This window comes from Gilvibacter sediminis, assembly GCF_028561565.1.
In the GTDB taxonomy this organism is placed as follows: domain Bacteria; phylum Bacteroidota; class Bacteroidia; order Flavobacteriales; family Flavobacteriaceae; genus Gilvibacter; species Gilvibacter sediminis.
Map to the genome: position 1 here is coordinate 198,688 of NZ_JAQQTE010000004.1, position 55,460 is coordinate 254,147.

The 55,460-nt window shown below is 41.4% G+C and carries 69 protein-coding genes and 1 tRNA gene (2 of these 70 only partly in view); 64 read left to right on the plus strand and 6 right to left on the minus strand.

Annotated elements, in window-relative coordinates; translation table 11 throughout:
* From POW22_RS08130 to POW22_RS08195, 14 genes are all read left to right on the plus strand, one after another.
* A protein-coding gene (locus POW22_RS08130; protein ID WP_272832142.1) for a hypothetical protein crosses the window boundary here: on the plus strand, positions 1-148 show its final stretch. It extends 602 nt beyond the left edge of the window; 148 of the gene's 750 nt are visible here — the last part of the coding sequence; the start codon falls outside the window, past its left edge; its stop codon occupies positions 146-148.
* 73 nt (positions 149-221) lie between these two features.
* Entirely contained in the window at positions 222-500 is a 279-nt protein-coding gene (locus tag POW22_RS08135) for a hypothetical protein (RefSeq protein ID WP_272832143.1), read from the plus strand.
* A gap of 81 nt (positions 501-581) precedes the next feature.
* Positions 582-944, plus strand: a complete 363-nt coding sequence (locus POW22_RS08140; protein WP_272832144.1) for a hypothetical protein — start codon at positions 582-584, stop codon at positions 942-944.
* A 98-nt stretch (positions 945-1,042) separates the two neighbouring features.
* On the plus strand, positions 1,043-2,692 hold the full coding sequence (locus POW22_RS08145; RefSeq protein WP_272832145.1) for an FAD-dependent oxidoreductase: 1,650 nt from the start codon (positions 1,043-1,045) through the stop codon (positions 2,690-2,692).
* A 45-nt stretch (positions 2,693-2,737) separates the two neighbouring features.
* The gene (locus tag POW22_RS08150) at positions 2,738-3,184 is read left to right on the plus strand and encodes a hypothetical protein (protein WP_272832146.1); all 447 of its coding nucleotides are present in this window, start codon (positions 2,738-2,740) and stop codon (positions 3,182-3,184) included.
* 150 nt (positions 3,185-3,334) lie between these two features.
* Positions 3,335-3,937 carry a hypothetical protein gene (locus POW22_RS08155; RefSeq protein ID WP_272832148.1) on the plus strand — a complete coding sequence of 201 codons (603 nt, stop codon included), beginning with the start codon at positions 3,335-3,337 and terminating at the stop codon, positions 3,935-3,937.
* Positions 3,938-3,941: 4 nt separating this feature from the next.
* Entirely contained in the window at positions 3,942-4,331 is a 390-nt protein-coding gene (locus tag POW22_RS08160) for a hypothetical protein (RefSeq protein WP_272832149.1), read from the plus strand.
* 158 nt (positions 4,332-4,489) lie between these two features.
* Positions 4,490-4,879 carry a tetratricopeptide repeat protein gene (locus tag POW22_RS08165; RefSeq protein ID WP_272832150.1) on the plus strand — a complete coding sequence of 130 codons (390 nt, stop codon included), beginning with the start codon at positions 4,490-4,492 and terminating at the stop codon, positions 4,877-4,879.
* 40 nt (positions 4,880-4,919) lie between these two features.
* Complete coding sequence (locus POW22_RS08170; protein WP_272832151.1) at positions 4,920-5,180, plus strand: hypothetical protein; 261 nt, start codon at positions 4,920-4,922, stop codon at positions 5,178-5,180.
* A 32-nt stretch (positions 5,181-5,212) separates the two neighbouring features.
* Complete coding sequence (locus tag POW22_RS08175) at positions 5,213-5,431, plus strand: hypothetical protein (RefSeq protein WP_272832152.1); 219 nt, start codon at positions 5,213-5,215, stop codon at positions 5,429-5,431.
* Positions 5,432-5,456: 25 nt separating this feature from the next.
* Positions 5,457-5,978 carry a hypothetical protein gene (locus POW22_RS08180; RefSeq protein WP_272832153.1) on the plus strand — a complete coding sequence of 174 codons (522 nt, stop codon included), beginning with the start codon at positions 5,457-5,459 and terminating at the stop codon, positions 5,976-5,978.
* A 289-nt stretch (positions 5,979-6,267) separates the two neighbouring features.
* Entirely contained in the window at positions 6,268-6,678 is a 411-nt protein-coding gene (locus tag POW22_RS08185; RefSeq protein WP_272832154.1) for a hypothetical protein, read from the plus strand.
* An 11-nt stretch (positions 6,679-6,689) separates the two neighbouring features.
* On the plus strand, positions 6,690-7,037 hold the full coding sequence (locus POW22_RS08190) for a hypothetical protein (protein WP_272832155.1): 348 nt from the start codon (positions 6,690-6,692) through the stop codon (positions 7,035-7,037).
* Positions 7,038-7,112: 75 nt separating this feature from the next.
* Entirely contained in the window at positions 7,113-8,588 is a 1,476-nt protein-coding gene (locus tag POW22_RS08195; RefSeq protein WP_272832156.1) for a rhomboid family intramembrane serine protease, read from the plus strand.
* 4 nt (positions 8,589-8,592) lie between these two features.
* On the opposite strand, the gene POW22_RS08200 is transcribed toward POW22_RS08195, so the two are convergent.
* Positions 8,593-9,141 (minus strand): hypothetical protein, encoded by a 549-nt coding sequence (locus POW22_RS08200; RefSeq protein ID WP_272832157.1) that lies wholly within the window; start codon positions 9,139-9,141, stop codon positions 8,593-8,595.
* A 94-nt stretch (positions 9,142-9,235) separates the two neighbouring features.
* Between POW22_RS08200 and POW22_RS08205 the strand changes: the two genes are divergently transcribed.
* The 4 genes from POW22_RS08205 (at position 9,236) to POW22_RS08220 (ending at position 13,964) form a co-directional block, all read left to right on the plus strand.
* Positions 9,236-9,778, plus strand: a complete 543-nt coding sequence (locus POW22_RS08205) for a DinB family protein (protein ID WP_272832158.1) — start codon at positions 9,236-9,238, stop codon at positions 9,776-9,778.
* Between the two features lie 131 nt (positions 9,779-9,909).
* Positions 9,910-10,770: a hypothetical protein gene (locus POW22_RS08210; protein ID WP_272832159.1), complete on the plus strand. Its 861-nt coding sequence runs from the start codon at positions 9,910-9,912 to the stop codon at positions 10,768-10,770.
* An 11-nt stretch (positions 10,771-10,781) separates the two neighbouring features.
* A complete protein-coding gene (locus tag POW22_RS08215; protein WP_272832160.1) occupies positions 10,782-12,197 on the plus strand; it encodes an alginate export family protein in 1,416 nt (471 codons plus the stop codon).
* A gap of 57 nt (positions 12,198-12,254) precedes the next feature.
* Entirely contained in the window at positions 12,255-13,964 is a 1,710-nt protein-coding gene (locus tag POW22_RS08220) for an amidohydrolase (RefSeq protein ID WP_272832161.1), read from the plus strand.
* Positions 13,965-14,033: 69 nt separating this feature from the next.
* Here the strand turns inward: POW22_RS08220 and POW22_RS08225 are convergent, their stop codons facing one another.
* On the minus strand, positions 14,034-14,729 hold the full coding sequence (locus POW22_RS08225) for a helix-hairpin-helix domain-containing protein (protein WP_272832162.1): 696 nt from the start codon (positions 14,727-14,729) through the stop codon (positions 14,034-14,036).
* Between the two features lie 5 nt (positions 14,730-14,734).
* The gene (locus POW22_RS08230) at positions 14,735-15,103 is read right to left on the minus strand and encodes a hypothetical protein (RefSeq protein WP_272832163.1); all 369 of its coding nucleotides are present in this window, start codon (positions 15,101-15,103) and stop codon (positions 14,735-14,737) included.
* 254 nt (positions 15,104-15,357) lie between these two features.
* Between POW22_RS08230 and POW22_RS08235 the strand changes: the two genes are divergently transcribed.
* The 3 genes from POW22_RS08235 to POW22_RS08245 all read left to right on the plus strand — a co-directional run bounded on the left by POW22_RS08235 (position 15,358) and on the right by POW22_RS08245 (position 17,385).
* Positions 15,358-15,783, plus strand: coding sequence for a hypothetical protein (locus tag POW22_RS08235; RefSeq protein ID WP_272832165.1), 426 nt, complete (start codon positions 15,358-15,360; stop codon positions 15,781-15,783).
* Positions 15,784-15,904: 121 nt separating this feature from the next.
* The gene (locus POW22_RS08240; RefSeq protein ID WP_272832166.1) at positions 15,905-16,663 is read left to right on the plus strand and encodes a thioredoxin family protein; all 759 of its coding nucleotides are present in this window, start codon (positions 15,905-15,907) and stop codon (positions 16,661-16,663) included.
* A 131-nt stretch (positions 16,664-16,794) separates the two neighbouring features.
* Positions 16,795-17,385 carry an aspartyl/asparaginyl beta-hydroxylase domain-containing protein gene (locus POW22_RS08245; RefSeq protein ID WP_272832167.1) on the plus strand — a complete coding sequence of 197 codons (591 nt, stop codon included), beginning with the start codon at positions 16,795-16,797 and terminating at the stop codon, positions 17,383-17,385.
* Between the two features lie 74 nt (positions 17,386-17,459).
* On the opposite strand, the gene POW22_RS08250 is transcribed toward POW22_RS08245, so the two are convergent.
* A complete protein-coding gene (locus tag POW22_RS08250; RefSeq protein ID WP_272832168.1) occupies positions 17,460-18,191 on the minus strand; it encodes a bacteriorhodopsin-like in 732 nt (243 codons plus the stop codon).
* Between the two features lie 104 nt (positions 18,192-18,295).
* Between POW22_RS08250 and POW22_RS08255 the strand changes: the two genes are divergently transcribed.
* Positions 18,296-19,180 carry a Brp/Blh family beta-carotene 15,15'-dioxygenase gene (locus tag POW22_RS08255; RefSeq protein WP_272832169.1) on the plus strand — a complete coding sequence of 295 codons (885 nt, stop codon included), beginning with the start codon at positions 18,296-18,298 and terminating at the stop codon, positions 19,178-19,180.
* Between the two features lie 48 nt (positions 19,181-19,228).
* A complete protein-coding gene (locus POW22_RS08260; protein WP_272832170.1) occupies positions 19,229-20,452 on the plus strand; it encodes a cytochrome-c peroxidase in 1,224 nt (407 codons plus the stop codon).
* A 48-nt stretch (positions 20,453-20,500) separates the two neighbouring features.
* On the opposite strand, the gene POW22_RS08265 is transcribed toward POW22_RS08260, so the two are convergent.
* Positions 20,501-21,517, minus strand: coding sequence for a M28 family metallopeptidase (locus tag POW22_RS08265; RefSeq protein WP_272832171.1), 1,017 nt, complete (start codon positions 21,515-21,517; stop codon positions 20,501-20,503).
* Between the two features lie 218 nt (positions 21,518-21,735).
* Here POW22_RS08265 and POW22_RS08270 point away from each other — a divergent pair, with 218 nt between their 5' ends.
* From POW22_RS08270 to POW22_RS08380, 23 genes are all read left to right on the plus strand, one after another.
* On the plus strand, positions 21,736-22,146 hold the full coding sequence (locus tag POW22_RS08270; RefSeq protein WP_272832172.1) for a hypothetical protein: 411 nt from the start codon (positions 21,736-21,738) through the stop codon (positions 22,144-22,146).
* 3 nt (positions 22,147-22,149) lie between these two features.
* Positions 22,150-23,934, plus strand: coding sequence for a hypothetical protein (locus POW22_RS08275; RefSeq protein WP_272832173.1), 1,785 nt, complete (start codon positions 22,150-22,152; stop codon positions 23,932-23,934).
* 58 nt (positions 23,935-23,992) lie between these two features.
* Positions 23,993-24,077 (plus strand) — tRNA-Ser (locus POW22_RS08280).
* Positions 24,078-24,662: 585 nt separating this feature from the next.
* Positions 24,663-25,313: a hypothetical protein gene (locus POW22_RS08285; RefSeq protein WP_272832175.1), complete on the plus strand. Its 651-nt coding sequence runs from the start codon at positions 24,663-24,665 to the stop codon at positions 25,311-25,313.
* 156 nt (positions 25,314-25,469) lie between these two features.
* Positions 25,470-26,045: a hypothetical protein gene (locus POW22_RS08290; protein ID WP_272832176.1), complete on the plus strand. Its 576-nt coding sequence runs from the start codon at positions 25,470-25,472 to the stop codon at positions 26,043-26,045.
* 36 nt (positions 26,046-26,081) lie between these two features.
* The gene (locus POW22_RS08295) at positions 26,082-26,513 is read left to right on the plus strand and encodes a hypothetical protein (RefSeq protein ID WP_272832177.1); all 432 of its coding nucleotides are present in this window, start codon (positions 26,082-26,084) and stop codon (positions 26,511-26,513) included.
* A gap of 120 nt (positions 26,514-26,633) precedes the next feature.
* Positions 26,634-27,191 (plus strand): hypothetical protein, encoded by a 558-nt coding sequence (locus tag POW22_RS08300; RefSeq protein WP_272832178.1) that lies wholly within the window; start codon positions 26,634-26,636, stop codon positions 27,189-27,191.
* Positions 27,192-27,351: 160 nt separating this feature from the next.
* Positions 27,352-28,041 carry a hypothetical protein gene (locus POW22_RS08305; RefSeq protein ID WP_272832179.1) on the plus strand — a complete coding sequence of 230 codons (690 nt, stop codon included), beginning with the start codon at positions 27,352-27,354 and terminating at the stop codon, positions 28,039-28,041.
* A gap of 73 nt (positions 28,042-28,114) precedes the next feature.
* Positions 28,115-28,759, plus strand: a complete 645-nt coding sequence (locus POW22_RS08310; RefSeq protein WP_272832180.1) for a hypothetical protein — start codon at positions 28,115-28,117, stop codon at positions 28,757-28,759.
* Between the two features lie 215 nt (positions 28,760-28,974).
* Entirely contained in the window at positions 28,975-29,556 is a 582-nt protein-coding gene (locus POW22_RS08315; protein WP_272832181.1) for a hypothetical protein, read from the plus strand.
* Positions 29,553-30,467 (plus strand): NAD(P)-dependent alcohol dehydrogenase, encoded by a 915-nt coding sequence (locus tag POW22_RS08320; protein ID WP_272832182.1) that lies wholly within the window; start codon positions 29,553-29,555, stop codon positions 30,465-30,467. Before POW22_RS08315 ends, POW22_RS08320 begins: the two co-directional genes overlap by 4 nt.
* A 23-nt stretch (positions 30,468-30,490) precedes the next feature.
* Positions 30,491-31,525, plus strand: a complete 1,035-nt coding sequence (locus tag POW22_RS08325; protein ID WP_272832183.1) for a serine hydrolase domain-containing protein — start codon at positions 30,491-30,493, stop codon at positions 31,523-31,525.
* A gap of 220 nt (positions 31,526-31,745) precedes the next feature.
* A complete protein-coding gene (locus POW22_RS08330; RefSeq protein ID WP_272832184.1) occupies positions 31,746-32,162 on the plus strand; it encodes a cytochrome c in 417 nt (138 codons plus the stop codon).
* Positions 32,159-33,025 carry an alpha/beta hydrolase gene (locus POW22_RS08335; protein ID WP_272832185.1) on the plus strand — a complete coding sequence of 289 codons (867 nt, stop codon included), beginning with the start codon at positions 32,159-32,161 and terminating at the stop codon, positions 33,023-33,025. The genes POW22_RS08330 and POW22_RS08335 overlap by 4 nt, the downstream gene beginning before the upstream one ends.
* 56 nt (positions 33,026-33,081) lie before the next feature.
* The gene (locus tag POW22_RS08340) at positions 33,082-33,543 is read left to right on the plus strand and encodes a hypothetical protein (protein WP_272832186.1); all 462 of its coding nucleotides are present in this window, start codon (positions 33,082-33,084) and stop codon (positions 33,541-33,543) included.
* Positions 33,544-33,603: 60 nt separating this feature from the next.
* Complete coding sequence (locus tag POW22_RS08345) at positions 33,604-33,990, plus strand: hypothetical protein (protein WP_272832187.1); 387 nt, start codon at positions 33,604-33,606, stop codon at positions 33,988-33,990.
* A gap of 4 nt (positions 33,991-33,994) precedes the next feature.
* Positions 33,995-34,678, plus strand: coding sequence for a DUF6624 domain-containing protein (locus POW22_RS08350; RefSeq protein WP_272832188.1), 684 nt, complete (start codon positions 33,995-33,997; stop codon positions 34,676-34,678).
* A gap of 209 nt (positions 34,679-34,887) precedes the next feature.
* On the plus strand, positions 34,888-35,556 hold the full coding sequence (locus POW22_RS08355; RefSeq protein ID WP_272832189.1) for a hypothetical protein: 669 nt from the start codon (positions 34,888-34,890) through the stop codon (positions 35,554-35,556).
* 45 nt (positions 35,557-35,601) lie between these two features.
* Positions 35,602-36,219, plus strand: coding sequence for a hypothetical protein (locus POW22_RS08360; protein ID WP_272832190.1), 618 nt, complete (start codon positions 35,602-35,604; stop codon positions 36,217-36,219).
* Between the two features lie 133 nt (positions 36,220-36,352).
* The gene (locus POW22_RS08365; protein WP_272832191.1) at positions 36,353-37,006 is read left to right on the plus strand and encodes a helix-turn-helix domain-containing protein; all 654 of its coding nucleotides are present in this window, start codon (positions 36,353-36,355) and stop codon (positions 37,004-37,006) included.
* A 60-nt stretch (positions 37,007-37,066) separates the two neighbouring features.
* Entirely contained in the window at positions 37,067-37,807 is a 741-nt protein-coding gene (locus POW22_RS08370; RefSeq protein ID WP_272832192.1) for a LytTR family DNA-binding domain-containing protein, read from the plus strand.
* 89 nt (positions 37,808-37,896) lie between these two features.
* Positions 37,897-39,369, plus strand: coding sequence for a serine hydrolase domain-containing protein (locus tag POW22_RS08375; protein WP_272832193.1), 1,473 nt, complete (start codon positions 37,897-37,899; stop codon positions 39,367-39,369).
* 55 nt (positions 39,370-39,424) lie between these two features.
* Positions 39,425-39,670, plus strand: coding sequence for a hypothetical protein (locus POW22_RS08380; protein ID WP_272832194.1), 246 nt, complete (start codon positions 39,425-39,427; stop codon positions 39,668-39,670).
* Positions 39,671-39,679: 9 nt separating this feature from the next.
* Here the strand turns inward: POW22_RS08380 and POW22_RS08385 are convergent, their stop codons facing one another.
* Positions 39,680-40,207: a hypothetical protein gene (locus POW22_RS08385; RefSeq protein WP_272832195.1), complete on the minus strand. Its 528-nt coding sequence runs from the start codon at positions 40,205-40,207 to the stop codon at positions 39,680-39,682.
* Between the two features lie 142 nt (positions 40,208-40,349).
* Here POW22_RS08385 and POW22_RS08390 point away from each other — a divergent pair, with 142 nt between their 5' ends.
* The 18 genes from POW22_RS08390 to POW22_RS08475 form a co-directional block, all read left to right on the plus strand.
* Entirely contained in the window at positions 40,350-41,573 is a 1,224-nt protein-coding gene (locus tag POW22_RS08390; RefSeq protein ID WP_272832196.1) for a protoporphyrinogen/coproporphyrinogen oxidase, read from the plus strand.
* 12 nt (positions 41,574-41,585) lie between these two features.
* A complete protein-coding gene (locus POW22_RS08395) occupies positions 41,586-42,695 on the plus strand; it encodes a Gfo/Idh/MocA family protein (RefSeq protein WP_272832198.1) in 1,110 nt (369 codons plus the stop codon).
* A 19-nt stretch (positions 42,696-42,714) separates the two neighbouring features.
* Positions 42,715-43,524 carry a hypothetical protein gene (locus POW22_RS08400; RefSeq protein ID WP_272832200.1) on the plus strand — a complete coding sequence of 270 codons (810 nt, stop codon included), beginning with the start codon at positions 42,715-42,717 and terminating at the stop codon, positions 43,522-43,524.
* A 19-nt stretch (positions 43,525-43,543) separates the two neighbouring features.
* A complete protein-coding gene (locus tag POW22_RS08405) occupies positions 43,544-44,044 on the plus strand; it encodes a hypothetical protein (RefSeq protein WP_272832201.1) in 501 nt (166 codons plus the stop codon).
* A 115-nt stretch (positions 44,045-44,159) separates the two neighbouring features.
* On the plus strand, positions 44,160-44,672 hold the full coding sequence (locus POW22_RS08410; protein WP_272832202.1) for a hypothetical protein: 513 nt from the start codon (positions 44,160-44,162) through the stop codon (positions 44,670-44,672).
* A 12-nt stretch (positions 44,673-44,684) separates the two neighbouring features.
* The gene (locus tag POW22_RS08415) at positions 44,685-45,218 is read left to right on the plus strand and encodes a hypothetical protein (protein ID WP_272832204.1); all 534 of its coding nucleotides are present in this window, start codon (positions 44,685-44,687) and stop codon (positions 45,216-45,218) included.
* Positions 45,219-45,257: 39 nt separating this feature from the next.
* Entirely contained in the window at positions 45,258-45,809 is a 552-nt protein-coding gene (locus tag POW22_RS08420) for a hypothetical protein (RefSeq protein WP_272832205.1), read from the plus strand.
* 121 nt (positions 45,810-45,930) lie between these two features.
* Complete coding sequence (locus POW22_RS08425) at positions 45,931-46,614, plus strand: hypothetical protein (RefSeq protein WP_272832206.1); 684 nt, start codon at positions 45,931-45,933, stop codon at positions 46,612-46,614.
* Positions 46,615-46,679: 65 nt separating this feature from the next.
* Positions 46,680-47,009 (plus strand): hypothetical protein, encoded by a 330-nt coding sequence (locus POW22_RS08430; RefSeq protein ID WP_272832207.1) that lies wholly within the window; start codon positions 46,680-46,682, stop codon positions 47,007-47,009.
* Entirely contained in the window at positions 47,009-47,371 is a 363-nt protein-coding gene (locus POW22_RS08435) for a nuclear transport factor 2 family protein (RefSeq protein ID WP_272832208.1), read from the plus strand. The genes POW22_RS08430 and POW22_RS08435 overlap by 1 nt, the downstream gene beginning before the upstream one ends.
* 117 nt (positions 47,372-47,488) lie before the next feature.
* Positions 47,489-47,893: a DUF4174 domain-containing protein gene (locus POW22_RS08440; protein ID WP_272832209.1), complete on the plus strand. Its 405-nt coding sequence runs from the start codon at positions 47,489-47,491 to the stop codon at positions 47,891-47,893.
* A 105-nt stretch (positions 47,894-47,998) separates the two neighbouring features.
* Positions 47,999-48,580 (plus strand): GDP-mannose pyrophosphatase NudK, encoded by a 582-nt coding sequence (gene nudK, locus POW22_RS08445; RefSeq protein ID WP_272832210.1) that lies wholly within the window; start codon positions 47,999-48,001, stop codon positions 48,578-48,580.
* Positions 48,581-48,590: 10 nt separating this feature from the next.
* The gene (locus POW22_RS08450; protein ID WP_272832211.1) at positions 48,591-49,550 is read left to right on the plus strand and encodes an acyl-CoA thioester hydrolase/BAAT C-terminal domain-containing protein; all 960 of its coding nucleotides are present in this window, start codon (positions 48,591-48,593) and stop codon (positions 49,548-49,550) included.
* 24 nt (positions 49,551-49,574) lie between these two features.
* Positions 49,575-50,423 (plus strand): hypothetical protein, encoded by an 849-nt coding sequence (locus POW22_RS08455; RefSeq protein WP_272832212.1) that lies wholly within the window; start codon positions 49,575-49,577, stop codon positions 50,421-50,423.
* An 81-nt stretch (positions 50,424-50,504) separates the two neighbouring features.
* Complete coding sequence (locus POW22_RS08460) at positions 50,505-53,696, plus strand: AsmA family protein (protein ID WP_272832213.1); 3,192 nt, start codon at positions 50,505-50,507, stop codon at positions 53,694-53,696.
* Between the two features lie 45 nt (positions 53,697-53,741).
* A complete protein-coding gene (locus POW22_RS08465) occupies positions 53,742-53,921 on the plus strand; it encodes a hypothetical protein (protein WP_272832214.1) in 180 nt (59 codons plus the stop codon).
* Between the two features lie 85 nt (positions 53,922-54,006).
* Complete coding sequence (locus POW22_RS08470; protein ID WP_272832215.1) at positions 54,007-54,363, plus strand: hypothetical protein; 357 nt, start codon at positions 54,007-54,009, stop codon at positions 54,361-54,363.
* Between the two features lie 312 nt (positions 54,364-54,675).
* Positions 54,676-55,460, plus strand: partial view of a sensor histidine kinase gene (locus tag POW22_RS08475; RefSeq protein ID WP_272832216.1) — the 5' portion only. Its footprint extends 358 nt past the window's final position; the window shows 785 of its 1,143 coding nt (coding positions 1-785); it begins with the start codon at positions 54,676-54,678; its stop codon lies off the right edge, out of view.

Below are 55,460 nucleotides of genomic sequence, written 5' to 3' on the forward strand. Positions count from 1 at the left end.
GTATAGACCATTTCAATATTATAAAGATGCCGTTTGGAAAATAAAGTCGGTAACAGATTCTACCATGATTGTAGATCAGTATCAATTTTCCTTGGATTCATTGAAAACTTATGTGATACGAGATCAATTGTATAAAAAGCAACAGTAGCCAACCACCCGAATTCCACAAAGATTAAAGTCCAGCCGACTTTGGGATAAGGGGACCTTGAAACCCAATTAAAATGAAACCTGATTTTGAGAAATATAAAGACCGATTATTTAATGATCTTTTGAGTGGAAGTCACCATGAGCGATTTATGGCTTTGATAGAACAACTTCATAATCAGGGGAGTACGAAAAAGGAAATTCATGAGTTGTTTCTGGAGTTCCATAAAGCAATTCAGATTGACCCAAGAACCAAAGAGAAGGAAGTAGTTTATGATAATTTAAGCGATTTCATGGATGGATTTGTGGATCATGGAGTTGGATTTAAAATTCTTCCGAATGAATCGTATAAATGAAAGGCAAACGAGTTAAAACAAAAGATAAAGCGCCGTAAACGTGCTATTTTAAAGACCTTCGACAGCAATAAATAAAGTAATTTGATCTCTAAAGAAGTAAAGGAAAAGGCAATCTTGTCCACTCAGTATAAAATTGACAAGCTGAAACGGGAAACTGGTATTTTCAAAAGAAATAAATGGAAAACCATAGGGTTTGGAGTGTTGATTTCAATTTTGGGACCTTTATATAATTCGGAATCTGATCCTTTAGGAAGATCTAGAAATGCCCTTGAGGTTAGTGAGACCAGTCACCTTAAACTCACCATTATTACCGCAATTTTTTATTTTGTCTTTGTAGTGATTGCCCATTATGTCTGGAAAAAGAACGACGAACGTAGGTTGAACGCTTTGGAAAAGAAGAAAGCGCAGTTAGAATTGGAAATGGAACTTTTTCATTCAGAATAATTTAGTTCGACCCACACCTCATTTCCCCGCTTTAGAAATAAATCCCAGCATCAGAAACAACAAACAATAACTCCGCTTTAAAATGTTTAAGTTAGCTCATGGAAAAGACAAGATCTTCAGAAGATTCCCATAAGAACGCCGCTGTGGCCTGGCCCGAATTATCTGCAGAGATGATCGAGATTTTAAAGCAAAACGGCACGGAGCAAAGCCTCAAGGAAGGAGAGGTTTTCTTTGAAGTTGCGCAAGACACTTATGACTTTGCTTATATCACAGATGGCGCCTTGAGTATAGTCGATCGCGCGAAAGGGCAACGGGTCATCAGCATTAAAGAAGGACAATTTGTAGGTGAAATTGGCATGCTGATGGGGCAAAAGACCTTTTTGGCGGGAATTGCAGATTGTCCAACCACGCTGATTCGGGTTCCGTCAGAACGGATCTTGGAGCTCATAAGCGCAGTCCCAGAACTGGGTGACATCTTGGTTCGTGCCTTTACCGCGCGCAGGCATATGCTCATAGAGTGGGGTGAAGGCGGTATTGTGCTGGTTGGAGAAGTGAATAACAGCAAGACCAATCGACTTTTGGAGTTTCTAAACAGGAGCCGTATTCCGCATCGGTTTGTCAATATTGATGACACAGCGGAGATAGAAGATCTATCCAAGGTATGTACCATTCCCGATTCTCGATGCTTTGCGGTGGTGGGTAATTCTAAAGTCATTGAAAAACCGAGTCCCATCAATATATCGGCCTACCTGGGTTTAGATCTGGAGTCGGAGGTCAATGAGGTGTATGATGTCATCGTTATTGGCGCAGGACCTTCTGGTTTAGCAGCTTCCATTTACGCCAGTTCAGAAGGCTTAAAGACCCTCGCCATAGAAGATATTGCTATTGGTGGTCAAGCCGGGACTTCATCTAAGATTGAGAATTATTTTGGCTTCCCAACGGGCATCTCAGGCAGTGAGTTGGCCTATAACGGGGAGATCCAAGCCATAAAATTTGGAGCCAAGATCACGGTCCCAAGAAGGGCTGTTGGCTTGACAAATAAGAACGATCGATTCTGTATCAAATTAGATGACGGAAGATCGGTTTATGGCAAGTCGGTTATTTTGGCCAACGGCGTACAGTACCGCAGACTCGATGTTGATCGTATGAGTGATTTTGAAGGAAAGGGAATCTACTATGCAGCAACTGAACTGGAGGCCAAATTTTGCAAAGGAACCAATGCGGTGATCATTGGCGGCGGAAACTCTGCCGGGCAGGCCGCGATGTTCTTATCAAGACATGCCGAAAAAACATACCTAGTGGTGAGAAGGGACGACTTAAGCGCCACCATGTCTTCTTATTTGTCGGACCGAATTGAAAAGGATCCGAGAATTGAGATCGTCACCAACTCAGAATTAAAAGGGCTTAGAGGCACCGATCGCTTGAGTTCCATAGAATTACACAACGCCAAAACAGGACAAACACAACAGATAAGCACTACCGCCTTATTCATCATGATAGGAGCAGTGCCTAACACGAATTGGTTAGACAGTGCGGTGCAACTTGATGATAAAGGCTTCATCGAGACCGGGATCGATGTAGGCCGATCAGATGCTCCTTATGAAACTTCACTCTCTGGGGTTTATGCTGTAGGAGATATCAGAAGTGGATCCGTTAAGCGAGTAGCCTCTGCCGTTGGAGAAGGATCTGTGGTAGTATCTTATGTGCACAAGTATTTGAGTGAAAACAAATTTTCGGGGCCCGTTTAAAAAATTACGCCTCAGCGGACTATCTTTTACATCGAATTAAATCCAATGAACGATTTCAATACTGCTTTTGATAAACTATTCAGGATGGTTTCCGTTTACGACACTTCTCCAGATGATGAACCTTGGTTTTTTGAAAAAGTAAATAAGCTGATAAACGAGCACGGTAATGAGGTAGCGATTGAGTTTGCGCAAAATGAAAAATGGCCAGAATACACCTTTGAATTACTCGTCAAATCGGGTTTAAGAGAAATACCTAAAGAAGTTTTACTTCCTTACTTAGCAACAGATAATGAAGACAATATGTACTGCACCGCTTTTGCTTTGGCAGCCTGTGGTTATGAGGAAGGCTTTGAGATATTGAGTGCTTTTGCCGATGGGTCTCATCCGTTAGCGAAGACGATCCATCCTGGGGTGGATATCTTGCCTGATTTATCCTATATAGAAGATGCTAGGGTAGATGCAATTAAAAGGCTGTGTAGGCAATATTTATAGATGTATTCAAAATTCAGTGGAATTAAAATCCTAAGATTAGTAAATTAGACGGATTCCCCACAACCTTTTTTACTTTTAAGGCACTATGGATTGTTTAGGCAGTGTGCACAGATATATAAAGCTATTATGAGAAACACTTTATTGTTAATAATGACTGTTCTATTAAGCTCATGTAAGTCTGATGGTGAATTGAATGGGGTATGGGTTGGGCCGTATAGAGGCAATCCTTTTCAAAATCAACCAACTGTCTCACGACCTTATATTCTTAGTTTGCAAAATGGGAGTTTTAAAGCAGAAGGTCTTCATTTTTCCAATGATTTTGGAGTTTATTCATACTCTTCCAAGGATTTTGAATTTAATGATGAAGGTCCCTTAGAATTTGCCTCAGCACCAAATGCTGACAGTATTGCATTTAAAGGAACTGAAAAAGATCCTTATCCAATAATATTCAGAAGGCTTCCGGACTCCTTGAAAAGTGACAGTTATGATCGCGTAAAATTAATCGGTAAAAAATACACCTTTGATGGTATAAAAGACTCAGACACGCTCTTCTTCAAAAATGATTCAATTCTTAGCTTTTCCAATTGGCCAACTGATACCTTTTACAAAAGATTCTTTTTCGAGGGTTATGATGTCATCTTTATTTCAGATGTGCGCATCCCACCACTATTTATTCGCGGAGAAAATGAGACCAAGCTTAAAGTAACTTCTTATCCTAAAAAGCTTAAGAACGTTACTTTGCAAGAGATATAATTAAATGAACAATACCATTTCCTCAAATCAAAAAAGCTTAGAAGCTCTAGAGAAACTGATGTCTTCCGGCTATTACTCTGGCTATATTTATCCAGATCGATTTGATTTGGTCAGGTCAAAATTTCCAATGAATCACAAAATATCGGGAAGACTTAATTCAGAGAAGCGGTTTGTTGTGGTCTCGGTTTTTAAAAAAGGAGTGATGACCTATATGTTTGTTGTAGTCATTGTTTTTCTAGCTTTTTTGAGTGGTTTGGCGTATTTCAAATATGGGATGTTTTACGCTTTATTCATCATTGGGTTCTTAATTACAATTTTATTGAATGAATACTTTACTCGCAGAAAAGAATTAAAACTATTTTACGACAGGTTTCTCTCATTTACAAGTGGCTAAAACTCCACACCATTCATCAAAAGCCCCAGCAAAAGCTCATTGCTGTAAGCTCAGAAACTAGTAATTTAGATGAAGTGTGCGGATCATTTGCTGTTGCTCATCAATAGTGCGTTTTAGTAGATTGCGCATACACTACAGCCAATTAAAAGTCCAGTTCAATGACCAAAGTACCCAGAAAAGCACAGCAGGTTTATTCCCGAGCCATCTCTAGTAAAGACTTTTATTCGGGCATTCAAACCCTTAGTGAAATGATTCAAAATGGAGAAGATCCTTGCAGCGCTTTATCCTTAAGATCTCATTTACACTATTTGACGGCCAATAATGATCTAGCAAAACGCGATTTGAATGATGCCATTAGCCTGGAACCGGAAAGCCGAGGCTTGTATTACGATAGAGGAGTTCTTCACAGTCATATGAAAGAGCACTATCTGGCTCTTAAAGACTTTTGTGAGGCTGTCAATCTTGCACAAATGGCTGGAGATAATGATCTTATTGACGCGGCGGAGCATCATTTTATTGAGCTTCTTGAGAATATGAGGACTATGTAGTGTTATTGAAAAATAGCAAATTAGAGCAAGTCCGCGGACGTTGATCTTAATTGGACCAAAACTGTACTTAGAAGAAGAACATATAATCAATTTAAAACGGATTTACGAATCTGAAAATCAATCGTTGCATAAAGCTGAATTTGTTGACGAAGCAGGAAATCCACATTCAGATTATGAGCGAGTTCTATTAGAACTAGTAGCAATGGATTATATCGAATCAGAAAATGATGAAGATATATTTTTCTTAACCAGCTTTGGTTATGATTGCGTTGAGCAGTTGAATGGAAAAAAGAAAGGATAATTCCCGATCGACGAGCAATCCAGTCTGAATAGATGACTGATATGATTCAAAAGTTTGGGACTAAGAAGTTTAAAAAGTATGTCTTTATATGGTTAATAGCATTAGCGGTTTTTATAGGGGTTTACAGGTACTTTTCTCCAAATTCTTTTCAAAAGGATGAATCTGAAATTGATGTAATATTGACAGATGAAATGATTGATGACATAAAGCAGCAAACGCAACAAAAATTAGACTCGATCAATAATAAATAGACACATCACTTTTCAATCCAAGAATATGATATTAACCGAAGGACAAATTGATGAACGGACGATCAAGAAAATTGTGGGAGAGCCGGTATCATTTGACTTCAATAAACCCAAGATAGTAGGAAGTCCACTGCTGTATTTAAAAAGATTTAATAGCCAAAAAGAGTCGGCCAAAACAATTAAGGAAAACTCCAGGTGCAATCTTGAGATTCGAAGTAATGGGCTCATTCTACACACCAATATTTTAAACAAAAGGACCTTGCTTCTTATCCCTAAAAAGGAAAATACCTATCTCAAAATAATAAAGGGCTCAGAAAAAATAGATCCTTTTTTTCTCTCGCCAATGTGGTGGCTTTTAAAATTTGGAGTTTCTGTGAGAGTGGCTAGAAACTTCAAAATTATGACTCATGAATATTCAATAGATGAAATGAAGCTTGTTTTAAAAACTGAGGATCACGAGCTTGAATTTACAGCAAGCGGCTATTTATTTGAAAGGCATTTGGACTTCCTTAAAAAGCTGGAGTACGCCTATGACATAGAAGTAGTGTAGCGCCCCAACGCTTAACACAGCCGTACCTCAATTGAGGCCACGTTCAATAAGTTTAGACTTTATATTATCAACACAGCAGAGCGTTCACACTAACAGAAAACCGCTATATTCGGGCTGTAAATTGTTTTAGAGAACCATGAAAATGGACAGCTATAAAAGGCTTATCGAAATTATTGATGCGAATCTGATATACTGTTTGATTCCAATAATTCTCACCCTTATCCTTGTAGAACTGATTTTTAAAAATCGATTTGAGACCAAAAAGGTTCTCAATTTAGTCCGATGGATAATGATCATATACACTGCCGTAACCTTTGCTGTTTACTTCATCGGTATGGCCGTTGATCCGCAAGAGTATGCTTTTGTTAATAGAGCCACCGGACCTTATGCCATCCTCCATTGGATCATGCTTTTAGCTGCTTTGATCTTACCGCTAAGTTTGCTTAAAAGAAAGTTAGCATCAAAGTTTTGGTATGTGCTATTAGCTGCCTTTGCGATGAAAATCGGCATGTACATGGAACGGTTTATAATTCTATTTACGGGTTTTCATCGAGATTACGATACGGAAAATAAAACTTCTGAACTCGTAGAATCCGCTACCTATGGAGTTGGAGTATTCTTTGTACAAGGTTTAATAATTGCATTCGTGACTTTGGTCGTGTTTGAATTCTTAAAAAGAAGAAAAACGACCATCAGTTAAGGGACAAACTAATGAAAGACAGACCCATTTTGTTTTTAGCCATCGCGCTGACTTTAGTTGTTGAAGTCGTTTTAATGATAGTCGTTTACAACAAAGTTGGCCCCGATAGACTTCCTGCTCAATTGGGGCGTTTGGCTTTTCAATTGCTTTTGATCCTTTGGCTTTCAACGCGCAGATCAGGCATCGCATTGTTTCTACTGGCGGGTTATCACATAGTATCAGCGATATTTGGAATGAACTCAACGGGTTCAGCCGAGCTATTAGGCCAAGCTTTAATTGGTTTTCATTTGATCATTGGCGTTGTGATCTACTTCCACCAATCCATTGAAAATAGAATTCGAATAAAAAAGGTGGATTAGCGGCACGACGGCTCACCCAAAACTTCCCAAAAAAGAAATATCTTAGAAAAAGCTAAACCAAACCATCTTTAGCGTATGGCCTTAGGAAAATCTTCTCAACACCTCAAAGAACTCACCTTTACCGATCGATCTCCAGAAGACACCCTCACCTTACTCATCGCCGCGGCCAAAGCCATGGACTGGAGCATAAGCAGTGTGGCTCAGAACGGCTTTAAGGCCAGAACTAAGATGTCTTTGAGTTCTTGGAGTGAAGATGTGACAGTTGTGGTGGAGGAGCAGACCGTAAAAATGAAAAGCATTTGTACCGGGCAGATCTATGACTGGGGCAAAAATAAGCGCAATCTAGAGGGCTTGCAGCGAGAGTATGAGAAATTATTGTCTCAAACAGATACTGACGGAATTGTAGCCTTAAAAGCAGAACAAGACTCTAATGAAGACATAGAACCTGCTGAGGTGATGGACACGCAAGGGCAAGAAGAAGAGGCCGCAGGAGGACTCAAAGACTTCTTCAGCATTTTTGTGCCGACAGAGGGTTACTTCATCACACCTATTTTGATCAATCTAAACATATTGATCTTCATTCTCATGGCGGTCTCTGGCGTAGATATTATGTTGCCAGATAACGAAAGCCTCTTGGATTGGGGCTCCAACTTTAAACCGCTCACCATGAGCGGGGAGTGGTGGCGTTTGGTAACGAGTTGTTTTGTGCACATTGGCGTGTTCCACCTTTTGATGAACGCCTATGCGCTTTTGTATATCGGAATCCTTTTAGAGCCTTATCTAGGAAAGGCACGTTTTTTAACCGCATACTTAGTCACAGGAATCTTATCAAGCACGGCCAGCTTATACTTCAATGACTTTACCATCAGCGCAGGAGCCTCTGGAGCCATCTTTGGGATGTACGGGGTATTCTTAGCCATGTTGACCACCAAACTCATTGAGAAGACCGAACGCAAGGCCTTACTGTTGAGTATTGGTGTTTTTGTTGGTTATAATTTGCTCAACGGTTTTCAAGAAGGCATAGACAATGCCGCGCATATTGGCGGTTTGGTTAGTGGTCTTGTCTTGGGATACGCTTGGGTGCCAACTTTAAAGAAACCTGCGGATGAGCGTTTGCAAACTACCAGTGTCATTGCAGCTGCAGTCGTTGGTTTAAGTTTTGCCGCTGGGGTGTTGACCATGGGTGGCGGGCAAGATATAGCCAAGTTTGAGCCGGAGATGGATCAGTTTATCGCTTTAGAAGAAAAGGCCATGGTGATCTTTGATATGCCCGCGACAGCTTCAAATGCAGAATATATTACAGAGATCGATCGCAATGGAATACCTTCTTGGGAAGAGGCGCTAGAAGTCACCGAGCGTATTGCCACTTATGATCTTCCGGAGGACTATTTAAAGCGCAACGAACTTTTAAAGGAATACTGCCAGTTGCGTATTGAGAGCTATAAGCTCATCCGTAAAATGATCGTTGAGGATACCGACGCCTATCAAGAGCAGATCAATGAATACAACCAACGCATAGATGGGATCATCAGTTCTCTAGACGATATTTAAGGCCTTATTGGCCGCCAGCTCTCAGATTCAGTTCGTTGTAATGGTGCGTTGCTAAATATTCCTGCCTAAGACTTTCCAAGTATTCTTTCAGGACTCCATGCTGCTCGTGATCCTTATTCAAAACATCTTTGAGGGCTGCATCTCGAACCGTGATGATGATATACCATTGGCCGCTGCGTGAAGTATGAAGGTCTTCCAAAAGAGGCGTGGAGCCGTCGTTCTCCAATTTTGCGTCTACCAAGATCGGGATCAGGTTTATGGTTTTGGTGGTGCGTTCACATTCGTAGAAACTCAGGTACAGCGTTTTCTCATCGAGTTCAAAAGGTACATTGTATTCTACCTCCGTATAGGCCAGATCGTATTTGCTGTTGACGTAACTGTAAAACTCATTGGCATCTTTAGGATCTTCAAAAGCAAAGCCAGAACCCTGCGGCAGCTCCTTAGAGAATTTCTTGGTCTCTACAATTTTATGAGTGTCAATTTTGGGCGCGATCCGCGTTGGAATGCAGCTGTAAAGGGTCAAAAGCAGTAGTGCGAGGGTGGCGGTCTTCATCGTTTTTCTTTGTTTGCAGTTGGAGCAAAAGTCGCGCCAAAGTGAAAAGAATGTCTTAACTTTTATAGCATTCCAATTAGATCAAAACACATTTATGAAAAAGGTTATTTTCTGCAGTTTATTTTTGCTGATGAGTTGCGTTCCGCTAATTGCTCAAGAGCAAGACAAGGCGTTTGTTCGGGATTATGTGGAACGCTTAGATAACTCCAGAAAATACCTCCTATTGGTAGCTGAGCAAATGCCAGAAGCGCAGTACAATTTCAAAGCTACCCCTGAATCCTTGAGCTTTGCCGAGAACTTGATGCATATTGGCTTTGCTATGGATTGGCACAGTCAGTCTTTATTAGGAGGCAGAGAAGCCAGAACCTGGGCGACTGATACTGTTTTCAAGGTCGCAGATAAAAGCAAGATAGAAATGATAGGTTTAATTGATAAGACCTTTGAACAGGCCTTGACATTGCTCCGGGAGTTTGATGTGAGCCAACTGGAAGATCGGCTGGATTATTTTGGACTGGACCGAACCAAGCGGCATATTTTTATGCTCTTAGCTGATCACATCACCCACCATCGTGGACAAATGTTGGTTTCGCTGCGTTTAAACGGAATCGTGCCTCCACGGTACGTGTTGTTTCAGTGAGGATTAAGGCTTCAATATTATTTTGTTTAACGACAATTAGTTAACTTTAAACAAAATAATGAATAACCTTTTTGAAAAAGCTCTATACTTTTTTCCTTTCAGAGCGTTCCAAATTAAATATAGAACGTTTTATGCTCTACGTTGCCCTGCTGGGTTTCGTAATTCATTTAGCGCTCATATTCCTGAACAAATGGGGCATAACATCAGTTTTTGCTGAATCAGACCTGTTGCAGAATCCCATATCGGCGGTCTACACACCCTTCAGTTTCATTTTGGTGTATGAGGTTTATCTGCTTATTTACTATTTGCCTAAATCGTTCACAACTTATATTACCAAACAGTATCAGATCATTACCCTGATCATCATTCGCAAGCTCTTTAAAGATCTGGCAGAACTAGAGCTCACCACCGATTGGTTTGAAATCAAGGGCGATCTGCAATTTACATATGACCTTTTAGCATCGCTGATCTTGTTTTATTTGATCTATCAGTTTCAAAAACAGGGCAAGCGTTTGCGCTCCAATTCGGCCATATCAAAACTAAAGACCCAACGCTTCATTGCCAGAAAACGGATCATTGCCACCCTTTTGGTACCTCTGTTCTTTGTCTTGGCGCTGTTTACGCTTTCAGGATGGATTGGAGCGGTTTCTCTAGAAAGCGCCAATATGCCTGCTTTTACCAGTATCAATAATCTTTTCTTTGACGAATTTTTTACCCTGCTGATCCTGGTAGATGTGGTCTTGTTGTTGATCTCACTATTTTATACCGATGAGTTCCATAAGATCATCCGCAATTCAGGCTTTGTGGTTTCCACCATTTTGATACGAATGTCCTTTGGCGTCACCGGACTAATAAGTACTGTTCTTATTGTAGTGGCGGTACTTTTTGGGCTGTTGATCATTCTCATTCACAATAAGTATGAGAAAGATCGGTCACAAGGAAAGGCAGCTTTAGGATTCGGTACAAAACAAACAATCGATCAATCAAAATAATTCACCAACTCATGAATTACAAATGCATTTTATTCAGTTTTCTCTTAGTAATAGGAGGAAAGGCATATAGCCAAGACAGCGAGTTCTTAATGCTGTACGAGTCAGAGGGTATTAAGGTTCAAGGCTATTTGCAATTTGGAGTCAATGCCGTGGCAGAGACCAACCTCTTCTGGAATTTAGCCGATGTCCCAGAACTTGACTACGACTCAGACACCCAATGGTTGGAAAGCTATGCCAAGCCTGGCCTTGGATTTACTGTTCCTGTTGGGAAGTCAAAGTTCTACGGCCGTGTGTCGGCAGTGTGGTCGGGAACCTTAGGCACAGATGCTTTTGATGAAGGTGATACGGGCAGATTCACTTTAGAGGAATCTCACATAGGTTATTTGTTTGCTATAAACGAGCACAGCTCTTTGGACCTATCCTTGGGGGGGCGTGAGTTAAAACTGGGAACCGGAATGCTCATTGCCAATGGTGGAGTCAGTGGTTTTGAACGCGGTGCGCTCAAGTTTGGTCCGCGGAAGGCTTGGGAGATGTCAGCCATAGGGCATTACAACAATAAAAACTTTAATGCACGAGCGTTTTATCTCGACCCTAACGAACTCCCATCCAACGACACCAAAAACGAAATTGTGGGTTTTGATGCCAATTGGACGGCTAACCCTAACAAATTTTTCGGCTTTAGTTATTTGAATGTGATCCGCTCTGAGGCCCCTTATCCGCAAGCGGCTCCTGGCGGGGATGGCCCACCAGAGATCATTGCGGGAGGGCGTGAAGATTTGAACGCATTGAGTTTTTATGGAAAGACCTATCCCTTTAAAGGAAAGCTAAAAGACTTTTTTACCGCCTTGGATTTTGCCTATCAATGGAACCAGCGATTGGATCTGAACGCTTGGGGCGGCAGGGCGCAATTGGGCTATGATTTTAAAAAGCTAAAATGGACCCCAACCCTCATGGCAACCTACCAGATCTTTTCCGGGGACGATCCGAACACACCTGGGCTGGAACGCTTTGATCCGTTGTACTATGAAGGATCGCCGAGCGCCTGGTCAACAGGTTCTAAATCCTCTATGGTATTTATTAATTCCAACCTGAGGTCCTTTATGCTCAGTTTGCGTGTGATGCCCAGCCAGAAAGACATTCTTACCCTGCGCTATGCAAATATTGCGGCCCAACAACTCAGAAGTCCCATTCAGTTTGGTCAAGCAGCTCGTGTGGAATTCTCAGACGGGATCCCGACAGTGGTCTCTGGAGTGACCGAGGCGAATTTGGCGAACGATATCTTTTTAGAATACAATAGGGTGGTGAGTCGTAATCTGTTTGTAAACGCGGGATTTGCGTTTTCTTTTGCTGGAGATGGCATCAACAACATTGTTGGAGACACCTCGGTATGGAGCGGCGCTTTTGTCAATGTGGTATTCAATTATTAAAGAGAACATTTTGTATTTTGAGGATCGATTCTGATCAGACATAATAACAATCAAGAAATGAAGAAAAATTATTTGTGGGCCGTACTTTGTTTAGGCCTTTTAATAGCCTGTAAGGGCGACAAAACTGAAGAAACCACTCAAGCCGCAGCTACCATGTACTTTGGAGGAGAGATCCTCACTATGGTGGGAGACAAGCCTCAATACGCAGAAGCCTTAGTAGAACGTGACGGAGAGATCGTTTTTGTAGGTAATAGTGCAGAAGCCATGCAGGCTGCAGGGAAAGGACATAAAATGGTTGACTTGAAAGGAAAGACCATGGTCCCGGGCTTAATTGACGGCCATGCGCATTTCACGAGCTTTTCGGCCCAGGCCATAGGCGCACAGCTATTACCTTCGCCAGATGGTCGTGCAGATGATATTCCAACCATCATCGAGGTGCTCAAAGCTTGGAACACTCCAGAAAATCGGGAGCTTACGGGTTGGATCTTCGGAACCGGCTTTGACGATTCGGTAATTGCAGAAAAACGTTTTCCTACCAAACACGATCTGGACCAAGTGACCACAGAGTTCCCGATCATGATCATTCATATCTCCGGACACTTCGCTGTGGTGAATTCCAAAGGTTTGGAATTGTTAAATATTACTGCAGACACGCCAGACCCAGAAGGAGGAATCATCAGAAGAGAGCCAAACTCTCAAGAGCCCAATGGGGTATTGGAAGAGCTGGCTGCCATCCCCAATATGTTCGCTTCCATGATGCCTAAAACTCCAGAGAGTAATATGCGCTTCTTTGAAGCGGGGCAAGAAATGGCGCTCTCTTACGGATATACAACGGCTCAAGACGGACGCTCCATGGATCTCTCACAAATGACCACCATGGCGGAACAGCAAAAATTGAAGCTAGATGTAGTGAGCTATGTGGATTATTCCGTTGCAGATAAATACATGAGCACGCCTTGGAACAGCAAGTCTTATATCAATCACTTTAGAGTTGGGGGGATGAAGCTGACCTTGGACGGATCGCCTCAGGGAAGAACGGCTTGGCGCACTCAGCCTTATTTGATTCCACCGGATGGGGCCGATGCAGATTATGTCGGTTATCCAGCCATTCCCAATGACGAGGATGTGACGGCCATTTATGAGAAAGCCTTTCAAAACAATTGGCAAACCCTTACCCACGGAAACGGAGATGCCGCCATGGATCAAATGATCAGAACCTTAAAGCCGCTGGCAGAGAAGTACGGGAATGAGGACCGTCGTTTTGTGCTTATTCACGGGCAGTACATCCGTATGGATCAATTGGACGACTTCAAAGAGCTCGATGTTGTTTTGAGCTTATTTCCCTTGCACACCTATTATTGGGGCGATTGGCACCGACAGCTCATTGGGCAAGAATTGGGGGATAAGATCAGTCCAACTCGATCGGCTTTAAACAAAGGCTTAGACATAACCATACATACTGATGCCCCTGTGGCACTACCAAACTTGATGCGCGTTATTTGGACGGCAGTGAGCAGAACCAGTCGCTCTGGAGCAGATATAGGCGCAGCCGAACGTTTAACACCCTATGAAGCGCTTCAGGCGATTACCATTTGGAGTGCGTATCAGCATTTTGAAGAAGATACCAAAGGAACGCTAGAGGCAGGGAAGATGGCAGACCTCGTGGTTTTAGATGCAAACCCATTAACCGTTCCGGTAGACGAGATCAAAGACATTCAGGTACTAAAAACGATCAAAGAGGGCGAACTCGTTTTTGATCGTCAATAACTAACCATCAACCTGAAAACAAAAACCCTCGGTGAAAGCCGAGGGTTTTTTCTGGTCGCGATTTTGGCTTTATTGCTTCAAGTACACCAAACGCTCTAATCGCGCTAGCTCTTTATCATCAACGTATTTGCCAATTTCCTTTCTAAATTGCTCCATAGAAGTGTAGGGACGGTACTCTTCAAATTCATGCGTCATACGGTCTCCAACTCCAGGAAGCGCTTTGATATCTTCGTTTGAGGCAGTGTTGAGTTCCACAGGAACAAAAACGTAGTTCAAGTAGTATTCCACCTGCGCCTCATCTACATATTTACCGATCTCTTTGCGGAACTGCGCCACAGAGGTATACGGTCTGTATTCTTCAAACTCATGAGCCATTTTGTCTCCTACACCTGGGATCATTTTAAAATCAGCCTCGGCAGTAGTATTCAAATTGAAAGGAACAAAGATGGCTTTATACAGCTCCTCCTTGTTTGCAGTATCTCCCAAGAGTGCATCAAAGTCGTTCATGCTTAAAAAAGGTTGTGCTTCGATAACCTTGGCGATCATCTCATCGCTCATCCCAACGGCCTTAAGATTATCTTCTGTCGCTAGATTTGCATTGAGAACCGTTACAGGGATCTCAACTCCTTCTACTACGGTGTCTGCGGATTTGGTCTCGGTCTGCTCCGTGGTAGTGGTTTCTTCTGCAGTTTCTGCTTCTTTCTCCGATTTACAAGCCGTGAATGCTAGTGAGGCAACAAGGGCTGCAAAAAGTAATTTGCTCATTGTTTTCATGTTTGTTGTTTTATTAAAAGGGTGTAAGTGTATCCAATAAGTGCCAAGGCGATCATACTCCCAGGGGCCAAAGCAGGCAGCGCGCCTGACAGACTTTCTGAGAAGAGTTCCCAACCTTGAGCACTGGGTTTCATTTCCAATTCAAATTCATAATTGGCTTTCATATGCAGGTAAACCCCCACCAAACCGCTCAGAGCGGAAAGACCCAGGATTCCCTTAAAAATGCGCAAGGAAAGCCCCGAGGGTTTGCTCAAAACCCAAACCATTCCCACAAGGGCAGCGCCAATACAGATCAGGGGAATCAATTGCCAAGCATCTTCATAATGATCCAACAAATACAGCTCAAGCCCAGTGCCAATCAGCATGAAAAGCAAAGCGATGAGGAGTATTCTTAAAACGGATCTGTGGGGTGATGGGGTCATAAGCCACACAAAAGTACAACGGTCCATCGGCTTAAAAAAATTATTTAGACAAATTCTAAATAAAGAATTTCACGGGAGACCCCATGCACATATTATGATCTCCCCGATCAATGAGTAAATGATCTTTAAGAAATTACGCTCAACATGTTCTCAGAACATTTCACTAACTTGAAGTACAATTAAACCAACAACGTATTATGAAAAATCTAAAAAAATCCCTCTTAGCAGTTGGAGTAGTAGCCTTAGGGGTTGCCGTTTATGGTTTCACCACTGCGGATGAACCCACAACACCGACTGTTGAAACTGTTGCGCCTGTAGCCGCTCCTGCCAGTTCTATTTCTTTAGACAACGCCCGTTTGCACCGAAACTTGTTTTTAGCAGAGAATCCAGAAGCTGCTTCTGATTTCACTTTTGACTACGAGCAGGTAAAGCAATTCATTGAGCATATTGAATACCGCAAATCTCAGGGCGAAGATGTGAGCAAGATCCGCGTATACCTATCGCAATATGAGAATGGAGAGAATACTGCCTTTATTGCGCCTATCAAGGAAGACGGGAAACCGAATTACGATATTGAAGTGATCAATATTGGACAACAAGGAAGACCACCAGGACACTACTAGGCTGTTTAAAACTTTATAAAACGCAAGCTCTCAACGGCTTGCGTTTTTTGTTAGAATACCCGTTATTGGGTATGGATTGCAGCTGCTTTTAGGCCGTAATTTGTTTTCAAATAATAGAATCATGAGAAATTTTTGCACCGCCTTATTGGTACTTTTTGGATTGACCTCCGCCTTTGCCCAAACAGAAATCAGCGACTTTGAAATAGAAGATAGACTGCTGGTCAATAATGACCGCCTCATTATCATGGACTTTTACGCCACCTGGTGTGCGCCTTGTAAAAGAATGGAACCCATCATTGCCCGCTTAGAAGAAGAGTTCCCCAATGTGGACTTTTACAAAATGGACGTGGATAAAAATGAGGCCGATGATGTCTTAGAAGTAGAATCCATCCCAACCTATATCTTCATTAAGAACGAGGAGAATCTGGAATGGGTAGAGGGCGCTATGTCCTATGAAGACATGAGAGCCAAAATTTTACAGTATAGCGGAGGAAGTGGGGGCTCAGGCAACGCGCCGATCACTTCTGTAACCGATGATTTTGACCCAGATTATTATCACGGGGATTCAGACGAATTTAGCTCGTCAAAGATCCGTAGTTTATCTGGAGATTGGAGTGCTTTAAATGAGCTGGCATGGCACGCCTACTTGGAGCACAACGATGTAACCGTACTTTTAAAGGCGATTGATATTGCTAATCAGTCCATTGAATTGGATGAGAACTACTTCAACGTAGATACCTTGGCAGCTTTGCTCTATAAGACTGGGAACTATACTCGCGCGCTCAAAGAGGCCAAACGCGCCATTTCTTTAGCCAAAGAAAACGGAATGGACTATGAGGCCACAACAGAGCTTATTGATAATATCATTGATAGGATGTAATCCACCTTAAATAAAGATGCATAAAACCACCGCAAACGGTGGTTTTTTTGTAGGGGTAAACCCCTGATTTAAGGAGTAAAGCTTGCCCACATAGCGGTATTTTATATCTTTAAATCACTAAATGATTCACCATGTCCGCAACCGCTACTCCTGTATTTAAAGATCGTATTCAACTGCCGTTTCATTTTGATGCAGCAAAGATCTATGAGGAGTTCAAAGCGCTACAGCGCAATCAATTTGAGTATTATGATGTAGTGCCGATGCGTTCGCCAGCACATTTGGTAGACCGCTCCATTGCGTTCCCACCTCCTGCAGAGGACTATGCAGACGGAACATGGTGTGATTGGTTGAACAATATAGAATTAGAATCATCACCCTATACCAAATCCATAGTGGAGCAGTTTCAAAAGCACGCCACCGTCAATTTGGTACGCTTGCTGCGTTTGGCGCCGGGAGCCGTTGTAAAAGAACACACGGACCCTACCCTGGGAATTGAAATTGAGCGCTCCATGGTGCGATTAACCATTCCGGTATACAATGCGCCAGGGGTGGAGTTTTACTTAAACGACAGCTTATTAACTATGAAACCGGGGGAGTGCTGGTATTTGCGTTTGACAGATCCGCATAGAATAATCAATGCAAGCTCAGAAGAACGTGTAAACCTCACCATTGATATCATTCCCAACGATTGGTTTAGGGCCCAATTAGAAAAACATCAATAAATCAAAAAACCCTCCGCGATAGCTCGGAGGGTTTTTCTAATGCCACTTAGGCATTACAACATAAGTGGGTAGTACTATTCGGCAGTCGAAGTTTGTTGTACAGCAAGGTTGTAAATAACCAAACCGAACCCGATTTTGTTGATCGCATCTGCAATGTTGTAGAATACGTCCATGCTCAATCCACCAAAGATTCCTTCATACCATCCTGGCGTACCGGCCATGTATCCGATAGGGTAGATAGCCCATCCTACCAATACGAACCAGCAAAGGATCTTGTGTGAACTTGCAACGGATCCTCCGGCAGCTTTGGCAAGCTTTGCAGCTCCGCCCAGCCAGATCTCGTACACAATAACAAAGTAAGCAATTCCAGAGATAAGACCCCACAACCAAGCGTTGTCTCTATCTACTCCTTCTCCCCAGTATCCAGTGACTAGCATCACTACAGACAATAGGATCAACTTCCACATTAGGGACTTTTTGGCTCCTGCTACCTTTAATATTAGGTAGAACTCCACACACATAAGTGGTACAGTTAGGATCCAGTCCACATAACGGAAGAAGGTTGGTGACTCCATATTGGTTGCCCAATAATCACGCATGTACCAATAGTGTACTGCAGCAATGAAGGTAATGAGTCCGGAAACGAGAATTGAAGTTCTCCATTTACGGTCAAAACTGTTCATTGAAAGAAAGAAGAAGGCAGAAGCTGCCATCATGGCCATACACCCTACAAAGAAGGTGAAGCCTACGTAATCGTCTGGCGCCAATTTAGGTACCAGTGAAATAAGGTTAGCAAAATTTTCCATATACGTATGAATTATTAATAAATTTGTTGAACTAAAATTACGAATAATTAAACAAAAAATGGTTATTTTGTTTAATAATTTAACACATTAGTTAAACAAAAAACATGGTAAAGACCCGCGAAATACTGATTATTATTACGTTTTTCAGCTTATGGCTTACCAATTATTTTGCTGCGGGTTCTCAGTCAATTTTAGCATTTTCACTCCTTTTTTCTGTAGGTTTAATTCACGGATCGAATGATTTGCAGCTTTTAAACAAGACTTTTTTCAAGACTAAAAGGACTACTTTTTTCACGCAGTTGGGATTGTATCTATTGGTCGTGTTCACTGCCTTTGCCTTGTTTTTTTGGTTGCCTGTAGTTGCCTTGACCTTATTCATCTTAGTGAGCGGCTATCATTTTGGAGAACAACATTGGGATGAATTCTTTGGCAGAAGTGTCTGGAATAAAATGTTTTACGCTTCTTACGGCTTAGGGATACTCTTTTTACTTTTCTACCTAAATCCAGAAGACACTACAGCGGTCATTGAACAATTAACAGCATTTGCGGTCCCAAAAGACTGGTTTGTTTATGGTCTAATAGGTTCAGGGGCTGTATTCGGACTCTTATTAATAAAGTATGCTTACCAACAAAAGATAGCTCCAGCCAAGCTGGCTCAAGAACTTTTATTGTTGGTTGTTTTTACCATTTTATTCTATTGGGCGTCTTTGGTTTGGGCCTTTACGATCTATTTTATCTTTTGGCACAGTATTCCTTCTATTAAGGAGCAGGTGCAATATCTCTATGGCAAAGTGACTAAGAAAAGCGTTTTGAAATATCTGCGCGGGGCCGTTTGGGTTTGGCTGATCTCTATGGTAGGACTGTTGGTTTTCTTTAAGCTGATGGAATCCGGGAACCAATCCTTCTTGACTATTTTCTTCTCTTTTTTGGGTGCGATTACCTTTGCCCACACGGTGATCATTTCCAGAATGTTTGATCAACAAAATTAAAATTAAACCTTTTTGGTATTTTGTAGTCCAACTGCAAACTACTGAACAATGAGATTATTCCCCAAGATGGCCCTTGCGGTGTGCTGCTTTTTATTTTTTGCCTGCTCCAATGACGATTCCTACTCGGACGCACCAGACAATGGCGATACCCAAAACGACAATAACGATCAATCCGGAGGAGACACTGGCGGAAACGATACTGTGGATCTGAGCCTTTACTTTGATGGCTCTATTAATCTGGATAACCTAGCAAACTACGCCAATCAGGAGGTGCCAGACTTTATTGATCTGGATCAGACGGGTCCCGATTATATCACAGATGCTGGAGCTACTCTCGGGCGTGTGTTATTCTATGATACTAATTTGTCTACCGACAATACTATTGCCTGTGCGAGTTGCCACCGACAAGAAAACGGCTTTTCTGATCTGGCTTTAGCCAGTACGGGAGTTAATGGCAGTACAGGAAGACATTCCATGCGACTCATCAATTCTAGATTTTCTAATGAAGGTCGATTCTTTTGGGACGAGCGCGCCTTGTCTCTAGAAGATCAGAGTACCCAGCCCATTAGAGATCACAATGAAATGGGCTTTTCTGGAGAAGCTGGAGCTCCAAACTTTGAAGATCTTTTAGCGCGCATGCAAGATATTGAGTACTATCCGCTGCTTTTTACAGCGGCATTTGGAGATGAAACCATTACCGAGGCACGAATGCAGCAGGCTTTGGGACAATTTATAAGCAGCATTCAATCCTTTGATTCTCGCTTTGATGAAGGCCGAGCGGCAGCACCAAATGATGGCGCGCCCTTTGCAAACTTCACGGCTCAAGAGAATCAAGGCAAGCAATTGTTTTTGGCGCCTCCCGACTTTAACGGAGCCGGAGAACGCATTGGAGGAGGAGTGGGTTGTGCCGGTTGTCACCGCGCCCCGACCTTTAGTATTGATCCTGCTAGTTTGAACAATGGGGTAATGGGCGTTTTGAGTGATCCTGGAGCTACTGATCTGACCAATACCCGATCTCCGAGTTTGCACGACATACAAAACAATGGACCCTTCTTCCACGACGGATCTGCAAGTTCTTTGGCCGCCGTAATAGAACATTATAATTCGGGTATTGAACTCAACGCCAATTTGGATCCGCGTTTGCGGCCGGGTGGAAATCCGCAGCGCTTAAACATGACCGCAGCAGAGATCGATGCACTCATAGCCTTTTTAGAAACACTCTCAGGAAGTTCAGTCTACACGGACACCAAATGGTCTGACCCATTTTTATAGAACAAAAAAACCGGCGCTAAGCCGGTTTTTTTTTAATCTTGTTTGCCGCTATGGCTTTACCTTGTCTGCTGTGATGCGTCCTTCGCGATTGGCAACCTCCCAAGCAGTTAGGAAGATCAATTGCGCACGCTTAGCCATAAGTTCATATTCGATCTTGTCTGGCGTATCGGTGATCTGGTGATAATCTTCATGTACTCCGTTGAAGTAGAAGATGATCGGAATGTTGTTCTTAGCAAAGTTGTAGTGGTCTGAGCGGTAGTAGAAACGGTTAGGATCGTTCTCATCATTGTAAGTGTAATCCAGCTCCAAGTTCACAGACTTGCTGTTCACCATTTCTGATACGTCATGCAATTCTTGGCTGAGCTTATCACTCCCGATCAAGTAAATATAGTCTGGTCCACCCGCTTTGTCTGGGTCAATACGCCCAATCATATCCGTGTTTAGATTACAAACGGTGTTTTCTAAAGGGTAGATAGGATTGTCTGTATAATAGCGCGATCCGTACAGCCCGATCTCTTCTCCCGTAACGTGCAAGAATAGAATAGAACGCTTAGGTCCGTTTCCTTCTTTTACAGCTTGTTGGAAGGCCTGAGCCATCTCTAGCATAGAAACTGTACCGCTACCATCGTCATCAGCACCATTGTAGACATTACCTTTCTTGTCCATTCCTACGTGGTCGTAGTGCGCGGAAAGAACGATCACTTCATCTGGGAATTCAGAACCTTTGATAAAGGCTAAAACGTTCTCTGAATCCTTTGGATCACGAGCGCGAGAGAAGTAGCTCGCTGGGATATTCTGGTAGTACTCTTCAGCAGTCACACCTCCGGCAATACCTTCTGACTTATAAAAATTAACCAAGTATTCTGCCGCCATCTTTTGTCCTTCCGATCCTGTCATACGTCCTTGCATTTCATCGCTTGCAAAGGTGTATAGGTGAGACTTTAGATCATCTACAGTAATGGATGCTGCGTAATCCATATTGGTCTTGTCGGCTTTTTTGTTATTCTGAGCCGGTCCGCAGCTAATGATAAAGGCCGTTAAAACGCCCATTAAAGTGTACTTCATGTTCCGATTTTTATTGTTGAAGTGATTCCCACTGCGTAAATCCGCAGGGCTGAAAACCGAGTAAAGATAAAGCAATCCCCAAGTTTTTCTGTGAAATATTTGTGAAAACCAAACCCTAAGTTGGGTAGGTGAAAACCCCTGATTTGTGAAAATACCCGCTATTGGGGATTAATTATTGCGAAGCTCCTACTATCTTTAAGTCAACTAATCGCACTACCATGGCACTATTGAATACAACCATCATTAACATCCAAGATCACACGATCGCCAAACAGCAATACGATAATTTAAATACACAGAAATGTATTTTGATGGTGGTTTTGGGTGATTCTGAAAACATTGCAGAAGGAGTAGCATTGGCAGACGAACTAGCAGACACTTCTCCTGGAGGTTTTGCCCGCAAGGTGATGTGGGTTAAAGATTTTGTTACCCTCAAGGCAGACTTAGAACCGTATTTGACTGCTGCGAGCATTATAGAAGACGATACTCCTTATGAAGAGATCAAAGTATTTTGCCTTACGTTAGCGCCGCGCAAGGCCAACTCTAGAATTCATAAGAACGGTCAAATGACCTTTGTAAAACTCGAGAAGCTTTTTGTAGAAGCAGAGTCTCAATCTATAGATCAATAAATCATGAAAAAATTCCTCCTACCGCTGTGCCTATTGATCCTGAACTTTGGGCAGGCTCAGTCCATCATTACTATGATAGAAAAGACCAGCTATGGTTCTGACACTATAGCTAAATCCGGGCCTCAAATTGTGGATATCAATGGTAATTTGAGCTTATATATAGATAAGGAACTGTTGGCAGAAAAGATAGCAGCGGAGTATCCGCAATACCAGGCATCCATTGACTTACAAAAAAAGATAGATGCTCTAGATTCAGCCTTATCGCTCCAAGAGCAAATATTTGCAGATGTTAAACGAACAACGCTTAATACAGGAGACTTAAACGCCTTGTATTCGGGACTCAATCAATTTTATCAGACCCTAGATGCTCCCGCAAATACAGCCTTAGCTGCCGAGGTGAATGACTTATTCAACGATTGGCGTGCGCTTTACGGGCGCAACGGAATAAGCTCCGATAAAGAAGTTCCAAAAGAAGTATACATATTGTCTCGACTTAATGATGAATTGGGAAAGCTTAAAACGGATTTAGAAAATAGTCCAGGTAAGTCTTACAGCATAAGCATGGTAGCTTATATGAGCAGTAAATTAGGCTCAGATCGTGTCCATATTGAAAACTTTGATAACATAAAGGAAAAGGAGGTCTACATCGTACAACGGTGGGTCACTACACTCAGTGATGATCAATTGAAACAACTTCAAAACATAAAGGAGCGGGCTGAAAAATACAATGCTGAGGCCCCCAAGGTCTTTGAACAGCTCAAGCAAAGTCTGTTGCAAAACTTTCCTGATTTAGCCTGTATTGAAACTACCAAAACTGCCATTGTTGATTTTGTGAACTCCAACCCTTTAGGCAATGTGGAGGCTGCATTGAAGGATAAGGCCAATGAGGTAGTGGCTGAGTACAATGCGATTGTGTCCTTAATAAATAATGCTAAAGCGCAGATATCGTCGTGGAATATTGATTCGGTATTTGAAATTTTGGACCTTGTACAGTCCCTACAAGCTAAGCTTAAAGACATAGAGGAAACTTTCACGAATTTTCAAAGTATTCTGGATACTTTGCAGCAATTAAAGACCAAGGCGGCTGTGCTCTACAAAGATGCATCTAAGTGCTACAGCAGTGTTAGAGATGCCGTGAATGCTATAGGGCGAATGACGGGCTTGTTAAAAAATCAAAGCGATCGTTATAAAGACAATTTGGATTTAGGAGATGAGATCCTCAAGTTCACTTTGAATGATCTGCCCAGTGAAGGATACATTAGACTCAAAGGCGCTGGCCCGCGTGAAGCAGGTGATAATTTGGAAATAAATCTTGTCCTGCTTGTGCCTAAATCAAACGCCCCGGAGAATGCTGCTGTTTCTGATGCCTACGACCCGCGTAGATTGGAAACCTGGGATTTACAGATGGAGATTATTGGTCTGAGATCTGAAACTTCTGTAGGGATTATTATGGCCGAGCCATTGAACGCTGAAAAATTACAGGGAGAATTGCCGGATGACCGACGTTTCTTGTATGCACCTTCTGCCTCGCTTTTACTCAAAATCGGTTCCAGAAAACACCGATGGTATAACGATTTTGTTGACTTAGGTTTGGGGATTGCAATATCAACACCAGACTTCAATACGGACGGAACCCCAGAGTTTGGCGTGGGAGGGATGCTCACCGTCTTTAAAGATATACTCAGCGTTGGATACAGTTACAATGTGACTCTAGATGTCCCTTACTGGCACTTTGGGATAAACCTGCCTTTTAATTTACCTGGAATACCTATTAATACACCCAAATAAAAAACAACACTTTTCTTTTTTATAAAACAAAGGAGTGATTATATTTGCAACCGCTTAAGGAGAAATGGCAGAGTGGTCGAATGCGGCAGTCTTGAAAACTGTTGAGGGTCACACCTCCGGGGGTTCGAATCCCTCTTTCTCCGCAAAAGGAAACCCGCAACGAGAGTTGCGGGTTTTTTAATTTAAGGCCGCGGCAAATGCTCGCATTTGTAAGCGGTCGTAATTAAAAAACCCAATGCGCTGCGCGCATTGTGGGTTCAATGCTTGCTCAGGATTCCCTTATGGGATGTTTTGCGCAGCAAAACAATCCCTATTCTCGCATTTGTAAGCGGTCGTAATTAAAAAACCCAATGCGCTGCGCGCATTGTGGGTTCAATGCTTGCTCAGGATTCCCTTATGGGATGTTTTGCGCAGCAAAACAATCCCTATTCTCGCTTTCGTAAGCCCGCGTAATTAAAAAACCCAAACGGCTGTGCCGTTTGTGGGTTCAATGCTTGCTCAGGATTCCATTCCGGGATGCTTCACGAAGTGAAGCAATCCCAACTAGCGCCTCCCGCTTACGCGGCTACCTTAAACAAACATCCACAGGATATTTGGTTCTGCAAGCAGAACTTCATTGCGGTAATGCTCGGAATTCTCCTTACTTCACATCCTCTTTGAAATACCCGCTAACGGGTATTGAACGCAAAGTATTGAATCCGCATCTTGCGACAATAAAACTTACAGCGATGAAATATCTATTTACACTTTTACTAATGGTGACAATTAATTTAAGTTTTGGTCAATCAGACAGTGACTTTTTGATAATTGGAGATGCAGATACTGAAGGATGCATTGGAGTTTCTAAACCAGCATTTATAAAAAATGTTTATACATCTGTAAATGTAAAGGTTACCTACAAGCGACTTGAAACCGATAGAGTTGATCTAGAACGAATGACAAATATTTTATCTCCGGGCCAGCAAGTCAAAATTGGATGCGAGGTAAATGAGGGTGGCTTTGAAAGAAGATTTCAAGTAATAGATGTAAAAGTATTGGGCGGAAACAGTGATGATAATAAACGCCAGATATTAGACGGCACTCCATTTAAAGTCACTTTAAATGGAACAAACTGTCCTTCTGACGATGGTTGGACAGGCAGTGGTGACCCATTAGGCACTTTGCTCTGTGGCAAAGTTTACAAAGGATTTTATTCCAATGGAAAATATACGATTACTGGGTATCATGAAAGAACCAGACGAGAGGAGACGCACACTTACGGAAATGCTAATCCGAGTACTTATGGAATATCACTTTGGGGTGTTTTTATGACATATACTGAAGAAGGCCAAGTTATACATCCCGTTTATGGCGTGGTTGGTACTCTTTCGTTTAATTGAGTTCAATTATAACATTTTTCTCTCAAAGTCTTTTGTTGTCTTTCAGCTTCTTCTCCACAACATTTTAAGTCATTAAATAAAGTTTAATTAATTAGTAATCAACCCTACCCTTTACAATAATGTGTAATAACAGTTGATCACAGCTTCTAGAATACAATGAAAGATTTAGCACTTTGGGGAAATTTTTTAGCGGGATTGGGAGCGCTTTCAGCGTTAATAATTTCAATATTCCAGATTAGACGAAATTCAAAATTTCATGAAGCAAATTTTTGGCTAAAGCTCAGACAAATGTTCAATGAAGAAGACCGAATTTATGTTCATCGGGAATTAAGGAAAGGAACATGGATTTCGAAAACACCTATTGATAAAAGTGAGTGGTCAAAAATTGAAGATTATATGGGTTTAATGGAGGTATGTGAAGGGATGCTTCAAAAGAAAATAATCAGTGAGACTGTTTTTAAAAACTTGTATGAATATCGCATTTATAATATTTGCTGTAATAAGCAAGTCGTGCATCAAAAGTTAATTTATGAATATTATGATTGGCATTTATTCTATCGATTATTGGAAAGACTTTATGGCGAGGATTGGAAGGATTTCTATACCTTCATATCAAAAGCAAAGATTGGTTACAATCAGGTCAAAAATGAAAATGCTTTATTAGCTAAGTTCGATGCTGACCAAAAAATTCAATACAGCTATTTTATCAAAAAACTAAATATTGAATTGTAGCCTAACATATTATTCTCCGATCCTACCTTCCACCACATGAAGAAAACGCTTTGTACACTTTTTGCGCTAATTGGTTTTTTGTTTTACGCGAATGGACAGGCGATCAATGACACGATTACCAACTGGCAACTGTATAAAGATTCCGAATTGATTTTAAAGAGTCATGATTTCAATTCTGTTATTCAAGAGGCTGAAATTGAAACTTCTGAGGAGTTTTCTCAACTGATTGTACGCGTCAATTATGATACAAGAGTTAATGACGTTTTCTCAAGACGCCTTTGGTTTCGTTACGACGAGGTAGATGTTCTTTCCGTGCAAGATATCGCTAAACTGGAGGAACCCCTTATTTTGAGCAAAGAAGCTTTGTCGGAAGTTTTAGAAAACTATTTACGTAAGCCCATAACGGTCTTTTATCAAGATGCAAGTCGCAAACACCCAATCCTAATCGGCATTCTCAACTTCAAGTGACCTAATGTGTTTCACGCTATTTAAAGTAAAGGAACTCCTTTGCACCCTCCCTCAAAATCAATTAACTTTAAAAGCATCCTAAAACAGTTTTAGACTTCTGTCTGAAATCAAAACCATCAAATGTCAGACAATCTCAAAATTTTCCAGGAGGAGTTCTTAAACGCGGATTCATGGCCGAAACGAAAGGATGGAGTCCCTTTGTGTTTGTTGGATAATTTATCTGACACAGAAAAGGAAATCGCAGAGCAACAGCTTTTAGAGCGCCTTAGTTTAAAAGATGATTGGCCAATTAGGGGCTTGGGACATTTAAGATCTCAGAGGCCACTTAAAAAGCTTTATGAGCTGCTACCGCAGAGTAAAAAGGCCATGAAAATAATTATTGCCCATGCTATTTTTCAGATCAGTGCAGATCAAAAAATGATTGACACAGTTTTGAGCGAAGTGCCTCAGATTAGCAATCAATATGAATTGATCCCTGTGGTTTATTTATTGCCGGATTTTAAGGACGAGCGCGTCAATCAAGTATTGAACGCCCTGAGAGATCATAAAGAATACTTAGTCGCTTACAACGCTACCCAAGCCATGGGGCTTTCAATAGCTGCTGTTGTTAATCGGTTTAGGGCGGAAGATTCTCGCGGATTTTGGAGTCGACTATGGCGCAAATTCAAAGGAAATTAATGGCCGTCTTATATAAAGGGATCCTTTGATGCTTTGCACCCTTGCTGAGAAAGGATTAAATTTATGTAGAAACAACAAGCCAAGTATAAGACGGTATACTAGCCCTGTCTAGAACCGTTAGTATTTGGTCACAATCAACTTCAGCTCACTTTCAATCAGCATGAAAATCAAAAACATCAAAAAATACATCTATGAATTCTTATCGGTCTTCTTTGCGGTAACCTTTGCTTTTTTGTTGGACAGTTGGAATCAGAATAAAAATCAAAGATTAACAGAAAAGACCATTTTAAAAGAAATCTACAACGGGCTTGAAAGAGACAGTATTGACTTGCATAATGACGAACTCGCTATGCAATACAACCTTAAAGCGGTTGACTATTTCAGGAAAATTGTCAATAATGTTGAAGTGGATAACGATTCGCTCGCCACTTATTATTTCTATCTGACTCGAGATGCCGTTACCATTCAGAACACCTCGGGCTATGAAACCCTTAAATCTGTCGGTTTGGAGATCATAGAGAATGATTCTTTGAGAAAAGCCATAATTGATTTGTATGAAGTGCGGTATAAGTTGTATCAGAAATTTACCGAGGAGTATGACGAGAATAAGTATATGCGGAACTATTTTGCGACGATCAACAACTCCATCGCGCCAAATTTTAAATACGACCCACGAGGAAATATCATCGGCATTGAGCAACCCATTAACCTTGAAGAGGAAGAAAAGAACACAGTGTTGAGCTATCTATGGCGATTGCAAGTAAACCGAATGGACAGGGAAGGAGCAATTAAAGGCAATAAGGTAAAAATAGGGGAGATCAGAGCATTTATAAGTGAGCATATTGAATGAAGCATTCATTGCTGATAGCGATAAATAATCACCCATAGCCTACCGATAATCAAATTTTAAACCCTGCATTGAAATGATCAAGTTTTTAGAAAAATACCTAATCACCAATTGGTGGATTCCAATACTACTATTTGGAATTTCAATGCTTCATTTCATTTTTGCCCCAATGCTTACCGGTTCCGGGTTCGGATTTTATCTACTCGCGATATTTAGTGGAATATTGTTGATTTCTGCGGTCGTTCAGTTTTTTAAAGGAAGAATTTTTATAGGTCTATTTCAAATAGCTTTTATAGCTGTACCATTGTTGTTCCTCGGGTTAGTAACTTATGTGTTTGTTGGATTTGTTGGCCAGCTGGAAAGTATTGGTAATAATCAATTAGCTTATGATAGCATCCAGCCACTTATTGAAGAGAAGACGGATTTAGTTATTCCAGACGATTATGAGGTTTGGGAAAACACTATTCAACATACAGAAGGAGCTATTGATTCTGATTATTCTTTAGAGTTGACTTTAGTTTATAATGACTGGGATGAAGCAGCTATTATGCGGCAGATTCACTACCATTCTGAATTAGAGTCGGAGAAAGGCGTATGGAAAAAATATAACGACGGATATGATTTCATACATCATAACAATGAAATCAACAGAGCGGAACCTTTTTATTTTAAAGTCGATACAGTACTTAATGAAATAACCTTGAATTTAAGTCACCTCTAAGTCTTGATGTAAAGCCATTACCACATTTTAAATAATGCTCGCGTGAGACCGCGGCCGTCATTTATTGATCAAAGCTTAAAGGAAGTATTCAGTTGTAAAATGGCGGATTCGAACAAAAGAAACGATAAAAATATAACTGAACATTAATTTCAATCTGATTTTGTCTGTAACGTTCATTTAAAGTTGTTGTCTAGTATTAAGACTAAACAATTAAAATGACGTACCGGATTTTATTTCAAACAGGTCTTGGTTTTTTACTGCTCGGACAAATTATTTTATCTAAGGGAAATGCCTTTGTTTATGAGCTAGAACCCATTGATTTTGCCCATTGGTCTTTATTGATCGGTACGGTTTTGTTAATTCCTCAAGTCATATCCTTCCCGAAGAAAGCAGTTAGTTTTGTAGGTATTCCTCTCACTATAATTGGAATAACTTGTATGATAGGCATGTGCGTTATAGATTTCATCTTTTGGAGTTTTCCCACGGATTCACTTCGAAATGAATTTGCCAGCCATCTAAGCGCAGAGCCTTCCATCTGGAAAACATTCATGACCATTGGGCCCAGTTCAAAGGTTTTTAATCTTGGCTTGCTTATTTTGAGTTTTAATTATTGGAAAGATCAAAAGATTGGTATTGATTTATTGGTAATCGCCACTTTAATTTTATGGCATCTGATTCCAACGCCGCACCGATTGATCTTTGGTTATTCGTTCACATTTGTTGCCTATGCGATCATTCTTTTTGGAGGTACAATTAAAAAAAGAATACAACAGCACAAACACCTCAATGAAATATGAAAGCAGCAGTATATAAAAAATATGGCCCACCAGAAGTCCTTCAAGTAAAGGATGTGCAAAAACCTACGCCTAAGGATGACGAAATTCTAGTAAAAATACATGCGGCTACGGTAACTGCTGGTGACGTAAGGCTACGCAGTTCTGATTTTCCACCTTTGTTTTGGCTTCCAGCGAGACTAATTTTTGGACTTTTCAAACCGAAGAAAAACATATTAGGACATGAATTGGCTGGCGTTGTTGAAGCCATCGGAAAGAATGTCACAGCATTTAATATTGGAGACGCGGTTTTTGGAACTACAACAATGTTAAATACTGGTTCCCACGCTGAATATGTTTGCCTTCCACAAAAATGGAAAAATGGTGTAGTCGGATTGAAGCCAGAAAATTTGACTTTTCAAGAGGCTGCGGCTCTTCCAGTTGGTGCAATGACGGCTCTTTATCTATTAAAAAAGGCCAATTTGAAAAGTGGACAAAGCGTTCTTATTTATGGTGCTTCCGGTAGCGTTGGTAGTTTTGCTGTACAAATTGCGAATCAGCGCGGAGCTTCTGTGAAAGGGGTTTGCAGCACTTCTAATTTTGAAATGGTGAAATCACTAGGAGCTTCAAGTCTGTTAGATTATAAAAAAGAAGACTATTCCCAGGGGAATGAAAAATTCGATATTGTTTTTGATGCCGTCGGAAAAACAACAAAATCAAAGGCAAAAAAGGTACTTAAAGACGCAGGCTGCTTTGTTACTATAAAAATGCTCACTCAAGAAAAAGACGACCATCTTGAACTTATAAAAACGATGGCCGAGGAAGGTGAACTAAAACCATTCATTGACAGGTCTTTTAAACTTGATAATATTGTAAAAGCCCATCATTATGTAGATACAGGTCGCAAGCGTGGGAATGTCACCATAGAGATCTAAAAAGGGAATAACTTTCAAACACCATGAGTCAGAAGCGCACCAAAAGTGTATTGAGAATAGTTTTGTTTTTGGGTACAGCAATCTCCTTGTTTTTTGTGCCATGGCTATTGGTGAAGGCATGGATACTGCCACTGCCAGATACCATACAGCAACAGGCGGAGCAAGCTATAGACCATGGTTTTGATGGAATTGTTGTTTATGTGGATCAAGGCGGTGAAATGCCTCAGTATTACACCGCTGGTTGGCATGAAAGAGATGCTAAAATACCAGCCAAGCCCGATGCTCTATTTAAGATTGCCAGCATTAGTAAACTCTATGATGCCGTAGCGGCCACTAAATTGGTTGCTGCGGGAAGGCTTGATTTGGATAAGACAGTTAGCGATTATCTACCTGCATTAAAAGGGAGCATTGAAAACGCAGAGAGAATTACCTTAAAGATGCTGATACAACACAGAAGCGGCATTCCTAATTTTACTGATACTCCCAATTTTTGGGCAGCTCCGACAGAATCCTTTGAAGAAAGTCTTGCATTAATTTCAGGGAAGCCAGCCAATTTTGAACCCGGAGCAGACTATGAGTACTGCAACACCAACTATCTTCTAATTAATAAGATAATGGATGATGAGTTGGGTTACCCTAACTTTAAGTTCATTCAAAAAGAAGTTCTTGAGCCACTAGGGCTCAAAAATACTTTTGGTTCAGTAAGTGAGGTAGATTTAGCTCAAGTTATGAGTGGCTATCATGTGGGCTATTCTTCCGATTTAAAGAAAAATGACCACGGTATGCACGCTACAGCCGCAGACGTGGGAACCTTTCTCAGAGCCTTAAATGATGGTTCTATATTTAAGACAGGTGAGAGAGAAATTTACATTTCTGTTTATAAGTTTGAACATGCCGGATGGGTCCCTGGATACCAAAGCTTTGCAAAGTATCACCAAGAACTGGATGCCGTAGTGATAGCGTTTTACAACACAACTGATCCTAAATTGTATAATTGGAACCTATCAGAGATCATAAATAAAAGGATATTTAAAATTTTGGAAAGACAGCAAAACTGATTTCACCCATTAGCACTATGATTCCGCGAAAAAATATAACTCAAAATTCAATTCCTTCTTCAGATTTAAATTTCTTAATTTAAAGGGAAATTTAAAACGGTCGAGACTCATGGTGGAGCAATGTAGCTGCATCAAAGCTTGGTAAAAAAACACGACTTATTTTACCATATTTAAAGTGAACTGATATAACACAAGTACTAACTTAGGCGGAGCAGTGACTATGAATAAACTGACCAATCGAATTCTTATCTTGTCATCACTTTTCTTGGTTTTTACTATCGGGATTTCTTTTGCATTGTACACCTATAGTGAATCTGCACAGGCATTCTGCGCAACAGAATTGCCTGAATTCTATTGTGGAACAGAATCCTCTGTTCTGACGGAGAAAGGGCAAGTTGGAAAACAAATTTTTAATGCTAACTGTGCGGCTTGCCATAAACTCAATAAAAGGATGACAGGACCCGCCTTAGCAAAAACGGACTCTATACTTTTCTGGAATTGGATGACACTAAAGAACAATCGGTTGGATAGTACCAAATTCAAAGAGCTAGGTATTGAATATCACCAAATACAGTGGTCTCAATTGATCAGTGAATCCGAATTGAATGCACTCTTTGAATATCTAAATACACCTTGAAACCACTACACCTCATACTTCTGCTGCTTTTGGGCTTTGGGAAATCATTTGCCTTACAAGATGATTCGCCAAGCAAAACCTATACGCATGAACTGATTTCTGAAGCGGGGAACGAATACTTAATCAAGGTCACAACGCCACCTGATTATTCCACAGATAAGCAATACGCTACACTCTATTATTTGGACGCTTGGTGGTTGGAAGACTTGGTTAATGGGACTTACAATGTTCTCAATTACTCCCAAAACATGGAGCCGGTGATATTGGTGGGAATCTCCTTAAAAGGCAATGAGCGCGATTTTAACGCTCAAAGAACGCGAGATTATACACCAACCCCTTTTGATATGCAGCTCATGAAGTTTCCTTTCTCCATTCCGCTGAAATCTGGAGTGTTTGAGGTTAATGAGGAGAATTCTGGAGGAGCCACTTTATTCAGAAAGTTCCTCAAGGACAAAGTCTTTGAAGTCATTAGTTCGAGTTATGCGGTCAATGAAAACAAACGCGGCTTTTTGGGACATTCCTTTGGAGGACTCTTTGGCGTTTATGAGCTGTTCAAAGAGGATTCGCTCTTTACGGATTATATTGTAATAGCGCCTGCTTTGTGGTGGAATAAGTCTGAAGGCTTGTATGAAAGCTTGACACGAATCCAAGAGCTTGATTCTTGGAGCGCCAATCTCTATATCTGTTACGGCGCTCTAAACGATCTTTTCGTGGTCAAGTGGACGGACCGATTCGTTGCTCAATTGGAATCAAATCCAGTAAAAGGCTTGAATTATAAATTTGTTCAGTACCCCGAAGACGATCATGTTTCTGTTTTACCCAAAGCCATTTATGACGGACTTCAGTTCTTATTTTTGAAATAAACCAAGCATATCATTTTCTTATGAAAAGATACCTATTAATACTCATAACGACACTGTTGATTGTAGGTCTCTGCTACGGTCAGAATACTCAAAAAGAATTAAAACCAGAACTTATTGGAACTTGGCAGTTTGTAGCATTAACAGACGCTCAAAACAATAAAGTAGATACCATTTTTCATAATATTCCTGGTGTAGCTAAAGCAGGATGGGAAATTCCTAAGGGACCACTTTTGCGTTATTATGAGGACGGAACTTATACTAAAGAGTTCACCCCTGAGAATATAGACACTGGCAAATGGTATTATGACAAAGAAAACAGCGCAATAATTCATCTGCTTTATTACGACAAACCTTATAATGAGTTTGCTCAGTACTTAATAGATGAAGGTCATGCCCGAAAGGATGAAAATGGAGACTATTATGAGAAGATCACGAATTCAGTCTATGAGATAACCGATCAAACACTTGTACTTCTTGAACGTGGTGATCGCAGAAGGATATTTGTGAAAAAGTTGTGAATAGGTTTAAGTTTTAAAACATAGATTCGATTGAAAAATCTGAATTACAAAAGCATATCAATGCTACTTTATGGGGTTTCTTTGATCACACCCATGTTCTTTGGAGATGATGTTGTCGGAGCACTGGGATTAGCATTTGGCTGGTTAGGAATATTCGCCCTGGACCCCTATGTGACACTGCCTTGGTTGGCCAACTTTTTGTATTTCTTCAATTTGCTCGCAAAGAAAGTAAATCTAAAAACTCAAATTAAGATCTCTGCGCTTACTTTAGTATTTGGATTGTTTTTAGTTGGATTTCACGATTTACCCATAAATGAAGGCGGAGGAAGCGTTCAAGTCACCGTTGGGATCGGGTTTTTGTTGTGGATGTCCAGTTTTATTGTTTTGCTGATAGGTCAAGTTAAATTCAATAAATCACATATAAGTATCAAAAACGAATCAGAATAACCCAATGAATAGATTACTAAGCATAATCATAATAAGCCTTATAATAATAAGCTGCAAAGAGAAAACAGCAGAACAGCCAGAGACCGCCAAGGTGGTGTTTGATCAAGAGCTGGCTAATGAACTGGAACAAATGGGCGAGCTTGACCAATTGGCTGCACGTCATGCCTATCCGCCGGAAGGCTACAAACATCTTAGTCTAGAACAGTGGAAGGCCGTTAAAGACAGCATTTATAAGACCAACCAGAAGCGCTTAGTAGAAATGATCGACGCTTATGGTTACCTCGGTTTTGATCGTGTCGAAGAAGCTGGAGAAAGTAATTTTTGGGTGATGGTGCAACACTGTGATCACGATCCGGAATTTCAACAAGCCGTTTTAGCGCTGATGAAAGTGGAGGTGGATAAAGGGAACGCCAGTCCCCATAATTACGGTTTACTTGTTGATCGTGTAAATTTGAACACCGGTAAGCCACAGGTCTACGGCACCCAAGTGACCTACAACCATGATATTGCGCAAGCGCTTCCGATCAATTTAGCAGACAGCGCTACGGTAAATGAAAGGCGTAGTGCATTGGGCATGGAGCCTTTGGAGGTTTATTTAAATGATATGACCCTGATGCATTTTGAAATGAACAAAGAGTTCTACGCAGAAAAGGGGATCACAGCCCCTACATTGCATAAAACACAATAAGCACTATCATACCGTAATGAAAAGAATATTCGGATTATTAATCGTGGTAAGCCTAAACCTTGCCTGTCAAGAGCAACAAAAGACCTTTCCGAAGTGAAAACGGTACACAATACCAGAACACTTGGATTACTCGCTTCTATCATAACCAACGATAGCTTTCTTGTAGAATACCTTAGTTGAAATTTTAGTAGCTTTAGAAAAAACGCAGCATGAACAAACTGTTATCACTTTTGCTTTTATCTCTTGTTTTGATTTCTTGTAAGGACGAGGCCAAACAAGCAGATTCTACTAAGACCGCCGAACCCACAGAGCCTATCATTGCTAAGGTATATGAGGAGAATTTTGATCTGAGAAAAGATTCCATCATTTTTAACAGCGGTACTATTGAGAATTTTGACCCAAACGGAAACTCGATTGATGTTTATTGGATTGGGCAGGAGCGGGACACGGTTTTACGGTTTTATAGAAAATATGACACGGCCATGAACCTTATTGGTGCCGAGTATTATGAAGAAGGCGATACCGAGCCCAGCAGAGATACGGTTTATTTTAATGCTGAGGGCTTAAAAGTGGAAGCCTCCCTAAACGCTGAAAATCAGATCTCTTGGAAGTCTACGATCACTCCAGATACGAACGGAAACCCGGTTCTCAAGACTTACGAGAACGGAAAAGGGGAGTACCGCGGTTTGGACAGTCTCTTTTTTGATAGTCAAGATCGGGTGATCAAGGGGTTTTATAAAAATTCTAAGGGAAAGCGCTACAGCGTAAGAACCTACGAGTATGTGAAATCTGATGAGAAAGGCAATTGGACAGAGCGCAAAATGTTTAAGAACGACACTCTAAATCAAAAGCAAGTAAGAACCATTACTTATCATTAAGGGTTGAACTACAACTTGAAATTTTAGACGCTTTATAATCGTTGCATGAAAAACATCTTTGCACTCCTTTTTATTATCACCACTTTAAGCCACGCCCAAACCGAGTCTAAGTATAACTTTAATCTTGGAGCATGTATCACTGAGCAAGAAGCAAATGAATTGGAGTATGCGCTGTCTTATTTTGAATCTCAAGTGCAGCAGCGTTTTGGCAATGAGGATTTAAATAGAGCAATCTTTAGCTATTTGGAAAGCCTTTATGTCCCTTCTGAAGGTGCTTATGATTTGGATCCAAGTTTGAATAAAGAGGTGCCAAAAGTCTTAGAAGGTTTAAAAAGCAGCGGTCTTTTTGATAAGATCTGGATTCCACTACGTGAAGCTGATCCAGCTGCAGTAGATCAAAACGGAAATCCCCCTGATAAGAACATTCTTGTGTTCAATGCAGACGGATCTTTTTACAAATGCGTTCTAGCTTCTAAAACCAGTTCTATAATTAAGCGGTACATCAGTTATGAATCTGAGAATCCAGGATTTAATTTTTCGTTTTCTGCACGCTTTATAAGAAGAGGTCTAGAAAAACAGGAATTAGACAATGATTTGAATCGTTTGGTGATTGCCCTTGGGTTTTATTATCAATTCATGTATTCCATGAATAATGAGGATTGAGACTAATAAACTGCCTAGTTTTAAACTCAATATAACCCTCGACATACTCTTGTCATAAAGATGACGGCAGGTTGACGTAATCAGTAAATAAGTCTCCAAAATACATTTGCTGAAACATCAAATTATATCAAAAATGGAAACAAATAAATTAGGTCAAAAACTCAAAGAACTCCGAGCTTTACGAGCAATGTCTCAAGAATATCTGGCTGAGGAATCTCGAGTAAGTCTCAGAACAGTTCAAAGAATTGAGAACAACGAATCTACACCTACTGGCGAGACTTTAAAGCGAATTGCAAGTGCTTTGGATGTGGATCTCACGGCCCTATTGGGAACGGACCAACCCAGCCAAACGAATGATGTAAAAGCAACGATTATATACCTCAAAAAGCAATTAGCAAATTCTTCTGTTAAGTCAGAGGTCAAGACCTTTGAGAAGTTCATAAGTCTTTTAGAGAACCTAAAAGACAAGGATTTGAATTCCCAGCAGCAAGAGGCTATTGATAGTTATTTGCGCTATCTGGAGTTGGAAAAAATCCCCTCCATCAGCAATGAAGTCTACAAGCAAAAGTTCACTAAGTTTAAAAAGTTCTTGAAAAGCAAATTGCGTTTTGTCCCTGAGAAATATTACACTACCATGGGTTTTAGTTTTGCCATTTCCTTTGTGGTTGGACTTTTGGTTACCAAAGCCATCGGGTTGGAGTTTATCCTAATTGGCGCAGCCATAATAATTACTTGTGTGTTCATGGATCTCAGAATTAAAAGTCAAGGGCGGGCTTTGCGGTTCTAGAAAACCCCTAACTTTACTCAAAACTACTGCTGTTGACTTCTGTAGCGGTGGAAGCAGTTCATGAACCAAATTAAGACTTCCTTTAAACCCAATTTTATCATTGCCCTTTTGGTAGGCGGTTGGCTGTTGGTCTTTATCATGCTGGTAAGGCCGTTTCAAGAAGAGCCATTGTCTTTAGGGCAATGGATGGTGTTGGCTTTGGGATATAGTTTTATTGCAATGGGCTCTTATGTGCTCATCATTCCCATCCAGCTGCAATTGTACATTAGACTAAAGCAGTGGAATTTTCGCCTTGAGGCTTTATTAGTACTGCTTTTCTTTACAATCGCCTTAATGCCCAGTTACCTCTATCACCGCAGTGATGTGTTGAATGGGCTTTATGAGTTGCCTGAGTTTTTAATGAAAGTCTTCCTGCCTTCTGCTGTGGTCTTAACGCCGCTGCTGATCTTTGCCAGAATGTATTTGATCAAAGTCTCCGAAAAAGAAGATCAATCCGTGGTGATTCGAGGTACTTATAAAATGGACTATTTGAAAGTTTCGCTGCCGAATTTGGTTTGTGTTTCCAGTGCACAGAATTATGTGGATGTATTTTTTTTAGACGATGGAACCCTACAAAAGAAGACCATTCGAACCTCACTGAAAAAAGTAGAAGATCAAGTTCCAGAGCTGCTGCGGGTGCATCGTTCTCATTTGATCAATACCAATCACTTCCAATCCTGGAAGAACAGCAAGACCCTTTCCCTAACGCAGATTGAAATTCCTGTGAGTAAGAACTACAAAGAGGCCTTAAGCACCCTGTAATTTCATCCCTAATAGCACACTTTTCGTAACTATAGCAAGACTTTCCAGATTTTTTATGGAGCTATTGAATAGCTTGCCGCAAAAAAGTTATGCCACGAATATTTGCCCTTAAGCTGATTGCTCTTTGCTGTGTGATTCTATGCCTAATAAGTTGTTCTAAAGACTCCGGTGATATCAAAACACTTCTCGGAACAACCCTAAGCCAGCAAACAATAGACGCCTTTTTAGATCGAGAAATGAAAGCATTGAACATACCGGGTCTATCCATTGCGATCATTAATGAGGGGCAGGTGGTTTATCATCGGGTCAAAGGAATGGCCGATAAACAAAAGCAGCTTCCTGTTGATTCGCTTTCCATTTTTGAAGGTGCTTCTATTTCTAAACCCGTCTTTGGTCATTTTGTGATGACGCTGGTAGATGACGGCTTGTTGGATTTAGACAAGCCGCTTTATCAATACTTGCCCAATCCAGACATTGCCCACGATCCGCGCTACAAAAAGATCACAGCCAGAATGGCGCTTTCCCACAGAACAGGCTTTCCCAATTGGCGGGATGATTACCCGGAAAAGGAGCTGTTTATTCAGTTTGAGCCGGGAAGTGAATATCATTATTCCGGGGAAGGCTATCAGTATCTGGCAGAAGTGATCCGACATCTTTTAAAAACCAATTGGGCTGGAGTAGAGGCGGAGTTTCAAAAAAGAGTGGCCCATCCTTTAGGAATGCGGCACACTAAATTCATTCAAGACGACTATATACGCAAACACAAGGTACAGCCCTATGATCAAAGCGGGCAATGGATCGACAAATACGCCAATCCATGGTGGGCGAGTCGTGATTCGGTCTTTGTGGCGCCAACTACACTGCATTCAGAAGCGCTGGATTTTTCCAAATGGATGATCGCCATGATGAATCAGCAAGGTTTATCGCAAGAGGGGTTTACAGAACTATATAAACCACATTCAGAGATTTCAAACGGTTTATTGCAACAAGACTACACTCTAGGTTTTACTAAACTCGCCGTGCTGAATCGCGCAGAACTCTTTACCCACAGTGGGAATAACGACGGTTTCTCTACCTACTTTGCTTTTGACAAAGACAAAAAATGGGGCTTCGTGTTCTTTGCTAATGCCTCCCGAGCAGGTGAAGCCTTAGCCCAACATTTGAGCTACAGACTATTACTCTCGGGAACCGTGTGGAAAATAGGAGTCATCGTCTTGGTCTTTGTCTTTGGGTTGATGCTGCTATTAAACAATCTATTTGCGCTTTTATTCAAACCAAGAGCAGTTGCATCTCGAGTTAGAAAAGTAAATCTATTGATTGGACTGACCGTCTGTGTTTGGGTTGTGGTTTTATTACTACTAATGCTTTCTCCCGCTTACGGATGGATCAATTATTTATATCCATTGGCGCTTTTTAGTGTGTTGCTCTTAGTAGCCTTCAGCCTAAAACAACTCAGAAAACAAACGGATACTCAAGAGAGAAAAAATTCAGGTATGATCTTTCAACAAGTTTTGCTTACCCTAACTGTTTTTGCAGGGCTGCTCTTAATTTTTGTCGAATAGTCGGATAAGCACTGGAGCCCTATTGCATCTTGCTCAAAAAGAACTATTTTCACCTATGCAATTACAAAATCAATCCAAAGAACTGCTCGAAAAAAAACTTCGCAAAACGCTAACAACAGTAAAGATCCTAACTTGGGTTACCGTGGCTCTAGCTGCCTATTGTATTTTTTGGTGGTTTACAGACCGTGAGGATTTTGACTGGAATTTTGGATTCATCATCCTCTCCATTGTACTGATCATTCAAGCTTTAGGCAAAAGAGCAAAGGGGATCATGCAAGAGTTGGATAATCAAGAAGAGTGACTTTAAGTGTCAACGTATTTCCACCCCAAATGTATTCAAGATCACAATCACAAACATAAAAACAAACAGTATTGCTGAAATCAGCACTAAAAAGTTGTTAGACCGGAAGCGGCGTTCCAACTTTTTAGGTTCTTTAAGTTTTTTTTCAAAATCAGGATGCTCTTTGCCTAATACAATTTTAGTGTAAGGGTGATTGCAATACTTTAAAATCTCGTCTAGAACCCTGTTGATTAAACTGTTCGTCCTCCAAATAGCTAGGAGCATTAAAAGAAAAAAGGAAATCCCAGCCCAAATTGCTAGTGTAAACAGGAGTTGATTAGACTCTGAATACACTTGGAATATTGTAAAAAGGAAGGCCGCGGCAAAAAGGCTGTAGTAGTTGAATCGCTTAGCAAAAAGCTCCTCTAAAAACCGACGTTCTTCATCTAAATCTTTATAATCCTTCGATTCACTGTTAATGCATGGAGGGTCAACTTCTGGACTCTTTGGACTTCGATTATTATCATTTTTATCACTAGTACTACCTACATTTTCCATACTTAAAGATACAACTATTTAGGCGTCAGCGTGACATTTCAGGTATTGTTCAAGCAACAGGCTTTGTGCAGCAAAATTTCCCCAAGGAAATCTGCCAGCCAAGTCGTAAATTTACAAGAGCACAGAACACCCTTTAGAATTGATGAAAGACAAACAGCCGGTTTATATTATTGGAGCAGGGGTAAGCGGCCTTATCGCTGCCTATGAATTAGAACAAGCGGGCCATAGCCCCGTGATCTTAGAGCAAAGTGAGTCCGTAGGCGGAAGAGTAAAAACGCTGGATGAAAAGGGCTTTCCTTTAGATTTAGGCTTCCAAGTTCTGCTGAGTGCCTATCCGTTGGCGAAGCAATATTTAGACATGGATGCCTTGGAGTTGCGCAAATTGGAGTCTGGAGCTTTGATCTATGCCGATGGCAAATCCTACCGTATCGGTGATCCGCTGCGGAATTTAGGAGTGCTTATTCCCACTATGCTTGCGGATATTGGTTCTATCAGTGACAAGCTGAAGATTCTCAAACTCAATCAACGTTTGAAAAACAAATCCATCGCTGAGATCTTTGAAACTCCAGAAAGTACCACCTTAGAGTATCTGCAAGACTTTGGATTCTCTTCTAAGATCATTGCGCGCTTTTTTAAGCCCTTCTTCGCGGGAATATTCCTGGAGCCTGAGTTACGCACCTCCAGCAGAATGTTTGAATTTGTCTACAGGATGTTTGGGGAAGGATACGCCACCATCCCAAAGGCAGGTATTGGCGCAATCAGTGAACAGTTGAAGACTAAACTGAAAAACACGGAATTCAGATTCAACACCGAGGTAAAAACGGTGACTAGTAATCACATAAGCTTGAACTCTGGCGAGCAATTAGACCATAACGGTGTTATTCTGGCCAGCAATGCCGCTTCTTTAGTCTTAGGGCAAGAAATTCCTAATATTGACTGGAAGTCTTGTATGTGTATCTATTTTGAGGTGGATCAAACCAACATCCCCAAAGAGACGATCGCATTGGTGTCGGATGCTGGCAAATATTCAAACAACCTTTACGCGTACAAAGACCTCAAAACGGGCAAAAAGATCTTATCCGTAACGGTTTTGGAGTATAGCGAGGTGTCTAAGGATGAGCTTATTGAATCAGTGGTGGCCGAGGTAAAACAGTATACAGGCGCGCAAAGGGTAAATTACATTCAGCATTACGACATTGTTCAAGCGCTGCCTGACATTCACGATCTTAAAATGACCATGGAACTCGACAAAACTCAAGTGATGGAGTCGGTTTATTTGGCAGGTGATGCGCAATTGAACGGTTCCTTGAACGCTGCCATGGAAGCAGGGCGAATCGCTGCTCAGGCACTTTTATCTAATTCTTAAAATCGAAGATCCATGCGAAACCGCTTACTACTGATCCTTTGTCTTGTTTTATTCGGAGCCGATCTGCAGAGTCAAAATGCAGAGGAACCTTTGCGTATTGGAGTGATTGGCTTAACCCATACCCATGTGCATTGGATTTTTGGGAGTGAGCCTCGTGGTGACATTCAAATTGTGGGCATAGTAGAGCCCAACCGAGAATTGGCTCAGCGATATGCGGATCAATACAACTTTTCTATGGACAAGGTCTATGACACTATGGACGCCCTTTTTAATAATACCAACCCAGAAGCGGTAACGGCTTTTGGAACCATCTATGCGCATTTAGAGGTTGTCGAGGCTGCAGCACCTCGCGGAATCCACGTCATGGTAGAAAAACCTTTGGCCGTAAGTCTGGAGCACGCTCTAAAAATGAAGGCCTTGGCCCAAAAGCACGGGATTCATCTACTGACCAATTATGAGACCACTTGGTATCCTACAACCCACAAAGCTTACGAGCTTGTTAAGACCGAAAATAGAATTGGCGCAATTAGAAAGATCATGGTTCATGACGGTCATAAAGGACCTAAAAAGATCGGGGTCAATAAAGAGTTTCTAGATTGGTTGACCGACCCTGTATTAAACGGCGGAGGAGCTGAATTTGATTTTGGTTGTTATGGCGCTAACCTGTTGACTTGGTTTATGGATGGGCAAAGACCCAATAGTGTGACCGCTATTTCCACCCAATTGCAGGCAGAGAACAATCCCAAGGTTCAAGATGAATCTATCATACTATTACAATACGATGACGCGGTAGCCATTATTCAAGGCTCTTGGAATTGGCCCATCGGCAGAAAGGACATGGAGATCTACGGTTTAGATGGGGTAGTTTATGCGGATAACAGACACGATTTGAGAATTCGTATTTCTGAGGGCTATGACGGTTATGATGAGCAGCAGCTGAAACTTGAAGAACGAGCCGCTCCCTATGATGATCCCTTTGCGCTTTTTGCAGCAGTGATTAGAGGCGAGGTGGAACTATCAGCCTATGATCTCAACTCCTTAGAGAATAATATGTTGGTCGTGGAGATCTTAGAAGCGGCAAAAGAAAGTGCGGTGCTCAATAAAACGATAGACTTAAATTAATTATCAAAAGACAAATGCTTTGAAAACCATATACTTTTCAGTCTTACTCTTAATTTGTGGCTCAACTATTGCCCAAGACAAACAGCAACAGCTTCTTGCCGATAACAACATCCGCAGTATGCGAATAGAAGGTGTGGAATATAACAAAGGCAAGATTTCCAAACAGACCTTTAACCTTGAAGAGTTTGATCAATACGGCAATACAACGGTTTTTAAGGCGATGGATGAGGACAATAACATAAAGACTGAGATTGTCTACAATTATTCTCCTGACGGTAATACTCGTTATGAAAAACAGTTTGACAAAGCTGGGGAATTGAAATATACTTTCGTCACCATTACAAACAGAGAAGATCGCTCACTAAGGCGACTGCAAATAGGAACTGCCAAGGACACCTTTGTTGACCAAACTCGTTATAGAGGCGTCAATTTAAAAGACAGCATTATGTACAGCGTTAAGTTTGGGGCTCGTGTTTTAGACTGGAAGTGGGAATACGATGATGAAGGTCGACTGATTGGTGAGACGCGTTATGACGGTTTTGGAGACCCCATGTATGAGGCTACTTATACTTATGAAATTGAAGGGGACTGCGTGAAGCGCTTTGATCAAGATGGAGATTTAGACCTTCACGAGTGTATCAGCGGGAATACAGAGGTCCTTCACATGCTCCGGACTTTTGATGGATTTCTGTACGGTCTGCGTTTGCCATTTGAAGAGGGCGGTAAAATGGTTACGACCAAAACGCAAGAGGGACTTGATGCGCGCCGGCAGTATTTTTCCAAAAAGGGTGATTTGATGGCCGAGATTACTTATACCTATCAGAAATGATGACATTCCTTGAGCTTCAATGAACCTATTTAACTTCATTAAGAAAAACTCCTTTGCTATAATCATTACTGTTGTTGGGAGCTATTGGGTTTATGATCATTTCAGTACCCAAAGCCAGATAGATAATTTGCGCTATGGAACCAAGGCCAATACCTTAAGAGAATCACTGCATATTCCCATTATAGATGTTTATATGAGCAGTGATGATGGTATCCGCTGGGAATCCAATCGGGAGCTGCCTGAAGAAAATGAAACGCTTCATGCTTGGAAGTACGTCACTACAGTGGAAACCGATCCCACGATTTTGACCGGGGAGTGGGATGCATATAGAAAGTTAGACGCTCAGGGACGTGTGTTACAGTTCAACATGCTAAGTCAGATTGACGGAGATTCAGTCTCCATTAGAAAAGGCAACCTATTTTATTTTGAAGAGGAGTACCGTGATGAGCACAAGCTTGGCGAAGCTGCTATTGATAGTATTTGTAAGAGTTGGGGTTTGGATTATTTGGTAAAGGGCTAAAACTTTCAAACTGAATATGAGATGAATCACTAGTTCCAGTCTTTGTTATAAATTAGAGGGGAATGTATTCTTCACAAATTGCTTAATTTGAACGTGGAAGTATAAATCAAGACCGATGCTCAAAAGAACTTTAAGCTTATTGTTACTGTTGGTTCCCTTGTTTTCTTTTTCACAAGAGGTTGTAGCGGATGATGATCTTTATCAAGACGCAAATCTCATCGTTTACAAAAAGAACACTAAAGAAAAGTACACAGGGCTATCACAAGTTACCAAGGGCAATGGCCATGTCATGAGTCAAAGTAAGTACGAGCAGGGAATTATTTTGGAGACGGAGATCTATTACAACAAAAGCTATCGAGAACTTGCCAATAAGGTGATTTATTACCCGGATCAGCCTTATGTGGCCCAACAGGAAATCAAATACTATTCAAATAAAGAAGGATCTTGGCAGGAGATCAAATACAACAACACCCTTGGTAAAAAGATCAAGTTTGAAACCTACAAAAACGGTGTGCTGACCTATCAGTGTACTTATCTCAACGGTAAAAAGCACGGCATTGAATTTTGTTTGCTCAGCGACGGATCAGAAACTCGAGTAGAATACAATCAAGGTAAAAAGATCAAATAATCACATCCCCTTATGAAAAATATACTTGCTATTGCATTTCTCATGATGAGCTTTAGTCTTACAGCTCAAACTCCAGTGAGCGCTCTGGCTGATGAGCTCCTCTTGCTAAATGCAGGTGGTGTCTTGCGCGGAGTAGAGTTTTATTCCGATGTCAATGGTGTAAAGAAAGTTGAATCCAGACGCTCAAATATGGAGCTTTATGAAGAGGACAAACAAGCTGATGGAGCGCTTTATTTGTACTACGAGCTCGCTTTGAGCAATGGTAAAACTGCTGATGTAGACTATCATTTTGATGCCGACGGTTATCTGTTTTCGCTTTCTACCAACACTTACACAGAATCAGACGAGCAGGCGCAGGCGCTCTATGACCATTTGCTGAATTATTTGAAGAGCAACTTTAAAAGCACAGGCACCGATAACGAAGGTTGGCAAACCTTTGAAGGCCGCAGACAGAATTACACCTACAAGCTCTATCTGCAAATGAAGGAGCAAGGCATGTGGAAAAAAACCAAATACATTGGTTTTGATATGGCGGTTGTGCAATAGTAAGATTGCAAGGATCTCCAAAGCATTTAGTTTTAAATCATGAATCTCAAAAACATTCTTGCGCAAATCGGTTCTTATGTTCTTATTGGGATCTCCGTACTCGGTGTGATTGTGCTTTATGCAGGCTTTGGCGGTCGGGGTAAGAGCAATGATTTTGGCGGGGTCAACTATTATTTCGTTGCAGTTGGCGTAGCCTTATTGCTCCCCATGTTGATCTATATTTTAAAGACCAAGTTTGAGTTAGATCAATGGAACAATAACAAACGCAGGCAAATTAATAAGTTGATTAAGCATGGAGATCAGCTAACCGTAAATCTAGACGAACTTGAAGTGCAAACCAACAGTTATCTAAAAGAGATTGAAGTAGGCAGCGGATACAACACTAGAATGGAACGTATCCCAGTAAATCATAATGTGCTGCTTATTTCCGCTGTTTATCGCGGCCAGCCCATCAATTACAAGGTAAATATTGATATGGATCCAACCAAACTCAAAATGTATTTGGCATTAAAAAAAGAAACCGTCATGTACGTGGATCCAAAGGACCCAAACAACAATCATCTTGATTTGAGCTTTTTAGAATTGAATTAATCAATTATCTTTAGCTTCTCATCCCACCCAATTTTAACGTCAAATTACCTGAATTAGGCTTTGCGCCAAGCAATTGCTGTGGCTAACACTTTTTGTGGGTGTTTGAGAAACTCAAAACAAAATGCATTTAAAAAAACTCTTTGCCTTTTTACTCATTCCATTACTGGCTTGTACTAATGACCCTTATGATACCAGTACTCCAGAGAATTTTGTCATTGCCCTTGGCCAGGTAAGCCAACAGCCAGAAGATCACAACCCTTTACCGTATTTCTATGATGAAGCTTCTGCGGCCGCCATATTGCGATTTGATCAAATGGGAATGACAACTTCTGAAGCTTTTGCAAGTTTTAAAAACAATCTGGCTACCCAATTTCCGGGCCACGTAAAAAGAAACTTAGAAGGGCGAATCACAGTCTCGCTCGATGGATTTGCAGGGATGAAAACGCGCACTTTCAACTTTAGCGCAACGCTTATCGGCCCGCAATTGAAAGCTCGCACCGCCGCTGATTACGAATTTATTGGAGCTACAGCCCCAGATGCTGATGGGGTGGTTCAGCTAACACTAAAAATGGAAGGAGTAGAGCGCACCTTGCCCATTAAAAAAACACCTCAGGGGTATCGTATGTTTTTGGCTCCAGAAATGATTGAGGGTATAGACAACAATCTTAAAACAATAGAAAATCTTCAAGCGGTCTTTGTAGAGGCTAACAAACAATTAATGGACGGAACCATCAATGAGGCTAATTTTGAGGCTGAGCTTGAGACCATACACAATGCCTACGCTCAGGCCTTGAATGGAATGTAGTCTCTGCTATAAGTTTACTCAGTCTTTTGCGTATCTTTAGGTAGTCTCAGAGCTGAGCTTCCTTTATGATAAAAGACAAACTTGATTACAGTGTTTCGCTGCGGATGCAGGGCTTAGGGTCTAGCGAGATCCGAGCCAAGATGGAGCAAGAAGGGTTCTCAGAGGCGCAGATTGAGTACTACCTCAAAAAGTCTGATGAGGTCTTCCTTTCAGAATCCGTTAACTACAGACGCAATCGCGCTAGGCGCGGTCCCAAACGCGGTTTAAAGACCTTTGCTTTAATTGTGAGTTTGGGCATGTTGCTCTTGGTCTTTTACGGGTATTACGGTATCGGACTCTTGGGCCTATTCTTTTGTTGGACTTTGGTGCGATACAGTTCTTTTAATCGACTTTAATGAACCAAACGAGCTCAAAGCATTCCCATAAGGACCTAGCTTTATTGTATCTGCGAAAATATGCGGAAAAAGACCTGCAAGCTATGGAAGAGCTGTTTGCAGAGGACATTGTGCTCAGGGATTGGAAGATTCGCGTTGTGGGCAAAGCCCTAGCACTCAGTGAAACCAAAAAGAACTTTGAGGCTGCAACTTCATTAACTATAGAGGTGTTGGACACCTATGAAAATGAAGATACCGTTGCTGCTGAGTTGAAAATTGTGGTAAACGGTACTGAAGAACTTTTCGTGGTGGATGTGATGCAGTTCAATGCGCAAGGCCAGATCAAGGCCATACGTGCTTATTTGGGAAGAGGTGATGACTGAATTATCATTGCCTCTCATACTCGAGTATTGCCGTATAGATGAAGGTCTCTTGAATTTTGATTAACTTAAACCATGGGCAATCGTATCGTATCAATACTCGTATTAGTCTTTACTTTTATGTTGACACAAAACACCGCTGGACAAGATCTGGGCATTCACCAATGGAAACAGCGAATCGTTATCGTAAAGTCCAGCGAAGCCAACAATCCATTGTTTCAGAAGCAATTGGAGCAGTTTAAAGAAGCTGAGGATGGCCTCAAAGAGCGCAAATTGGTGCTTTACGCTGTTCAAGGCTCAACCTCTGATTTTGTGGACTACAGTGCAGATTCAAACAACAATGCGGGCCAATTAAAGCAGGAATCCATCCAAAGGCTATTGAAAACCTCCGAGGACTTTGAAGTCCTACTAATTGGTTTGGACGGAGGTGTAAAACTGCGTCAAACAGAAATCCTGAAGTTAGAAGAATTGTTCAGAACCATTGACGCCATGCCCATGCGCAGAAGTGAGCGAAAGAACAAATAAGTCACTCTTTTTTTGCGTAAGTCTATACTAAGGATCTTCCTAGATTCAATACCTTTAAACGCAAATCGTCAAAGCCTTTAATTCTATATTCAGTATAAACCAGACATGAACAACCCACGCGTTAAAATCAAAGAAACTCAGATCCTCTCGGACAATTGGTATACACTCAATAAGGTGATCTTTGATTATCAAAACCCAGACGGGACTTGGGAAACTCAAGCTAGAGAAGCTTATGATCGCGGCAATGGCGCGGCGATATTGCTTTACAACAAGCAGCAGGGCACGGTGATCCTAACGCGCCAATTCAGGCTGCCTACTTATATCAACGGCAATGATGATGGGATGATGATAGAAGCTTGTGCAGGACTCTTGGATAAGGACAATCCGGAGGATTGCATCAGAAAAGAAACCGAGGAAGAGACCGGCTATAAAATAAGTACGGTTCAAAAAGCGTTCGAGGCTTATATGTCACCGGGTTCGGTTACAGAGATCCTTTATTTCTTTGTGGCGGAGTATGACAACAGCATGAAGGTCAGTGAAGGCGGAGGCTTGGAGGAAGAGCAGGAGAACATAGAAGTTTTAGAGCTCGCTTTTGATGATGCCTTAGCCATGATAGATTCCGGAGAAATCAAAGACGGAAAAACCATAATGTTGTTGCAATACGCCAAGATCCATCAGCTACTATAAATCATTATTCATGAAAAAACTACTGCTAGGCCTTGGAATTATTGGATTCTTGGTGGGCGGATATTTTACTGCGGATGCTTTGCTGTTCGATGGCGTTAAAGCGCGTCCTATTCAAGAAAACGGGCTCTGGGCCAATTATTTTGCCCAGGATAATGGTCAAGCCAAAACAACCGTTATTCTAATTGGCGGCGGCCAATGGGGTGATTATTGGGCACAATATCTGGCCCAGAACAACATGAACGGGCTTTCCTTGCCGTACTCAGGTGTTGGAGACCTACCGGAACTACCAGAAGCCATAGCCTTGGAGTATTTTGAAAAGGCCTTGGATTGGTTGATCGCGCAACCAGAGGTTGATCCAGATCGCATTGTGGTCATGGGGGCTTCCAGAAATGCGGAGTTGGCCTTGGTGATAGCAACTCAGTTTCCAGAGCAGGTGAGTGGCGTTGTGGCCTATGCGCCGAGTTCGGTGAGTTGGTCCAATACCGTCTTGCCTTATAATTCAGATGATTTAAAGCCCAGTTGGACCTTTAAGGGACAAGCGATCCCTTTTGTGCCCATGGAAAAAATGCAGGGCGGAAGCCAAGAACAATTGGATCTTTTAGGATACTGGAACGCAGGCTTAGCCAAGCCAGAAGCTGCCGCAGCAGCAATTCCTGTGGAGCGCATTGGAGGCCCTATACTACTTATCTCAGGCAATAATGATCAAGTTTGGCCTTCTGCGGCCATGGCGGATAGCATTGTAGCTCGATTGGAGCAAAACAATTTCAATCATGCTGTTACGAACCTCCAGTATGAGGCCGCGGGACATTTGATCTCCACAGATCCTGATCAAAAAGTAACTCAGCTCGAGGGAAAGATGAACCTTGGAGGCACTCTTTACACCTACAATCAAGGCGGAACACCAGAAGGAGACCTCACAGCCAAACAGGCTGCTAGGGAGGAATTACTGCTTTTTTTAAGGGCGCTTTAAGCAATAGTAGAAAGTATGTCAAAAATGAAGACCTCATTTAAGGTAGCTAAAGTCGTAAAAGGACTTCCTCATTTAGGGGAGGTCATTTTGGAGCTGGAAACTACAGAAAAAGCAGGTCTAGAGATCATTGAAGACTACCGCGGTGAAGGTTGGATTGGGCAAGGAAGCTTGGAGGTAGTTCCCAAGGAGGGTTATGAGTCTTGGAAGGCGGGAGTGCGCGCAGGAATTCAGTACGCTTTTGGCAAGCTCAAGAATGTTGCTGGACTCAAAGTCGTTGTCATAGAAGCCAATGGGATGACTACAGACACCAACCCAACAATCTTGGCCTATGCGGCCTCAAGAGCAATACTGCAACAGTTTGAGCATAAGGAGTCAGAAGCGAAAAGACAGAACTTAGAAAGTTTAGTTTATAGCAGTTACAATTTTGACCTAAGAGCAATTCCAGATTTTGACAATGAAAGAATACTGGAACCGGAAAACCCCGCAATAAAAGTCACTCATTTTAAAGCCTCGACCCCCTCATTAATATTCGGTTTTTTGATAAGTTGGGCTTTTGCAACAGCCGTTTTTTCTACCCAAACGGTGCGTCTGGGTGTAATGACCACCGCTATGACCGTTTTAGTTTACGGTTATATTTGGATCATTCCCTTGAGTTTGATCTTTTTTAGGTATACCAAACCAGAGCATAAACTCAGAGCACTCTTTGGGAGTAAAGCATGCTTACTAATTGTTGTCTTTCTAGCGGTCTTAGTGCTCGCCGTGGTTTATCATCATCGTTTTAGTAATGACGCTGTCTTGACCCTTTTCTGGGTCGTTGCTACTGCCTTGTGGTGGAGTGTTGCCCTCAGATTGGGGAAAATTCTAAAACAATAGGGCAATCGCTGAGCAATCCATTTGACTTGAATTCGTTACTTTTAAAGAGCAACTAACTCCCTGTACTAATTTGCATCAGCTTTGAAGCTTAAAAAACCTTATAAACGGATTTTATTAGCCCTGATCCTCCTTCCAATTTTGATTGTTGGAGGGCTGATCATCTATGTTCAAAACCATCAAACGGAAATCATAAAAGGGGAAATCGCCAAGCTCAATGAAGAGCATCAGGGTTTGGTTAAAGTGGGGGACAGTGAACTTTCTCTTTGGGGGAACTTCCCAGATATTTCCATCAAGGTCTATGACGTACAGGTCTTTGAGACCAAGGCAGATGGAGCTCCGCTGATCATGAACGTTAAAGATGTCTATATCGGTTTTAATCTTTGGGACATCGTTAATGGGAATTACGACATCCAATCCATTTTAGTAGAGGATGGGGTGTTCAACTTGGTGATTCATGAGAACAACACCACCAACATTCAGCTGGCTCTCGAAGCGCCAACAGAAACAGACTCCACCACAACCAACATCCACCTGAAGAAGATCAAATTCAAGAATTTAGACGTGCACACGCTGGATGAGGCCACCAATACCGATGTGGAAAAGTTCATTTATTCAGGTCAAGGGGGATTCATACAAAAGGACAGTATCATCGCAGGTCATATCGATACGGAATTAGAGCTCAATGTGATCAAGGATGGCGATACGACCTTTATCCGCAAAAAACACTTTGAATTACATACAGACGTCTCCTACAATGAGGATACGGGTATATTGGATATTGAACCTTCTGGAATTGTTATGGAGAATGGCGATTTTGAATTGGTGGGTTCCATTGATATTCTGAACGATGTAGATCTGGATCTAACCATCACAGGGACCAAGCCCAATTTTGATATGTTGATCGCCTTTGCGCCAGCAGATGTGATCCCGTTTTTGGAACGCTACAATAACGCTGGGGAGATCTATTTTTCAGCGACTATTGAAGGTGCAGCGAATTTAGGGAATAGGCCTTTTATCAATGCAGAATTTGGAGCAGGCCAGGCCTTTTTAGAGAACAGGGTCAGTGAAAAGAAGATCGATCAAATGGGCTTTAAAGGCCATTTTACCAACGGAGTCAATCGGGATGCCAGCACCATGGAATTTTCCATTACAGACATGAGGGCCAGTTTGGAAAAAGGCGAGTTTGAAGGTTCGCTCTTTGTGAAGAATTTCAACGCGCCAGAGGTGGATATGCAAGTCAATTCTAATTTTAATTTGGCTTTTGTCACCGACTTTTTTGAGCTGGAACAAGTACAGGACGCCAGCGGGAGTGTTTCTTTAGAGATGAACTTCCACGATATTATAGATATTGATCACCCTGAGAAGGCCCTGCAGCAACTCAATCAAGCTTATTTTGCAGCCCTCAAGGTGGAAAACCTCAGTTTGGATGCCAAACAGTTCCCGGCACCTTTAGACAGCTTGAACGTGGATCTGGTGATGAACGGAAAGGAAGCCACTCTAAAACAATTTGAAATGTATATGGGCAATTCTGATTTGTCCATTAGCGGATTCTTATCGGACCTGCCCTCCATAGTGCATCATACCGATACCCCCGTGGATGTGCATCTAGATATTTTATCGAAGAAGCTGGATATCGCTGAACTCAGTGGATTCGCAGCCCAAGATTCAATTGTGCAGGGTATTGATGAGCAGATCGAGAACCTGAGTTTAGGGCTCTCTTTTAAAGCGGCTGCGCGTGATTTCACAGAGTCTGAGTTCCTGCCTAAAGGCGAATTCTTTGTCGATAGCCTTAATGCGGATCTCAAACACTACCCACACAAATTGCACGACTTTCACGCAGATATTCTTATAGACGAGTCCGATTTAAGGATTGTTGATTTCACTGGATTTATTGATGATAGCGATTTCCATTTTGACGGACTCATCCACGATTTTGCTTTTTGGATGCAACCGGAGCTCAATGGTGATGTGGATCTTGATATCAACCTGACCTCCAAGAAACTGCGCTTAGAGGATGTGTTTTCGTATAAAGGAGAGAATTATGTCCCGGAGGATTACCGCCATGAGATCTTTGATGATCTGGCCCTTCATTTTACCTCCAGCATGCACTACAAGGACTCTACGCTGCATTCCATTGAGTTGGCTTTGGATCAGCTAGACACCAAGATGGAAGTGCATCCACTGCGTTTTACCAATTTTAGGGGAGACATTCTTTATGAAGACGAACATTTACTCATCAAAGGATTTCACGGAGAGATCGGTTCCACAAACTTTAATTTTGATCTCAACTACTATTTGGGTGATGATGCAGCAGTTAAAAAGCAGGACAACTACCTTTTTGTCAAGGCGAATTATATCGACTTTGACGAACTCTTCAATTTTCAGTTTGAAGAAGCTGAACCTGTGGCGAACACGAACCCAACAACAGCAGATATTCCCGAGCATGCAGAGGCGTTTAATATTTACGAGTTGCCTTTTACTGACATGCGATTTAAGGCCGATATTGGCCATTTCATTTACCATAAGATCGATCTTCAAAACATCACTGCCGAACTCAAAACCACACCAGATCACTATATCTACGTAGACACTCTGAATATGGACGCTGCTGGCGGAAACATAAGACTCAGCGGGTATTTCAACGGTAGCGATCCCGATCATATCTATATGCAGCCAAACTTGGTGATGGATAATGTGGAGTTGGATAAGCTCCTGTTTAAATTTGAAAATTTTGGTCAAGATTATCTGGTCTCTGAAAACCTCAAGGGAAGATTGAGTTCTACCATCAGTGGGAACATTCGCGTTTACCCCGATATGGTAGCAGATCTGGACCAATCAGAGATCGATATGGAGGTAGAAGTGCTCAATGGCCAATTAAAGGATTTTGACCCTATGTTGGCGCTCTCCGATTATATGGGTGATAAGAACTTGAGAAACATTCGCTTTGATACTTTGCAGAACAGCCTGTCTGTAAACCGCGGCACCATCAGCATTCCAAACATGACCATCGAATCTACTTTGGGGCATATGGAACTCTCCGGAACCCATGACAGCGACCAAAACATAGATTACTCCTTGCGTATCCCATGGAAGACGGTTCGGAAAGCCGCTTGGCAAAAGATCTTTGGCAGCCGCCGTGATTCTGATTCAGATCCCGCGAAAGAAGACGAGATCGTAGAGGTGGACCCCAAGCGCAAGACCAAATTTCTCAGTGTTCAGATCGTTGGGAATATTGAGCAGTACGAGGTGTCACTAGGGAAGAAGAAGGCTTGATAATTAGACTGCTTTCAAGATAAGGTCATTTTAGTTTTTAAAATTATGATTGGAGAATTCCTCGCAGATTTGATCAAGTATGCGGTACTTGTTTTTGCCTATGTTGGATTATACCGATGGATAACTACTCGAAACGATGGAAAAAGACATATTCAGACTAAAGTTCTTACCATAATTTGTGTACTCTTAGTGATCTTTTTCTTTGTAGTTCCCTTATTCCAGTAACTAACATTCAATATCTATTACTTGCCTACCTTTAAGTTCAAGCAGAAGTTGTTCAGCATACAGGCAGATACAATTACCAAATAGCATGAAAGCGAATCAAACCATAGCCACGATCCTTCGATGGATACCCTCCTTATTACTCTGTTTAATCTCTGTGCCCAATGCTTTAGATAAAATGTTTAATACTGATCCGGCTGGGAAAATTGTAGAGAGTCCGGCAACAATGATCGTGACTGGAATTTTCTTATTGCTCGCGACAATCTTGTTTCTACTGCCAAATACGGTCCTTTATGGCACAGCAATGCTGGTGATTTACATGAGTTTAATTACAGTAATCCACCTCTACAAAGAAAAGCCACATGAAGTGGCACTATTGATCGTTATTGCGACAATTTTTGCTGCCTATTTAAGATTTCCTGTATATTTTAAAAAGACCGAATAAATTATTGATAAATTAAATTATTTTAGATTTTTTATCAATGGTCAATTCCTTATTTAGTTTAATTCTATTTGATTTATTTACTACCTTTGATATAGTTGAGGATATAGATACGTCTGTGGAGTACCGAATAGCAAGGGATAGCTGCTTTTTTCCCTATTGGCAGATGCCCAGACTGGAATTTAATATTCTTTTCAGACATGAGAATCCTTGATTTCAACATACCCCCCTTAGATAGACGCCATTCCTGTGTGGCGAGTTAAAGTAGTTCAACTACTTTTTTGAATATGAACTAATTTTTGATTAGAGTAATATATGGATCATTATCTCAAGGAAGAGCTTTATGATTTAGTCAAAAATGACCCGAGAATTTTTGATTTCATTCAAAAAGGATCTTTGGATGGTATTTGGTTTTGGGATCTCGAAAACCCTGAAGAGGAATGGATGAGTTCTAAGTTTTGGACAGAGCTGGGCTATGATCCTGCAACTATGCCGCATAAAGCGTCAGCATGGCGTGATATCATCAATCAAGATGATCTCAAAGTTGCGGGTGAAATGTTAAAGCGCCACTTTGCAAATCCAGAGGTGCCCTATGATCAGATTGTGCGCTATACCCATAAAGACGGCTCTATTGTTTATATACGGTGCCGAGGTATGGCAATACAGGATGAGACCGGTAAACCGATCCGAATGCTAGGTGCTCATAACAACCTGACTTCGGCTATAGAGTACACTTCGGCTAGAGAAATGACGCAGCGACTCGCCGATTTAAATATCGCATTGGAAAATAAGAACAAAGAGCTTGAACAATTTACCTATATCACCTCTCATGATCTACAGGAACCGTTAAATTCAATTCTGTCTTTCTCTGGACTCCTAGAGTCAGAGGTGGAAAGCTCAGATGAATTGGTCAATCAGTGCATTAGCGTGATTCGTGGCTCTGCCCTACGCATGAAGGACTTTATTGCCTCCCTGTTAGAATACTCCCGTATAGGCAGAGTGAAAGAACGACAGAACGTTGATATTCCAGCACTTATAGAAGATCTTAAAAAGGATCTTAACGATATAATTGAAAAACCAAACGCAAGTGTGGACTATAT

Bases quoted from the DNA above. Each gene is read 5' to 3' on its own strand.
- POW22_RS08135 (WP_272832143.1), top strand. From the start codon at position 222: ATGAAACCTGATTTTGAGAAATATAAAGACCGATTATTTAATGATCTT.
- POW22_RS08145 (WP_272832145.1), top strand. From the start codon at position 1,043: ATGGAAAAGACAAGATCTTCAGAAGATTCCCATAAGAACGCCGCTGTG.
- POW22_RS08150 (WP_272832146.1), top strand. From the start codon at position 2,738: ATGAACGATTTCAATACTGCTTTTGATAAACTATTCAGGATGGTTTCC.
- POW22_RS08155 (WP_272832148.1), top strand. From the start codon at position 3,335: ATGACTGTTCTATTAAGCTCATGTAAGTCTGATGGTGAATTGAATGGG.
- POW22_RS08160 (WP_272832149.1), top strand. From the start codon at position 3,942: ATGAACAATACCATTTCCTCAAATCAAAAAAGCTTAGAAGCTCTAGAG.
- POW22_RS08165 (WP_272832150.1), top strand. From the start codon at position 4,490: ATGACCAAAGTACCCAGAAAAGCACAGCAGGTTTATTCCCGAGCCATC.
- POW22_RS08175 (WP_272832152.1), top strand. From the start codon at position 5,213: ATGACTGATATGATTCAAAAGTTTGGGACTAAGAAGTTTAAAAAGTAT.
- POW22_RS08180 (WP_272832153.1), top strand. From the start codon at position 5,457: ATGATATTAACCGAAGGACAAATTGATGAACGGACGATCAAGAAAATT.
- POW22_RS08185 (WP_272832154.1), top strand. From the start codon at position 6,268: ATGATCATATACACTGCCGTAACCTTTGCTGTTTACTTCATCGGTATG.
- POW22_RS08190 (WP_272832155.1), top strand. From the start codon at position 6,690: ATGAAAGACAGACCCATTTTGTTTTTAGCCATCGCGCTGACTTTAGTT.
- POW22_RS08195 (WP_272832156.1), top strand. From the start codon at position 7,113: ATGGCCTTAGGAAAATCTTCTCAACACCTCAAAGAACTCACCTTTACC.
- POW22_RS08200 (WP_272832157.1), bottom strand. From the start codon at position 9,141: ATGAAGACCGCCACCCTCGCACTACTGCTTTTGACCCTTTACAGCTGC.
- POW22_RS08205 (WP_272832158.1), top strand. From the start codon at position 9,236: ATGAAAAAGGTTATTTTCTGCAGTTTATTTTTGCTGATGAGTTGCGTT.
- POW22_RS08210 (WP_272832159.1), top strand. From the start codon at position 9,910: ATGCTCTACGTTGCCCTGCTGGGTTTCGTAATTCATTTAGCGCTCATA.
- POW22_RS08215 (WP_272832160.1), top strand. From the start codon at position 10,782: ATGAATTACAAATGCATTTTATTCAGTTTTCTCTTAGTAATAGGAGGA.
- POW22_RS08220 (WP_272832161.1), top strand. From the start codon at position 12,255: ATGAAGAAAAATTATTTGTGGGCCGTACTTTGTTTAGGCCTTTTAATA.
- POW22_RS08225 (WP_272832162.1), bottom strand. From the start codon at position 14,729: ATGAGCAAATTACTTTTTGCAGCCCTTGTTGCCTCACTAGCATTCACG.
- POW22_RS08230 (WP_272832163.1), bottom strand. From the start codon at position 15,103: ATGCTGATTGGCACTGGGCTTGAGCTGTATTTGTTGGATCATTATGAA.
- POW22_RS08235 (WP_272832165.1), top strand. From the start codon at position 15,358: ATGAAAAATCTAAAAAAATCCCTCTTAGCAGTTGGAGTAGTAGCCTTA.
- POW22_RS08240 (WP_272832166.1), top strand. From the start codon at position 15,905: ATGAGAAATTTTTGCACCGCCTTATTGGTACTTTTTGGATTGACCTCC.
- POW22_RS08245 (WP_272832167.1), top strand. From the start codon at position 16,795: ATGTCCGCAACCGCTACTCCTGTATTTAAAGATCGTATTCAACTGCCG.
- POW22_RS08250 (WP_272832168.1), bottom strand. From the start codon at position 18,191: ATGGAAAATTTTGCTAACCTTATTTCACTGGTACCTAAATTGGCGCCA.
- POW22_RS08255 (WP_272832169.1), top strand. From the start codon at position 18,296: ATGGTAAAGACCCGCGAAATACTGATTATTATTACGTTTTTCAGCTTA.
- POW22_RS08260 (WP_272832170.1), top strand. From the start codon at position 19,229: ATGAGATTATTCCCCAAGATGGCCCTTGCGGTGTGCTGCTTTTTATTT.
- POW22_RS08265 (WP_272832171.1), bottom strand. From the start codon at position 21,517: ATGAAGTACACTTTAATGGGCGTTTTAACGGCCTTTATCATTAGCTGC.
- POW22_RS08270 (WP_272832172.1), top strand. From the start codon at position 21,736: ATGGCACTATTGAATACAACCATCATTAACATCCAAGATCACACGATC.
- POW22_RS08275 (WP_272832173.1), top strand. From the start codon at position 22,150: ATGAAAAAATTCCTCCTACCGCTGTGCCTATTGATCCTGAACTTTGGG.
- POW22_RS08285 (WP_272832175.1), top strand. From the start codon at position 24,663: ATGAAATATCTATTTACACTTTTACTAATGGTGACAATTAATTTAAGT.
- POW22_RS08290 (WP_272832176.1), top strand. From the start codon at position 25,470: ATGAAAGATTTAGCACTTTGGGGAAATTTTTTAGCGGGATTGGGAGCG.
- POW22_RS08295 (WP_272832177.1), top strand. From the start codon at position 26,082: ATGAAGAAAACGCTTTGTACACTTTTTGCGCTAATTGGTTTTTTGTTT.
- POW22_RS08300 (WP_272832178.1), top strand. From the start codon at position 26,634: ATGTCAGACAATCTCAAAATTTTCCAGGAGGAGTTCTTAAACGCGGAT.
- POW22_RS08305 (WP_272832179.1), top strand. From the start codon at position 27,352: ATGAAAATCAAAAACATCAAAAAATACATCTATGAATTCTTATCGGTC.
- POW22_RS08310 (WP_272832180.1), top strand. From the start codon at position 28,115: ATGATCAAGTTTTTAGAAAAATACCTAATCACCAATTGGTGGATTCCA.
- POW22_RS08315 (WP_272832181.1), top strand. From the start codon at position 28,975: ATGACGTACCGGATTTTATTTCAAACAGGTCTTGGTTTTTTACTGCTC.
- POW22_RS08320 (WP_272832182.1), top strand. From the start codon at position 29,553: ATGAAAGCAGCAGTATATAAAAAATATGGCCCACCAGAAGTCCTTCAA.
- POW22_RS08325 (WP_272832183.1), top strand. From the start codon at position 30,491: ATGAGTCAGAAGCGCACCAAAAGTGTATTGAGAATAGTTTTGTTTTTG.
- POW22_RS08330 (WP_272832184.1), top strand. From the start codon at position 31,746: ATGAATAAACTGACCAATCGAATTCTTATCTTGTCATCACTTTTCTTG.
- POW22_RS08345 (WP_272832187.1), top strand. From the start codon at position 33,604: ATGCTACTTTATGGGGTTTCTTTGATCACACCCATGTTCTTTGGAGAT.
- POW22_RS08350 (WP_272832188.1), top strand. From the start codon at position 33,995: ATGAATAGATTACTAAGCATAATCATAATAAGCCTTATAATAATAAGC.
- POW22_RS08355 (WP_272832189.1), top strand. From the start codon at position 34,888: ATGAACAAACTGTTATCACTTTTGCTTTTATCTCTTGTTTTGATTTCT.
- POW22_RS08360 (WP_272832190.1), top strand. From the start codon at position 35,602: ATGAAAAACATCTTTGCACTCCTTTTTATTATCACCACTTTAAGCCAC.
- POW22_RS08365 (WP_272832191.1), top strand. From the start codon at position 36,353: ATGGAAACAAATAAATTAGGTCAAAAACTCAAAGAACTCCGAGCTTTA.
- POW22_RS08370 (WP_272832192.1), top strand. From the start codon at position 37,067: ATGAACCAAATTAAGACTTCCTTTAAACCCAATTTTATCATTGCCCTT.
- POW22_RS08375 (WP_272832193.1), top strand. From the start codon at position 37,897: ATGCCACGAATATTTGCCCTTAAGCTGATTGCTCTTTGCTGTGTGATT.
- POW22_RS08380 (WP_272832194.1), top strand. From the start codon at position 39,425: ATGCAATTACAAAATCAATCCAAAGAACTGCTCGAAAAAAAACTTCGC.
- POW22_RS08385 (WP_272832195.1), bottom strand. From the start codon at position 40,207: ATGGAAAATGTAGGTAGTACTAGTGATAAAAATGATAATAATCGAAGT.
- POW22_RS08390 (WP_272832196.1), top strand. From the start codon at position 40,350: ATGAAAGACAAACAGCCGGTTTATATTATTGGAGCAGGGGTAAGCGGC.
- POW22_RS08395 (WP_272832198.1), top strand. From the start codon at position 41,586: ATGCGAAACCGCTTACTACTGATCCTTTGTCTTGTTTTATTCGGAGCC.
- POW22_RS08405 (WP_272832201.1), top strand. From the start codon at position 43,544: ATGAACCTATTTAACTTCATTAAGAAAAACTCCTTTGCTATAATCATT.
- POW22_RS08410 (WP_272832202.1), top strand. From the start codon at position 44,160: ATGCTCAAAAGAACTTTAAGCTTATTGTTACTGTTGGTTCCCTTGTTT.
- POW22_RS08415 (WP_272832204.1), top strand. From the start codon at position 44,685: ATGAAAAATATACTTGCTATTGCATTTCTCATGATGAGCTTTAGTCTT.
- POW22_RS08420 (WP_272832205.1), top strand. From the start codon at position 45,258: ATGAATCTCAAAAACATTCTTGCGCAAATCGGTTCTTATGTTCTTATT.
- POW22_RS08425 (WP_272832206.1), top strand. From the start codon at position 45,931: ATGCATTTAAAAAAACTCTTTGCCTTTTTACTCATTCCATTACTGGCT.
- POW22_RS08430 (WP_272832207.1), top strand. From the start codon at position 46,680: ATGATAAAAGACAAACTTGATTACAGTGTTTCGCTGCGGATGCAGGGC.
- POW22_RS08435 (WP_272832208.1), top strand. From the start codon at position 47,009: ATGAACCAAACGAGCTCAAAGCATTCCCATAAGGACCTAGCTTTATTG.
- POW22_RS08440 (WP_272832209.1), top strand. From the start codon at position 47,489: ATGTTGACACAAAACACCGCTGGACAAGATCTGGGCATTCACCAATGG.
- nudK (WP_272832210.1), top strand. From the start codon at position 47,999: ATGAACAACCCACGCGTTAAAATCAAAGAAACTCAGATCCTCTCGGAC.
- POW22_RS08450 (WP_272832211.1), top strand. From the start codon at position 48,591: ATGAAAAAACTACTGCTAGGCCTTGGAATTATTGGATTCTTGGTGGGC.
- POW22_RS08455 (WP_272832212.1), top strand. From the start codon at position 49,575: ATGAAGACCTCATTTAAGGTAGCTAAAGTCGTAAAAGGACTTCCTCAT.
- POW22_RS08465 (WP_272832214.1), top strand. From the start codon at position 53,742: ATGATTGGAGAATTCCTCGCAGATTTGATCAAGTATGCGGTACTTGTT.
- POW22_RS08470 (WP_272832215.1), top strand. From the start codon at position 54,007: ATGAAAGCGAATCAAACCATAGCCACGATCCTTCGATGGATACCCTCC.